We start from the raw sequence: 56,924 nt of genomic DNA on the forward strand, positions 1-56,924 counted from the left end.
GGATCCGCCCGGCAGCGCACCGATCGACCCGAGGGAGGCCCCGCCGCGATGACCGCTCTGCAACCCGCGCGGCCGGGGCCACCGACAAAGCCCACTGCTTCGGACAGGATTCCGTTTCCGGTCGTCGACGAGATCTCCCGGCACTGTGTGCGCGAGGACGAGCCCGAGACCGTACACATCGAGGTGCGCCTTCCCCGGCAGCCGGATCCGGAGCGGCTTCGGGCAGCGTTCGGCGAAGCCTTGCGCAGGCACCCGCGGATTCTGGTCCGTGAGGCACCCCGTCCCTGGTACCGGCGGCGTTACGAATGGGAGCTGACGGGCACCCCGGACGTGGATCCGACTCGCTTCCCGGAGCCGGGGCCCGGCGCGCTGGAGCGGGCCAGGGCCAGAGCGCTGGCCGAGGCTCCGCCGCTGTCCGTATCCCCGCCCGTCCGGCTGGACGTGGTCAGGCCATCGCCGGCGGGCGGCTCGTGTGTCCTGCTGCTGACGCTCAACCACACCGCCCTGGACGGGCCGGCGTGTCTGAGGGTGCTGGCCACGGCCGCCGAGTTGTACGGCGGCGCCCTCTCTCCCGCAGGCACTACCGTCGCAGCGCCCGGGCGACCCGGGCCGCCGCCCGCCCGCACGGGCGGCGGCGCTGCACGGCCCGCCCGTGTCGCACCGGCGAGCGACGCCCCGGGACGCGGCGGCAACGGCCTGCTGCTGGCCGATCTGCCGGTGCCGGGCCGGCCGGCCGGGGCCGGCTACACCGTCAACGATCAACTCCTCGTCGCCACCTGCCTGATGATCGCCCGCTGGAACCGGCTGCACGACGTCCCGCCGCGCCCGATGCGCATCACCATGCCCATCGACGAACGGCCCCGCGGCACCGAGATGCCCATCGGAAACGGCACACGTCTCGTCGAGGTCGGCTTCGCGGCGCGGGAGTACGTGCGCGAGCCCGACCCCGACGCCCTCGCCGCGCTGCTGCGCCGCACCGCGGAACGCACCCGCGCCCTCAAGTCGGCGCCCCGCCCTCAACTCGGCCATGCCGCCGCCCTCCTGACCGCACCCGCCGTGCCCGTCGGGATGCGGGCCGCCCTGACCCGTGGCCTGCGGCGGGCCGCCGCACCCTGGACCTCGACCACGCTGCTCAGCAACATCGGACGCATCCCTTATCCACTGGACTTCGCGGAGGCGGGCCGCGCCGACGCCGTCTGGTTCTCGGCTCCCGCCTCGATGCCGCGCGGGCTGACCGTGACCACCGCCAGCACGGGCGGACGGCTGCATCTGGCCCTGCGCTGGTCGCGCGCACTCCTCGACTACGCGGCGGGCAGGCAACTGCGCGACTTCTTCACGGAGTACCTGGCGGCCATGACGGACCTGCCGGCCGATTCAGGAGGTGACGGGCCATGACCGGAACTCTCCCGGCGGGACTGCGCGAGTTCTACGAGAACCCGGCCGTCCCCGTCGCCTCCGGGGACGAGCGCAGCCGCCGGCAGGCGGTGATGCTGGCCAGGGTGCTGCCCGCCGAGCCCTGCGTCGTCGTGGACGTCGGCTGCGGTGACGGCTCCGCCGCCGCCACCGCGGGTCCGCTGCTCGGCGATCACAGGATCCTCGGTATCGACTGGTCCCAGGACGCGCTGCGCCGGGCCGCCACCCGGATGAACGATGTCGTGCGGGGTGAACTGACCGCGGGAGGACTGCCGTTGGGCGACGCGATCGCCGACGCCGTGCTCTTCAGCGAGGTGATCGAGCACCTGGTGGATCCCGACGGTGCCCTGGACGAGCTGCGCCGCATCCTCAAACCGGGCGGCCATCTGATGCTCTCCACGCCGAACCTGGCCGCCTGGTACAACCGGGTGCTGCTGGTCCTCGGGGTGCAGCCCGTGTTCTCCGAGGTCAGCCTGCGCGGGATCCACGGCCGCCCCGGTTCCCAAGTGGTGGGCCATCTGCGCCTGTTCACGGCCCGGGCGCTGCGGGGGTTCCTGACCGCCGCGGGCTTCGAGGTGGTCACCCTGGCAGGCGCGCCCTTCCACGGTGTGCCGCGCCCCCTGCGCCCGGTGGACCGTGCCGCCTGTGCCGCGCCGTCTTTGGCCTCCATCCTCCTGGTGCACGCCAGGCGGGTGTAGCGCCATGTGGTGGGGAGTGGCATCGGCTCTGCTGGCCAACGTCTTCTACAGCACCGGCTTCGTACTGGAGAAGCGGGCACTGTCGGGCCTGCCGCGGCTGAGTACCGGACAACCCGCGCGCGTCGTGCGCCTGCTCATCGGCAGCCCCTTGTGGCTCGGCGGTTCGTTCGCGCTCGCCGCGGGCTTCGCCGCGCAGCTCGCCGTCTACCGCACCCTTCCCATCGCTGCGGCGCAGGGCATCTTCGTCTCCGGTCTCGTCCTGCTGCTTCTGCTCTCCTCGGTCGTGCTGGGCGAGCGCCCCAGCGGCCGCGAGCGACGGAGCGTGGTCGTGATCACCCTCGCGCTGCTGATGGTCGTGGCCTCCCTCCAGCACTCCGAATCCGTGGGCGGCCATGCCTCGTACGGCCGTGTGCTGCTGATCTGCCTGCCCGCTCTCGCGGCGGGGCTGTGGCTGTACCGGTCCGTGGAACGCAGGGCACGCCGCCGTCACCGGCTGCCCACAGCGGGCGTCGAATACGGCGTTGCCGTCGGGCTGTTGTACGGAGTCAGCTCGCTCGCCATCAAAGGCGTCTCCGGCCATCTGACAACCCGCGGGGTTCAGGGCGCGGCTTTCGGCCTGCTGAAGTCCCCGTATCCGTACATCCTGATCTTCACCGGAGTCACCGGCCTGATCCTGTCCCAGACCGCCCTGCAGCGCTGCCGGGCCTCGCTGATCGTGCCCGTGTGCACGACCGTCACCTGTCTGTTCACCGCCGCGCTGGGCACGTTCGTCTTCGGCGAGTCCCTGCCCGAAGACCCGCTGCGGCTCGCGCTGCGGCTCGGCGGCACGGCGCTCGCCGTCTGTGTCCTGCTGATGCTTCCACGTCATGACGAACCCCCCACGCCGACAAAGGAGTTGGCCCATGAAGCCTGACGATCCGCTGCTCCGGATCATCGCCTGCCCGATCGACAAGGGACAGCTGACGCTGCTTCTGCCCGAGGAGGTCCTCTACAACCCGCGGCTGCGCCGGCGCTATCCGATCATCGACGGGATCCCCCAGTTGCTTCCCTCCTCGGGTACGCGGGTGCCCGACGATGAGCACGAGCGGATCCTCAGGCGGATCGGTCCATGACACTGGCCGCCCGGATCGCCCCTCGTCTGCCGCCTGCGCTGATCGCCACGGGCGTTGCTCTGCTGTATCCGCGGTACGAGCCGGAGCTGCGGCGGCTGGCGGACTTCTGCCCGGCCGGAGGCACGGCGGTGGATGTCGGCGGCTGGTACGGCCCGTGGTCCCGGCGGCTGGCCCGGCGGGCCGACCGGGTGGTGGTGATCGAGCCGGTCCCCCACCTCGCCCGCGTGCTGGCCGCCACCACACCGGTCCATGTCGACGTGGTGAACGCGGCGGCCACCGACCGCGACGGCGGCACGGCGCACCTGTGGCTGCCACCGGGCGACCGCGGCAACCGCGGTGTCTCCTCACTCGTCCGCAGGGACATTCACAGCAGGTCGATACCAGTACCGTGCGTCCGGATCGACAGTCTCGGCCTGACAGACGTCTCCCTGATCAAGATCGATGTGGACGGCAGCGAGCTGGACGTCCTGCGCGGGGCCGATGAGATCCTGGTCCGTGACCACCCGGCGCTGTTCGTCGAGCTGGAGGCCCGGATCGGGCCGGTGGACCCGGTACTGGACCGGCTCGCCCACCACGGCTACCGGGGCTGGGTGCTGCCGGGCCGCGACTGGCTGCCGCTGTCCGACTTCGACCTGCCGGGCCGGCAGTCGCTGACCGCACACGTCGCCGAGCACGGACTGCTGCGCCGCAGCCTGAACCCCTTCCGGCGGCGCTACGTCAACTCCGTGCTCTTCCTCCACGGCTCCCGGCGACCGGGCGGCGCGGAGGCGGCGGGCCGAGGTCGTGGCAGCCGAACGGGTAGCGATGTTGGGCCGACCGGCCCTCTGCCGGCTGCCCCGGGTTCGGCGATGCTGAGGGGACAGGGCCCGGTTCGAGTGACCGGGCCGCGCACCCAGTACGGAGGCAGCCCCATGACCCGCACGATCGCTGTAGGAGTGGACGGATCCCCGGAAAGCCTGGCCGCGGCCGACTGGGCAGCCCGCGAAGCGACACTTCGGGGGCTGTCGCTCCGGATCGTGCACGCCTGGCTCTGGCATGCGCTCGACGTGCCCGTGGTCCAGGACAGGGACGCACTGGCCCGATCGGCCAACGCCGTCGTACGGGAAGCCGAGACACAACTGGCCGGCCGGTACCCGGACTTGTCGGTGACCGCCGAGGTGGTGCCCGACACCGCGGTTGCCGCGCTGCTCGCGGCGAACGAGCAGGCCGAGATGCTGGTACTGGGATCACGGGGGTACGGCGCTCTCGTCGGCTTCATGCTCGGCTCGTACGGTCAGCAGGTGATCGCTGCCGCCACGCGTCCCGTGGTCTCGGTCCGGGCCCAGGCAGGGGACGCGGGCGAGCCGGACGGCGCTGAGATCGTCGTGGGGCAGCAGGGCGGGGCGGAGGACAGCGACGCGGTGCTGGGATTCGCCTTCGAGGCCGCTGCAGTACGGGGAGCGACGGTGCGAGCGGTGCGGGCCTGGAGCCTGCCGCCCGTCTTCGCCTACAGCCCTGGCTCGATGCACCTGGCCGACGAGGCAGGGGGGCTGGAACCGTTCGAGAAGAAGGCACTGGAGCAGGCGCTCGCCCCCTGGCGCGAGCGGTTTCCCGACGTGCCGGTGATCGAGCATGTCGAAATCGGGAGCGCGGGGCAGGTGCTCCTGTCGGCAGCCTCGCGTGCGCGGTTGCTCGTGGTGGGCCGCCGCGTACGCCGCTCCGCCATCGGTATGCGCATCGGCTCCGTCGCCCATGCGGCCCTTCATCATGCGACCTGCCCCGTCGCGGTGGTTCCGCACGCTTGAGTCACCGATCGGACGGAGTGATGCGGCGACCCGTGAGGCGCGTGGGCCGGATCGACACCCACAGCTCGCGTTCACCACCTGCCCAGGGGTCGGCATGGGCCCGCTCGGCCAGCTGCCGCATCGCGTCGGGCTCGGTAACCGCCTGTGCGGGGCCGACGGCGAGCACACTCCAGCCCCGGCTCATGGCCTCGTCCACATGGTCCACCTCGAAGGCGACGTCTGCTCCCACAGCCGCTGCCGCGTCGGAGCCAGGGGCCGTCCTGAAGACGATCGCATCGTCGATGACCTCGTAGTTCACCGGAACGACCGCCGGGCCGTCGGGCGTCGACACCGCGACACGTCCGACGCCGTGCGTGGAGAGGCGGGCGCGGCATTCTTCGGCGGTGAGGTCCTCCAGCACGGGGTGGCGGAGCGCCTGTCCCTGTCCGGGCGGCTGGTCCACCCCGCCTCCCCGCAGGTCGGCGACTCCCGTCCCCAGGGCGTCGGCCAGCCTGATGAGAGTCGCGGGGCTGGGGTGGGCCGACCGCTCCTCGAGATACCTCAGGTATTCCGGGGCGATTCCGGCGCGCCGAGCCGCTTCCGTCCGGGTCAGTCCCTGGCGCTTTCGTTCGAGAGCCACGCGCCGCCCGATGTCCCCGGGGTCAGGTGCTCGCCGGATCGTGTCGTCCGACCCGCGGCGGGACACATGCCGAAGGCTCTCCGGCCTGTGCTCGCTGTGCTGGACATGCGCATCGGGCCCTGGGAACACCAGCGTGATCTGTTCGGTGTCCGACCAGCGAACGTCGTAGGGAGGCGTGCCGTCCTCGTGGTGGAGTCCGACGATCTCGCCGTCCCGCCGGGTCGATCCCGTGGTCGGGCTTTCCACCACGAGTTGATCACCAATGTGGGCTCGCATGACCATCACCGCCTTCCGGCCCCCTCGCAACCACCGTGCCACGCCTGGCGTGCGGTCGCATGGGGCGACGTGCTGCCGAGTGGGCTGCCCGGCATGTCGTCCAGGACGAATGACCCGAGCCGACGCACCCCCTCTGCGGTGTGGGCCGCACGGCCTGTGACTGGGGACATTCGGCCCCAGCGGCGCCCGTGGGCACGACCTGATGCTGGAGACGAGCCCCGAGGCAGGCCCGGCACACGAACCTGGTCCCGCCTCGCAGGCGCCCAGCGCTCCGCACGAAGGGAGGCCGTCGTGTCCGTGCCCGCTCTCGACACCACAACCGTGGCCGCACTGGTGAAGGACGCCACCACCGCGCCGTCCATGCACAACGCCCAGCCGTGGCGGTTCCGGTTCCTGCGCGACTCGGGCACCGTCGAGCTGTACGCCGATCCCGAGCGTGCGATGCCGCACGCCGATCCGGCCGGCCGCGCCCTCCACATCGGCTGCGGCGCCGCGCTGTTCACGCTCCGTGTCGCCGCCCAGCACGCGGGCCGGGAGCCGCATGTCCGTCTGCTGCCCGACCCTGGACGCCCTCATCTCCTCGCGACGGTGGACCTGTCCGCGCCCGCGGACCCCGGCGGCACTCTCACCTGGCTGTACCCCGCCATCGCCCGCCGGCACACCAGCCGCTACCCCTTCGCGGACACGCCGATCCCCTCTCCCGTACGCGACGACCTGCGCGAAGCCGCACGGCTGGAGGGGGCCTCGCTGGACTTCCCAGGGCCCTGGCACGTGCGGTTTCTGCTGGACCTGGTGGAGGACGCGGAGGGGCTCGACACGATGGACCCCGACCGCGTCGCCGAGGTGGAGCAATGGACCCGCATCGGCGCGGAGACGGCTGCCGACGACGGTGTCCCCGAGTACGCCTTCGGGCCGCGCCGACGCTCCGGCAGGGCACCCGTCCGCGACTTCGCGGGCCGGCGTCACCCGGCGGACTTGGGCACCACGGACTTCGAAGAGAAGCCCCAGCTCGCCCTGCTGGGAACGGAGAGTGACCGCCCCGGCGACTGGCTGCGCGCGGGCCAGGCCCTGCAGCGAGTCCTGCTCCGGGCCACCAGCCACGAGCTGGTCGCCTCCGTCACCACCCAGGCTCTCGAATGGCGCGACCTGCGCTGGGCGGCCCGCGAACCGCTGTCGACGATGGCGCACGTCCATCTGACGCTCCGCCTCGGCTACGGCCCCGTGGGCCCGACGAGCCCTCGTCGGGCCGTGCGGGACGTACTGGACTTCGTATGAGCCCGCCTTCGGGTACTCAACGAGGAACTCCACGAAGAGGCAGGCCGATGAACGCGACCACGATGATGCGGGCGCTGCCCGCCGAGCACCGCAACCAACTGCTGCGTATCGCGCGCGAGGTCAGCTTTCCGCAGGGGACCCGTATCTTCGAGGAAGGCCGACGGGCGGACCGTTTCCGGATCATCCGACGGTGCGCTTGATGTGCCGGGCCGACCCCGAATTTCCCGTCCCGTACCGCGCAGCCATCGCCGTCAGCCGCACGGCGCCCGGCCGGGTGACCATCTGAACCTACCGTCTCCATCACGGCCAGTTGCAATACCGAACGACTCGGTTTAGATTTTAAGAGCAAACCGTCACCCATCGAAGCGTCCGTACCCGCGGAAAGGACCCAACCCTCATGCGTTACGCAGTTCTCGGCACCGGCATCGTCGGCCGTGCCGTGGCGGCAAAGCTCTCCTCCCTCGGCCACGAGGTCTCCATGGGCACCCGTGACGCCAAGGCCACCCTCGCCCACACCGAGCCCGACGGTTACGGCAATCCACCGGTCGCCCAGTGGCTGACCCAGCACGCCCAGGTACGCCTTGTCACCTTCGCGGAGGCCGCCGCCTTCGGTGACACGGTGGTCAACGCCACCTCCGGTGCCGTCAGCCTGAAGGTCCTCGAGGCCGCCGACGCCGCGAACCTGGCGGGGAAGGTGCTGATCGACATCGCCAACCCGCTGGACTTCTCCCAGGGCCTACCCCCGTCACTGAACCCGGTGAACACCGACAGCCTCGGCGAGCAGATCCAGCGCGAGTTCCCCCTCGTGAGGGTCGTCAAGACCCTCAACACCATGAACTGCCAGATCATGGTCGACCCGGCCCACGTCCCCGGCGAGCACACCGTGTTCGTCTCCGGCGACGACACCGAGGCCAAGAAGGCCGTCACCGAACTGCTGGGCTCCTTCGGCTGGCCCGCCGGGAGTGTCATCGACCTGGGCGACATCACCACCGCGCGCGGCACCGAGATGCTGCTGCCGATCTGGCTGCGCCTGTGGGGCGCGCTCGGCCACGCCGACTTCAACTTCCATATCCAGCGCGCTCACTGAGCCGTCTGCCTGGTCACGCCTCCCCGGGGCGCAGGCCTGCCAGCACCAGATCCACAGCATCCTCGGCCCAGCCCATCCTGCCGCCGCGCCCCGCCATGTAGTCGGCGTAGAACGGGCCGAGCAGGGCCGAGGTCGCGGCCTCCAGATCGGCATCGCGGCGGACCTCTCCCCGCGTTCGGGCCTGCTCCAGCACGGCGCGCAGCAGGGCACGCCGGGGCAGGACGGTGCGCTCACGCAGCAGGGCGAGCAGCTCGGGGGTGTGGGCCTCCTCAGCCAGGCACGTGCCGATCAGCGCCATGCCCCGGACCCGTTCCACCGTGGCCGCGAAGTCGCGCAGAATGGCCACCAGATCGGTTCGGGTGTCCCCGGTCGCCGGTGGGGCCTCGGCCATGCGCGCCGCCTCCAGTGCGGCCGTGAGCAGGTCCGCCTTGGTCTTCCAGCGCAGGTGGATGGTGGACTTGCTCACCCCGGCGGCCTTCGCGACCTGGTCCAGGGTCATGCGGGTGTACCCGTGCGAGGCGAGCAGTTGCAGCGCGGCCTGCAGGATGGCCGAATCCTTCTCCGCGGAGCGCGGGCGCCCGGAGCTCCTAGTCTGCGTCTCTCCCATCCCGCAAGTATAGCCGGATTCGAAACGGAACCGTTCGGTATGGGCCGGGACGGGATCGAAGGCGGCGTGCCGGGCGCCTCCGAAGTCCGGCGGAGCCGATCGGGGTCCAACGGAGGCAACTAGGGCCGGTCGGCCCTGGTACTCCTGCCCGGGCAGGGCAATGATCGTCTCAGCAGTCCGCACTACGGGAGAGATCACGACCGAGGGGCCCGTCATGACCGAGGCACGGAAATTCACGGCGGAGGATCCGGTACGGGTGTTCCTCGTCGACGACCACGAGGTCGTACGCCGTGGACTGACCGATCTCCTCGACGCCGAGCCGGACATCACCGTGGTCGGTGACGCGGGCAGCGTCGAACAGGCGCTGGCGCGCGGCCCGGCGCTGCGCCCGCACGTGGCCGTGCTCGACGTACGCCTGCCCGACGGCGACGGTATCGGTGTGTGCCGTGAACTGCGCAGCCGTATGTCGGAGTTGGCCTGCCTGATGCTGACGTCGTTCGACGACGAGGACGCCCTGCTCGACGCGATCATGGCCGGTGCGGCGGGCTACGTACTCAAGCAGATCAAGGGGTCCGATCTGGTGGCCGCGGTGCGTACGGTCGCTTCGGGCCAGTCCATGCTCGACCCGGCCACGACGGCCCGGCTGATGAGCAGCCTGCGCGCGGAGCCCACCGGAGCGGAAACCGTGGCGCCCGCGCTGGCGGGCCTGTCTCCACGTGAGCGGGACATTCTCGCGTTGATCGGCGAAGGGCTCACCAATCGGCAGATCGGCAAGCGGCTGTATCTGTCCGAGAAGACGGTGAAGAACCACATCTCCCGCCTGCTGGCAAAGCTGGGCGTCCAACGCCGCGTCCAGGCCGCGGTCCTCGCGACCCAGCTGGAACAGCACGAGGCCCCAGACCACCCGTCCCGCTGAACCGCGGGCGCACCTCCCAGGACGGCGACGATCCGTCGTGGCCGGACGGCGGAGAACGTGGTGGGATGGCGCCGTGAGCCGCGCCGCAGAAGAGACCAACCGCCGCATGCTCCGGGCACGGGACGCGATGGACCGCGCCTACGCGCAGCCGCTGGACGTACCGGCCCTGGCGCGGATCGCCCATGTGTCCCCGGCGCACTTCACGCGCACCTTCCGGGCCACGTTCGGCGAGACGCCGCACCGCTACCTGCAGCGCCGCCGTGTCGAGCGTGCGATGTTCCTGCTGCGGGAGACCGACCACAGCGTGACGGACATCTGCTACCAAGTCGGCTTCGGCAGCCCGGGAACCTTCAGCCGCACGTTCCGCGACATCGTCGGCCGCTCACCGAGGACGTACCGCAAGGAGGCGGCGGCCACGGGCGTACCGACGTGCTTCACGATGGCGTGGACACGGCCGAGCGCCTGACCGTCCGCACTGCCCGTCCCGTCCGTCGACCGAGCAGTTTTGGATAAGTTTTCGTGCCGCCTTCCCACTAGCGTGATGCACATGTTGAACGCCATCACGCACTCACAGATCTACGTCCTCGACCAGGACGAGGCCCTCGACTTCTACGTCGGCAAACTCGGCCTGGAGGTCAACGCCGACGTCGACATGGGCTTCATGCGCTGGCTGACCGTCAGCGTCCCCGGTCACCCCGAGCGCCAGATCCTGCTGGAGAAGCCGGGCCCTCCCGCGATGTCCGACGAGACGGCGCAGCAGGTCCGCGAGCTGGTCACCAAGGGCGTCATGGGTGGCCATCTCATCTTCGGCACGGACGACTGCCGCAAAACATACGAGACGCTGCTGGGCCGAGGCGTCGAGTTCACCGAGGAACCCACCGATCGCCCGTACGGAACCGACTGCGGCCTCCGCGACCCCTTCGGCAACCACATCCGCCTCACCCAGCCGAAGGCCTGAGGACGGGTCGCGCCACGGGATGCCGGTCCGCCGACGCAAGGACATGCCGGCCGGCGGACCGCCTCCCGACTCATCCCGCCGGCGCGCCCGCGGGGGCCGTGCCGTAGGACCCCTCTTCCTTTCGCCAGGTCAAGGTGACTTTGAGATCCGCCGCTGCGTCGGCCGAGACCAGCAGGCTGGAGAGGTGACCGGACTTGGCAGAGACGTTGATGCCGAACTCGACGGTGACCTCGGCCGGGTTGACGGCCCGCACCGCGTTGAGCACCCCCTGCGAGATACCTTGAAGCGAGTCCATGACGTCGCGGAAATGGCGGGTCGAGTCGGCGACGTCCCTGGATTCGCCCCCGCCCATGTCGTTCCGTACCTCGATGAGGGCGTTGTTCGGCAGCAGGACTTGCGTCGTGTTCAGACCCAGTTCGTCCATGGGATTCCTTTGCACCTCTCGTGTCCAGCGGTCAGGTTCTTCGATTTCTTCGATGCGTGAGCGGACGGGAGAACTCACCGGTCCGATGACCCTCAACCACCCAGTCCTCGTTGCCGTTCGGCGCGACGGTAACCTCGAAACCGAGGACTTCCGCAACCTGACACGGTTGTCCCGGGGGACCCGCTTGACCAGCGACGACGGGGCGTAGGGGCGTCGTGAGAGCGCTCCACGCCCGCGCGCAGACGCACAGTGAGGAGAAGGACCTGGACGGCGAGGAGCGTCGACGTGCCATTCTCGCGGTTGCCCGACGCAATGGATCGATGGAAGTCGCCGCCGTCGCGGCGGAGTTGACGGTTTCCCCGGAGACCGTGCGGCGCGATCTGCGGGTGCTGGAGGAGAACGGCCTCGTCCGGCGTACGCACGGAGGGGCCTACCCTGTCGAAAGCGCCGGATTCGAGACCACGCTCGCGGCCCGCACCACCCGGTACGTACCGCAGAAGGCCCGCATCGCCACGGCAGCCGTCGAGTTGCTCGGCGAGGCGGAGACCGTCTTCGTCGACGAGGGCTTCACCCCGCAGCTGATCGCCGAGGCGCTGCCCCAGGACCGGCCGCTGACCGTCGTCACGGCGTCACTCGCCACCGCGGGCTCGCTGGCCGGGCGGGAGCACACACAGGTATTGCTGCTGGGCGGGCGGGTGCGGGGCAACACGCTGGCCACGGTGGATCACTGGGTGACCGGGATGCTGGCGGGCCTGGTGATCGATCTGGCGTACGTCGGAGCCAACGGCATCTCGCGGGAGTTCGGGCTGACGACGCCCGATCCGGCGGTCGGGCATGTGAAGGCGCAGGCCATGAAGTCTGCCCGGCGCCGGATATTTTCCGGCATACACACCAAGTTCGGAGCGGTGAGTTTCTGCCGGTTCGCCGAGGTGACGGATTTCGAGGCCATCGTCACCGACACCTCGCTCTCGGCCGTGGAGGCCCAGCGCTATGCGCAGCTGGGCCCCCAGGTGATCCGGGTGTGAGCGGTCCGCTCAGCCCTTCTTGGCCCCCGCCGGGTCGGCCGGCAGGTCGTCCGGCAGCAGGGTCCGCAGGTCGTCCACGGTGGGGGCGCGCAGGCCGCCGAGGCGCCGGGCCTGATGGGTGATCATCGTCTCCAGGAGCTGACGGGCCAGCCGTGCGTTGCCGAAGGAGCGGCCCCTGGGCAGGGTGGCGATCTTGGCCCGGAGGGCTTCCAGAGTGCCGGGCAGGCACTCGTATCCCGAGGACACGGCGTGGCGTTCCACGATGGTGACGAGTTCGTCCGTGGTGTAGTTCTCGAACTCCACATGACGCGCGAAACGTGAGGCGAGTCCGGGGTTGGAGTCGAGGAAGCGTCCCATCTCCTCGCTGTATCCGGCCACGATGACGACCACCTCGTCACGGTGGTCCTTCGGAGGAGCTCCCCTCGGGGGTGAGGGCATAGGCCTCGTCGTTGAACAGCACTCCGCCGATGACGCTCTGGAAGACCTCCTTGGTGAGCTGGGCGGTGTGGCCCACGTACCGGCCCACCAGATCGGCCCTCGCCACCTCCACCAACTGGCCCTTGGGCAGGATGCCCAGAGCGTGCAGCAGCTGGGCGTACAGCCGGGCCACCGTCGTCTTGCCGGTGCCGGGCGGTCCCGCGAAGACCAGGTGCTGGCTGATGCGCGGTGCGGGCAGGCCCGCGGCCTCGCGCTGCCGCGCGGTGGAGAGGAGGTTCACCAGGTCGGTGACCTCGCGTTTGACGGCACTCAGTCCGATCATGCCCTCGAGTTGGGCCAGCATCTCCTCCCGGTCTCCCGCCTGCGGCGTGTCCGCTGCGGCTCCATCGGCGACGTCGGCGGGCAAGAGCAGGGTCAGGTCGTTCTCGGCCGGATCCGCCATGGCGGCCAGCCGGAAGGACTGGCGGTCCACCATCTCCTCGAAGACCCGCCGGGCCGCGCGGCCGTTGCCGAAGGTGGCGTCACGGGTCATTCCCTCGTAGTGCGCGGCGAGCGCGGCCGAGGTGCCGGGGGGGGCCGGCGCGAAGATCGGCAGCACCGTCTACCTGGTGACCGACACGGGAGTGAAGTTCCGCATCGCGACGGCCGACGCCGCCACAGCACTTGGCTACGAAGGCGCCGAAGTGCAGGGGCTTCCCTCGCTGTTGCTCGCCATGCTGCCCTCGGGTCCTGATCTGTCCCCACGCGCCGCTGAGCAGGGGCGCAGCGTCGCCACCGCGCCTCGCTGCGACTAGGGCGACAAGGTTTCGGCAAGCTCTCGACAAGACGGCGGCATGCCTTTCAGGCCGTAAAAGCAAACCCCCCGTCCTAGCGTTCGATCACCGGAACAGCCGGGCTGGTCCGCTCGGTTGTGCGCCGCCGGCGCGAGAGGAACCGGTGGCAGGTCGACGACGAGAGGGGCACACATGTCTGCCAACGGAATGCAGCAGTCGGCGGAGACAGGCGACACGGAACGGCATTCAGGCTCTGGAGATGGCCTTCAGCGGCATCGTGAAGAGCCGTCAGGACGTCGAGGCCACGAAGTTCAATCTGTCCTCCGGCTATCAGGGCAGCGACGGAAATGCCTTCCAGAGCCTGATCACGGCTTGGGAGGAACAGGCCGACGTCATCCTGAAGAACGTCGAGGACATGATCGAGACGTTGAATCACACGCTCACCGAGCACGGGCTTCAGCAGGGTTCCTCGAACGAGCAGATCAACACCGCGTACAACCAGTCCGCTTCGGTCTTCGACACCCTGACCGGCTGACCGCCGCACAGACCGCGCGCGGCCTGCCCGCCGCTTCAGCACACCCGCTTCAGCATGCCCGCGGCGATCCGAGGAGGTTCCCATGACGGACAACTTCAGCGACGGATACATCTACGTCGACTACTCGCACATGAACAACGCGGCCGACGACATGGTCCAGCAGACCAAGGCGATCGCGACCACGCTCTCCAATCTGGAAATGGAACTGGGCGAACTGCGCATCACCTGGATCGGTGACGACCGCGATGTCTACAGCCAGAAGCAGCAGGCCTGGGACAACGCGGTCAAGGCCATGGAGGACCTCCTCACCAAGCACTCCGGGCTGCTGACCGATGTCTCGGAGAGCTACCGCTACAGCGAGGGTTCGCTCACGCAGATGTGGAGCTCGGTGAAGATCGGCCGCTGACCCCGTCGAGCGGTACACCCCCGAAGCCGCTGTCGACGGTCGCCGCGCGCCGACCCGCACGGATCCCGGGCGGGCCGGCGCGCGTGCCACACCCCTTCACGTACGTTCCACGCCCGGCCGGATGAGCCGGTGCCCGGAGAGGAGAGATCATGCCGGAGGATCCGAATCCCGCCACGGGCAAGCTCGCCATGGACAAGGCGGGGCTTGAACAGTTCCTCACGAACCGCGTCCTGCCCTTCAAGGAAGAGGTCCGGAAGATCGGGGTGGACGACGACACCTTCGGACCCACCATGTCCACCGTCCTGGGTGACGGGGACATCGACTCGGATGCCGAGCTCGAAACGTACGCCACCGGAAAGCCGCTGGCGATCGGCTTCATGGCGCAGCCGGCGAACCTGGGCGGCAAGGGCAAGGCACTCAACACCGGCATTCTGAAGACCGCCAAGTCGCTTGTCACGATCTACAAGCAGCAGACCACGCTGTTCGGGGACATCGAGAGCGACCTCCGCGAAACCATCGAAACGCTGTCCCGCACCCAGGGTGCCAACCTGCTCACTCTCGACGGCAAGAGGTTCCTCGACATCTTCGAGGACACCGCGGACGACCTCGGCGGCACACAAGGCGGCGGGAACAGCGGCGGGAACGGCGGCGGGGACGACGACTCGTAGGGTGCTCGCTCCCCACCGCCCGTGATCCATCGACTCTCACCAGGAGGTTCCCCCCCCGTGGCCGTGCATCCCGCGCACTCGACTGACGACTACTGGCATCTCGCGGTCAAACTGCTGACGGGATACGTGATGCCCACGCGGGACACTCTCTTCGACAAGCTGCTGGGAAACCAGCACATCCCCTTGATGAAGATCGAGTTCGACGACTACGACGGCGAACCGTCCAATGCCATCGTCGAGGCCGCGGACTCATTGCAGTGGCGCAGCCAGAACTCCGGCTGGCGGATCCAGAACACCGACTTCGTCATCCCGTTCTACTCGGGGAAGAACGGCCCCACCACGACCGCGTCCGTCGGGACCCACGTGGCAGGCCGAGCAGGACCGGAAGCAGGCCGAGCAGGAGGCCAAGCAGGAGCAGCGGCAGGCCGAGGACGAGAACCGCTACGACCAGCAGCGTCGCGAGGCCCTGTCCCCCGGCGGCAGGGAGTGGGAGCTCCCCTTCGACGGTCCGGACACAACACCCGGTTCCGACGGCGGACTGACGAGCCTCAACCCCGACGGCTCGGTGACCACGAGGTTCCCGGACGGGAGTTTCACAACGGTCGACCCGACGACGGGCGAGACCACGGTGGGGCTGCCCGACGGCACCCATCAGATCAGCGATCTCGCTCCCGGGGAATCACTGCACAACAAGGACGGCAGCTGGACGACGCTCAACCCCGACCACTCCCTGACCACGGACTTCCCCGACGGCAGCTCCACCACGGTCGACCCCGCCAAGGGCACGACGACGACCACGTTCCCCGACGGAAGCTCCGTCACCTCGCCGCTCGAGCCCGGCCACTCACTGCCCAGCCATCCGGGCAATCCGCACCAGACGGACCCGGCTGCTCCGTCCTCGTATTTCCCCAACTACGAGGAGGAGTTGTTCGACACGCTGCCGGACTACTCCGACGACCTGGGCTCGCCACTCGCCCCGGCAGGCCTCGCCGGGGACCCGGATTCCGATCACGAAGGGTACGGCGCACCCGGCGGGGGCGGCAGCCCGATGCTGCCGATGGGCACCCGCCTCAATGGCTCGACCAGCGGGGGCGGCGACGGCGAACGGGTGCGCAACGTGCTGGACGACGGGCAGCAGCCCGTCAGGCGCCGGATTCCGGCATCAGGTGGTGCCGATCGCTCCCCGTACGCGGAAGTGGGTGCCGCCCGACGCGGCGGGACGTCGACCGCCAGCGCGGGGACACCCTTCATGCCGATGGGAGGCTCCGGCGCCGGCGGCCAGCCGCAGACGGAGAGCAGCGACCGCGAGAGGGAGTCGTGGGTCGCGGAGGACGAGGACGTATGGGGGACGGACGAGGGCGGGGTTCCCGCCGTTCTCGGGAGGGACTGACATGACGGAATCGATGCAGGAGCGCCTGGCCGCGGCCATGGCGGAACTCAAGCGGACCCAGGTGGCGGTCGCCCAGGCCGAGGAGAGCTTGCGCGCCGCCGCGACGAAGGTGCGCTCGCGTGACCGCTCCGTGGAGGTCACGGTCGGGCCGCAGGGCGAGCTGACGCACATCCGGTTCCTGGACGGCAAGTACCGCAACATGGGATCCGCACAGCTGTCGGCGGCCGTGCTTGACGCCGTCCAGGAGGGACGCGCCCAGATGGCCCGGCTCGTGCTCGACGCGTTCCAGCCGCTCTCCGAGCGCTCCGGTGGCCTGCCCGAAGTGACGGGCTCCGAAATCGACTGGGAGAGGATCTTCGGCCCGTTGCAGGCCGCGGCGGCGGAAGGCACCCATGACAGAACAGGCGGGGGCAGGCTGCGCGACGAGATCCACGAGGACGTCGGCGAATCCGGCCCGCATTCGCCGGGCCGGGCGATTCGCGGCCACGCGGAAGGGCGGTAGCGCGATGGTGGCATCCGAGGCCTACGAGGCGGATCCGGGTCGTATCGAGGCGGCGATCGGTGAAATCGAGGCGATCGCCGCCCAGTCCCTGGCCATGGTCGGGGAGTTCACTGACGGCATCGCGTCGTACGCGGGCTGGGAAGGGGTGGACGACGAGTACGCGATCGAGGCCGGCGGCCAGTTCAGCCTGAGCGTGCTCGGTGTCACGCAGACCGGGCAGGCGATCGCCGATGCCGTGGGGTCCATCGTGAACGGACGGCTCCTGGAACTCAGGGAGATCACCAGCACGCAAGGCTTCGCGCAGGAGAACATCGACGCCGCCGTCACGGCCACCCATGGCATCGGCGCCGGCGGCGAGGGCGGCGGAAGGCACTGACGTGCCGGGCGACATCGAGTTCAGCGAAGAAGTCAGCACCATGCTGTTCGTCCTTCTCGGCGAGCGGCCGTTGCAGGCCGACTCGGACTTGGCGTACGGAAGTCGCCTCCCGTTCCAGGACTACGGGGACCGGCTCAGGGATCTGAGCGACAAGATCAGGGACTCGCTCTCCAGCGTCCAGGGAGCTCTGCCACCGCAGGTCGCGGAGCAGTACATCCAGGCAATGGGCATGCTCACCGGCACCAACGGTGTGGATCACTTCGGTGAGTTCGTGAAGCAGCTCGAAGATCTGGCGGATGGGCAGATCGAGCAGTTCAGAAAGATCATGGAGTCCAAATGGGAGATCATCGCCGAGATCGTCCAGCTGCTGATCGAGCTGGCTTTCATCGCGGCGATGGCCTTCTTCACGGGTGGTCTCTCGTTCGGGGAGGCGGCGCTGGCCAAGGCCAGAACCCGCTTCTCCGTTCTGCTGATTCTGGACCGGCTGCTCAGGAGCACCAATCTGCTGCCTGCCTTCAGCGAGGCGCTGCAGGAGGCGTTCACGACCTTCGCGGTGCGGCTGGCCATGCTCTCGCTCAACACGGGCGACCGCCGGCCGGACGGGATCGACTGGAGTGACATCGGCAAGTCGGCGGCGTTCGGTGCGGTCGCGGGCTTCTTCATCGGCGGCCTGTCCGGCGTGTTCAACAACATCTTCAAGAACTACTTCAAGGACTTCGGCGACAACAAGTGGCTGCGGGGCGACGGCGACATCGGGGAGGGTTTCCTGGCAGAAGGCTTCGGTGAGACCGGGGCGGAGTTCGTGGTCAACGGTCTTTACACAGGGAACTTCGAGTGGAAGTGGGACACCTTCCTCGGCGCCGGGCTCAGCTCCATCTCCGAGTTCGTCATCTTCGGCGGTGTCGGCGCCGGAGCGTTGTTCCTGAACAACAAGTTCTTCGGGCCGCACGACTTCAACGAGTACAACGAACTGCCCGGACAGGATGGACGGGCTCGTCCGAAGCCGTGCGGTCGGTACTCGCGACGCTGGTGACACAGGAGTTGGGAATCCGGCTGGCCGTCGTCCGGCGGGGGTCGGACGGCCACGAAAGCATCCAGTATTTCGGTCCCGTGCGCGGCGTCCCGATTCTGCTCTCGGCGATGGACGACGGACCTTACTTCGCCGCCCTCTGGATCCTTCTGTCGCCCCCCACCGAAGCCGGGACCCATCCGCCCGCCACCGAACCGACCACCGCAGCGAGGGACCGATGAACCGATCGCCCGCCGAGCCCGCAGGACCCGAGGGAATGCCGGAACCGCCACCGGAGATTCTCGCCGCCGCCCGTCGGGCGCCCGAGCACTGGCTGCACCTCACCGATCCGGCGTGGTCGGGTGAGGGCCCGCCGCCCGACTGGGCCGTCGTGGGGCGATGGCGCACCGACCGGGACGGCGATATCGAGGAGTGGGAGGAGAACGAGCTCTACCGCCCCTCACCCGAGGCACTGGGCTGGCCGCAGCCGCTGGGGCCGCTGGACGGCGCGGTGCAACTGGCCGCCACGGGGTACGGGCCCGAGGACGAGGTGCCGCTCGCTCTCGCCGCCTCGGACGTCGCCGTACTGCTCGGCGCGGACGGTACGCCGAGGGTGACCACCACGCCCGAAGGGACCTTCGCCGTGCCCATCACCTCGTACACGCCTGACGGCCGCTCCGGCGAACTGCCCGCGCACGTCGTGGTTTGCGCCGCCGAACTGCTCGATGGGCGCGCGGAGTCGGGGGAACTGTTCTATCTCAGCCCGACGGCTCCGGTCAGCATGGTCGTCGAGGCCGCGGCTCTGCGCGAGGCGGTCCGCCGGGCGGCGGACGGTCCGACAGCTGCTATCGGCTCGTGAACAGCCAGTTCTGGTCGTCGGTGTCGCTGCAGTAGAACAGCGTCAGGGGCACGTCCCGGCGCCGGTCGTTGCTGCCGTCGACATCCAGACACAGATCGCTGCTCGCATGGTTGCGGATCCAGAAGGTGTTGTTGGCCCTCTCCTGCAGCCACCACAACTGGTTGTCGGCGGTTGTGTGGTTGCACGCGTACTCGGTGATCCGGGTCGTGACACCCGCGCTGCCGTAGTTGGGCAGGTCGAGACAGTTCCCGTCCTTCACATTCCGGATGACGTAGAGCTTCGTGCCACCGGGGCCCGCCCCGTCCCGCGCGGCTTCCAGGTTCCACAGCTGGTTGTCTTCCGCCGTGCTGTTGCACGTCGACTGGTTGACCGGACCGTCCTGTACGCCGTTGCCGAAGGCAGGGATGTCGACGCAGGTCTGGTTTTTCCAGTTCTTGATCAGTATTCGGCTGAGGTCCGGGCCACTGACCGCGCGGCGAACGGGCTTCCGCCTGGGCGTGGCCCTGTGCCGCTCGCGCGCGGCGGTCCCAGAGCTTCGCGTGCCCTCGGCCGTCGCCTCGCCGCGAGCCTTCTTTTCGGGCTGAGCAGCCTTGGCCGGCTTGCTCGGGGGCTGCGAGCGCTCCGGGACGAACGCGCCTGCCCGGTCCGGGCCTTCGTCGTCGAGGTCGGTGCCGGCCGCATTCGCCACCGCGGCGGTCTTCTTCTCGTCGTCGGATGCGGATCCCATGAGCAACAGAGGGATGGCGACCAGTACGGCCCCGGCTATCGCGGCTCCGGCCAGGACGGGCCGCTTGGGGCCGCCCGACGCTCCGGCCGGGCCCGGCTCGTCCGGGGGCCCACCGCCCGCGACTGCGGGTGCTGCCGCGGCAGCCCCGCTGGGATCTCCTTTGTGCGCCACGGCCCGCGGCTCCGGGGTTGCTGATGTCGTCGCCCCGGTAGGCAGGGCCTCACCCGAAACGACAGGCAGGGCCGCGCTCACCGGGTCGGGCGAGGACGACGTCCGGGATGCCTCTTCCCCGGCCTGGGGGTTGGCTGCCACCTCGGCCGAGGAGACCTGCGGGACGGACGTTTCCCCTGAGGGCCTGGCTGCCGCCGGGGCGGGGCTTGCCGATTGGCCCCGGGCGGGGCTCGCCGATTCGCCGGTTGCCTGCTCTTCGGACATGGGTTCTCCTTGCTGGCTACGGGGCGGTCGGGCGAAGGCGACTGGGGCACGGAAGCCGGTGCACGACGGCCAGACCGGGGACCGGGGAGTCCGCTTCCCGCACCAGAGGGGCCGGGGAGCCTGTCGCCAGCCACTGCGCAGCGCGCTTGGCCTCTCTGTGCAGCGACAGGTGTTCCGGGCCCGCGAGATCGGCGGCCCGCTCGAACCACCCGATCGCGGCAGCGTGCTGACGGTCGCGCACACAGAGTCGGCCGACCCGGAGAAAGGCCCGTACGAGCACCTCGGTCTCCACCAGCGGCCCGGCCTGCACCAAATGGGCAGCGCTCTGGGCGGGATGACGACCCGGCAGCGCCTCCAGGGCCATGGCGAGACCGGCGTGCGCCCGCTGCCGGGTGGCGGGGGTCAACGTGGCGAGCACCGCATCGCGCAGCATGCCGTGAAATCTGTAGTGCCCGGCAGGCCGGCCGGCCTTCCCCTCCTGCCATACAAGGATCCGCGCCCGTTGAGCCTCGTCGATGAGCCCGAGCAGCCCTTCGCGGGAGCCGTCCGAGAGGTGGACGAGTACCTCGATGTCCAGGGTCTCGCCGCTCACCGCCGCATGCACAAGCATCGCCCGTACCGGTTCGGGCAAGGCTTCGAGCCGGGTCAGCACCACGCTCTCGACCGCGGCCGGGATCTGCGCGGCGGGGCCCACGCGCTGGACGACGGGCAGCTCGAGCAGTTCGAGCAGCAGGAAGGGGTTGCCGTCGCTGCGGCGGTGCAGTGCGGCCGCCTCGAGGTTCGAGTCGGCCTCACCGGCAGCGGTCAGCAGCTGCGCCACGTCCGCGACACCGAGCGGCCCCAGATGCAGCCTGGTCGCGCGCTGCCGGGCCAGCTCGGAGAGAAGCCTGCCGACCTGCGGCTTGTCCGGGTCGCGCACGGCGCACAACACGGCGAGCCTCTCCTCGCGGAGCAGGACGGCGAGTTGGTTCAGAAGACGCAGACACGCGGCGCACGACTCGTCGAGGTCGTCCACCACACACAGCACGCGCCGGTCGGCGAATTCCCGTACCAGTTCGGCGAGAGCGGCCCCTTCGGAGATGGCTTGCGGATGTGCCGCCGCATCGGCATCCGCCGCGTCGTGCGATACGGGCTCTTCGCTCCGTAGCTCCGCGAGTAGTCGTGCCGCAGGGCCGAAGACCGACGGGTTCCGGCCGTTGTCGAGCGAACCGGAGCACCGCATCCGGGCGATGGTGAAACCGCGTTCGGCGGCCAGCTCCGCGGTCTCCTCGAGCAACCTGGTCTTCCCGGCCCCGGACTCTCCCGTCAGAACGGCCCAGCGGACCCGCCCGGCGTCGGCTTCGGAAAGCAGGGTGTCCAGCCGCGCCGTCTCCTGGGACCTGCCGACGACGGGCAGCCGGCCGTCGTTCCTGGCGGCACGCACGGCACCCGTGATCCGCCGGGGCCGGGCGATACGGAGCACGGCGGAATCGTGGCGAAGGATCGCCATGTGCAGATCGCGCAGCCCGGGACCCGGATCGACGCCCAGTTCCTCGGCGAGTGTGATGCGGAATCGCTCGTACTGCTGCAGCGCCTCGGCCGAGCGGCCTGTGCTGTACAGCGCCCTCATGAGAAGGGCCCAGGGAGCCTCACGCAGCGGTGCCGACCCGATCAGCCCCTCGGCGAGGCCCACCGCGGCCTCGGCCTCGCCGTCTTCCAGGAGGATGCTCACCCGTAGTTCCTCGGCCAGTTGACGGCTTGCCTCGAGTCTGGCTATCTCCGGTGCGGCGAAACTGAGCTCGGCCGCGTCGCGCAGCGCGGGCCCACGCCACAGCCTGAGCGCCTGGTCGATCTCCTGGTGTGCGCTCGCCGTTCGGCCCGAACTCAGCAGTTCCCTGGCCCGGCTGACCGCTGTCTCGAAGACAACGCTGTCCAGGGCGTCGCGCGGTGCTTCGAGTGCGTACCCGGCCGGCCGGCGCACCAGCAGAGTCGCGGGCTTGCTGGTACCGCGGCCCGGTTCAAGTACCGTGCGCAGCCTGCTGATGTGCGCGTGCACCGAGGAGACGGCTCCCGAGGGCCGGCGGCCGGCCGGCCAGAGGTCCTGGCACAACTGGTCGACAGACAGGGGCCGGCCGCCCTCGACGAGCAGCCTGGTCAGCAGCACCCGGCGCTTCGGCGGCCCGAGATCCAGGCCGTTGACTCCGCGCCAGGCCTCGACGGGGCCCAGGAGTCCGAATCTCATTCCTTGGCCGTGCACAACATTCCCCATTCGCCGAATGACGTGAAGTACCGGTCTATTGGTGTAAACGCTGAATCCCGGCGAAACATTCATCTGTGGTGTGCCGAAATTGAATCGGCCGAAAATCGCGCGATGCCGCGGATGCATTCCCGTGCTCGCCCGTCAAGCGGCACAGTCGGGAAGCGGGTGCGTCGCATCGGGAATCGGACACGGTCCAGGCATCACAATCTGTGCGAGCACCCCGAACCGCTGGGTCTCACCGGTTGGTGCGGGTCGCCCAGAGCGCCGAATTGTCGCTCCCGTACAGGCACATATTGCCATCGTCCTGCACCGTCAGATAAGTGGGCCTCCCCCAGACCCCGGCCGCCCAGATCGCCCGCTGATTCGCGTCGAGGAGTACGAAGTTCCCATCCGACTGCACGACCGCGCAGTCCCCCCGTCCGATGGCTCCGGGGGCGGCCCACACCGCACCGCCGTCCCGGTACAGAACGAGGTTCCGGTCTGCCTGCATTCGGAGCACGGTTCGCCCGTCGTACGAGGTCCAGGCCTCATTGACGCAGAGCTTCGATCCGGCGCGGAAGGTGGCGTCCCTGCCTGTGCCCAGCGCCTTCGGTGCACTCACCCGCTTCTTCGGCGCCGCTGCCCTACTGACGGGACGCCTGTTCTGCACCTCACGGCGGGTGGGGGACACGACCTCCCGCCGGGTGGGGGACGACTCCCCGCCGGACGTCGGCGCGGCCGCGCCGGAGGTCGCTCGCGGCGTCGCGGTGCCTTTCGTGGGCGCAGGCGGGGCGGGGACGAACTCACCGGGCTTCTGCCCCTGGGCGCCGTCCTCGAGCAGGGTGGCCGCGGCCTCCGCAGCAACGGCGGAACCCCCGGCGGGCGGCTCGGACTTCCCGGCCACCAGCAGCAACGGGACGGCGACCAGCACCGCTCCGGCGATCGCGGCGCCCGCGAGTATCGGCTTGCGCGGCCCGCCCCCTGAGGTCTCAGGGGTCGTCGTGGTGGGTGGGTTCATACCGCCGGCAGCGGCGGCTTCACCGCCGCCGGCAGGCTCGGCAGCACCTGCGGGCTCCGTATCCGGAGCCGCTGACGCGGCACCGGTCGCGGCCGAAGCCGTTTCGGCCTCGGCAGTCGGGAGCGTTGCAAGGGGCGTGGCCGACAGTGCGGCATCCGGCACTGATTGCGTCTCCGCCGATTCTGCTGCGGTCGATTCTGCTACGGCCGTTTCCGCGGCGGCCGCTTCTCCCACCCCCGGCGGCAGTTCGCTGGACACCTGATGCTCACTGTCAGCCATCTGCTTCTCCTCGCCCCGTTCGCTGCCCATCCGCTCGCGCATGGCCCGCGAGCGGGGTCTTGCGCCGATGCGCGAATTGAATGGCGTTCGGTCCTGCCAGTCTCGGCGAGCACATTGGACCGACATCGCTGCATTCATGTCAAGCACATCAATTGCCATTCTCCGCACCGTCATTGCACTTCGGGCAGGAAAAGCACCGGGCTCCGGGGCAAACAGTCAGGACGGGGAGGCGAGATGTCCGGAGAAAGCACTGTAAGAGTTCTATTTCTGGGGGTGAACGGGCAGCAACCGGGCCTGGAAGTGGGCGATCCGGGTCTGTGATGCGCCCCTCATTGACCCGCTCGCTGAAACCTTGTGTTCACTTGCGTCCCGTCTCCTGCGGGCCCCAATCCGCTATCGCGGGGCCGATGCCGGGCTTGAGCGAGGGCTGAGGTCGTCACGAGGACAATGCGGCCCGTTCGGAGTCGGCCAGCAAAACGCAGAACTCGTTGCCCTCCGGGTCGGCGAGAACGACCCAGCCCCAGCCGTCGGGCTTGCGGCAATCGGCGACCAGGGAGGCGCCGAGCTTCAGCAGCCGCTCAACCTCCGCGTCCCGCGAGGTGTCCGGGCGCAGGCACAGATGGAGCCTGTTCTTGGCCGACTTCGGCTCTGGAACCTCGTTGAAGTGCAAGGCCGGGCCGCCGGGCAGCATGACCTCGGTCTCGTCGTCACCGGGTTCGTCCTCGGGATCCAGCGGGCGTCCGGTCACATCGCTCCAGAAACGCGCCAGTTGGTAGGCGTTCGCACAGTCGATCGCTATGTTCGTCACCGTTGAGACCATGCGCGCGATCATCTCCGAGCGGCGCCCCCGCTCGCCACGGAGTATTGCCGCACCTCGACCTGGTCTTCTGAGTCGGGAAGCGCTCCTACGCCCTTAGGCGCAGGATGGGCACAGTCCGCGGTAGGTGACCTCGACCTCGGACACCGTGAAGCCGAACCGTTCCTCTGCCGGGAGGTCGGCCAGCGGATTGCCGGTCGGGTGGACGTCGCGGATGGTGCCGCAGTTGGAGCACACCAGGTGCTGGTGCGGATGGTGCGCGTTGGGGTCGTAGCGCTTGGCGCGTCCTTCGGTGCAGACCTCTATGACCTCACCGAGCAGGACCAGCTCGCCCAGGGCGTTGTAGACGGTCGCCCGGGAGATCTCGGGCAGCCGTTGTGCCGCGTGGGCATGCACCTCGTCGGCCGTGAGATGCACGTGGTCGCCGTCGAGGACCTCCGCAACGACACGTCGCTGGGAGGTCATCCGCCAGCCACGCCCCCGCAGTCGCTCCAGCAGGTCGCTCATATCGGTTCACCTATTCAGGTTCGGTGGGATGCCCGGAGTTTACCGGTGGACATCCGGGTTCCGATGGGATACGGGTTTGGCGCGCTTATTGACTTGGATTCTGTCCATTGTAGGATCGGTTCCGGCGATAGCCAAGGGACAGGAAGACTCCAGTACGGCAGGAGACAGAGACGTGATGGTCGGCCGGCCGCCAGGCCCGGTGCGAGGGACGTGTCGTGTCGTCGCTGACGTCGGCTGCGCGGTCGGCGAGACCCCCTGCCCGACCCGGTCCGACGATCCCGGCTTCTCGATCCACGAGGCCGGGGTCACCCACTGGGGCCCGTGCCCCGACTGTTCCACCGCCCGCAGTTCCTGAGCACCATGATCCGCCTGGTCCGGAAGGATTCCCATGTCTGAGAACCACGATGCAATCGTCACAGACGCGAAAACGGAGGATGGAGGTGGCTGCCCGGTCGCGCACGGGCGCGCCCCGCACCCGACCCAGGGCGGCGGAAACCGCCAGTGGTGGCCGGAGCGGCTCAACCTGAAGATCCTTGCCAAGAACCCCGCCGTGGCCAACCCCCTCGGCGAGGAGTTCGACTACGCCGAGGCGTTCAAGACCCTCGACCTCCCCGCCGTGAAGCGCGACATCGCGGAAGTGCTGACGACCTCGCAGGACTGGTGGCCCGCCGACTTCGGGCACTACGGCCCGTTCATGATCCGTATGGCGTGGCACAGCGCGGGCACCTACCGGATCAGCGACGGCCGCGGCGGCGCCGGAGCCGGCCAGCAGCGCTTCGCCCCCCTCAACAGCTGGCCGGACAACGGGAACCTGGACAAGGCCCGCCGCCTGCTGTGGCCGGTCAAGAAGAAGTACGGCCAGAACCTCTCGTGGGCCGACCTCATGATCCTCGCCGGCAATGTCGCCCTGGAGTCGATGGGCTTCGAGACCTTCGGCTTCGGCGGCGGTCGTGCGGACGTCTGGGAGCCCGACGAGGACGTCTACTGGGGGCCCGAGTCCACCTGGCTCGGCGACGAGCGCTACACCGGCGACCGGGAGCTGGAGAACCCCCTCGGCGCCGTGCAAATGGGCCTCATCTACGTCAACCCGGAGGGCCCGAACGGCAACCCGGACCCGATCGCCGCGGCCCGCGACATCCGCGAGACGTTCCGCCGGATGGCGATGAACGACGAGGAGACGGTCGCCCTGATCGCGGGCGGTCACACCTTCGGCAAGACCCACGGCGCGGGCCCGGCGGACCACGTGGGCGCCGACCCCGAGGCCGCCTCCATCGAGGAGCAGGGCCTCGGCTGGAAGAGCACTTTCGGCACCGGCAAGGGCGCCGACGCGATCACCAGCGGCCTCGAGGTCACCTGGACCAGCACGCCGACCCGGTGGAGCAACAGCTTCTTCCAGAACCTGTTCGGCTACGAGTGGGAGCTGACGTCGAGCCCCGCCGGCGCAAACCAGTGGGTGGCGAAGGACGGTGCCGGTGCGGGCACCATCCCCCACGCCCACGACGCGTCGAAGAGCCTGGCCCCGACGATGCTGACGACCGACCTCTCGCTCCGGTTCGACCCGGCCTACGAGCAGATCTCGCGGCGCTTCCTGGAGAACCCCGACGAGTTCGCGGACGCCTTCGCCCGCGCGTGGTTCAAGCTGACCCACCGCGACATGGGCCCCGTCGTGCGCTACCTCGGCCCGGAGGTCCCCTCCGAGACGCTGGTGTGGCAGGACCCCCTGCCCGCCGTGACGCACGAGCTCGTCGACGCCGCGGACATCGCCTCCCTCAAGGCTCAGGTCCTCGCCTCGGGCCTGTCGGTGTCCCAGCTGGTGTCCGCCGCGTGGGCCTCGGCCTCGTCCTTCCGAGGAAGCGACAAGCGCGGCGGCGCCAACGGTGCGCGCATCCGCCTCCAGCCGCAGAGCGGGTGGGACGTCAACGAGCCCGACGAGCTGGCGACGGTTCTGCGCACCCTGGAGGGCATCCAGGAGTCCTTCAATGCGGCCGGGTCCGGCGGCAAGCAGGTCTCGCTCGCCGACCTGATCGTGCTCGCCGGCGGTGCGGGCGTCGAGAAGGCCGCCAAGGACGCCGGCTTCGACATCGAGGTCCCCTTCACGCCGGGCCGCGTCGACGCGTCGCAGGAGCAGACCGACGTGGAGTCGTTCGCCGCGCTCGAGCCGACCGCCGACGGGTTCCGCAACTACCTCGGCAAGGGCAACCGTCTGCCGGCCGAGTACCTGCTGATCGACAAGGCGAACCTGCTGACGCTGAGCGCCCCCGAGCTGACGGTGCTCATCGGTGGCCTGCGCGTCCTGGGCGCGAACCACCAGCAGTCGTCGCTCGGCGTCCTCACCACGACCCCCGGGTCCCTGACCAACGACTTCTTCGTCAACCTGCTCGACCTGGGCACGACGTGGAAGGCGACGTCCGGGGACCAGAACACGTTCGAGGGGCGTGACGCCGCCACGGGCGAGGTCAAGTGGACCGGCACCCGTGCCGACCTCGTCTTCGGCTCGAACTCCGAGCTGCGCGCGCTCGCGGAGGTCTACGCGAGCGATGACGCGAAGGCGAAGTTCGTGAACGACTTCGTCGCGGCATGGGACAAGGTGATGAACCTCGACCGGTTCGACCGCGCCTGATCCCGCCTGATCGCGCCTGATCACGACGTCCAGGTCGGCCCGCAAGGGCCGACCTGGACGTTCTCATTGGCAGGGCAGGCCTCCGCCTCCGCGCCGAAGGTCGGCCCACCCTCCCGACGGGCCCGGCAACCCCCGCCCGCCCGGTCGACACGCTCACTCCTCGCGTTTGCACGTGATTACGCTCTGTGTTCCTATGTCACAGTCAGTCACATTCGGTCTATTCCGTCTGCATATTCACCACCCAACCCCGGGGACGGTCATGCACACGGAGGCCGACAGCCCACGAGGAGTGCCATGTCACGACCACGACTGTCCAGGCTGCTCTCCGCCTGCGCCGTCATCTCCGCCCTGACCACCCCCCTCGTCACTGTCCTCCCTGCCGCCGCTCACGACGGCGCGCCGGAGCCGCGTTCCCTCTCCCGGGAGACGGAACCCGACACCGGCGGCAAAGTCGCCGTTGACCAGGCCGAGGCCGCCGTCCTCGGCCAGGAGCACGCCGAGACGCACGCCAGGGCCCGCCAGGGGGCCGAGGACCTCGGCGACTACTCACAGCCGATGCGTACGGCACGCCTGGAGTCGCTCACCAAGTCCCAGGCGAAGCACAACGCCCCGTTCAGCGCGCGGGAGTTCGGCGTCTTCAAGGAGTACTTCCCGTCACCCGACTTCGCCGTGCACGTGGCGCAACTGCCCACCGGCAAGGTCCTGTTGTTCTCCTTCGAGAGGATCGAGACCAACCCCACGAAGGAGACCGCCCCCACCCAGATCATCGGCAAGGCGAACGCGGGCCGGGCGCATCTGTGGGACCCGGCCAAGGGCCGCGGCCCGGACGCGTTCAAGGAGGTCACGCCGCCCACCGTGATGATGCCGGACGGCAAGGACGAACCACGTCCCGCGCCGTTCTTCTGCGCCGGTCACGCCTTTCTGCCCAACGGGATGCTCGGCGTCTTCGGCGGCAATCTCGGCGGCAACCACGGCTCCGGCGCCAAGCTGTCCCTCGTCTTCGACCCCTGGACAGAAACCTGGTCCATCAACGAGCAGATGTCCGTGGGCCGCTGGTATCCGAGCGCCGTGACCGGTGCCGACGGGCGGATCCTGATCATGTCCGGGCAGTCGGAGCTCGGCTGGGGCACGCCCACGCCCATCGTGGAACGCTTCCCGGCACTCAGCTTCCCGGTCCCGACCACGAAGACCGACGTCCCCGAGAACCTGCCCGTGGACATCTTCAAGGCGGAAGCCCCGTTCAAGCACGACTATCCGCATCTGTTCTCTTTGCGTGATGGCAAGATTTACGGCCTCGGCCGCGATCGCAACCAGCAGTGGCTCTTCAACCCGGTCACCGAGACCCGCACGAGCCTGGCCGACCGGCCCGGTGTCCTCCTGCGCAACTACGGCTCCGCGGTGCCGCTGCCCGCCGGTTTCAAGGGCCCCGACTCCGTCCTCGTCCTCGGCGGCGACCGGGACGACCCGAACACGTATCAGTACGTCGGCGGCCAGTGGAAGACGAAGGAGGCCCGAGCCTTCGGCCGTACGCAGGACGACACCCTGATCCTGCCCGACGGCACGCTGTTCACCGTCAACGGCTCCTACGACATCCGCGACTACGGGAACGGGCTCTACAACCCGAACGCCGACCTGAAATACCGGCAGACCGAGATGCGCGACACCGACGGCAACTGGAAGCTCGGGCCCGCCCAGCGGCTGCCGCGCGGCTACCACTCCAACGCCGTGGTCCTGCCCGACGGACGCATCATGGTCACCGGTGACGAGGCGCAGCAGATCGCCAACGACCCCGATATCAAAGACGACATGGACGGCTCCATCGAGATCTACGAGCCGGCCTATCTGCACAACGGCGAGCGTCCCGACCTCTCCGCGGTGCCCCGGCGCACGGTCGGCTACGACGACCGGTTCACAGTCCTGACCTCCGACGCCGCGGACGTCAAGCGAGCCGTCCTGCTGGCCCCGACGACCGCGACCCACTCGGTGAACTTCAGCCAGCGCCATCTCGACGTCCGCATCAAGAGCCGGAGCGACGGTTCCCTCGAACTGCAGGCGCCGCCCACCGCGGAAGCCGCACCGCCGGGCTACTACATGCTCTTCCTCCTCAACGAGGACGGCGTACCGAGCATCGCCAAGTTCGTGTCCTTCGGCCCGCCGAACACAGGCTGACGCCGCCCGCTTCCCCGACGCAGGAGTTCCATCCCCAAGAACCCGAGGAACTGGAGACACGATGACAGACCTGACACTGCGGGAGAGCACGGAAATCCAGGGCGATGTGATCGCCGGCTTCAAGAAGGACCACGTACAGCTGCTGTTCCTGAAGTTCGACGACGCGACACGGGCACGCACCTGGCTGCGTCGGCTGAAGCCGCGCATCGCCACGACCCGGCAGGTCGCCGCGTTCAACGCGGCCTTCAGCGCCGCACGCGGCAACACCGGCGGTGACGACCCCAAGGCTCTCACCGCCGTATGGCGCAGCGTCAGCTTCACCCATGCCGGTATGCAGACGCTGACGGGCAAGGACCCCTTCCCCGGTACGGCGGAAGGCACGACGCAGCACGCGTTCAAGCAGGGCTCCGCCGTACGCGCCGGAATGCTCGGGGACACCGGGGAGAACTCGCCGGAGAACTGGCTCTTCGGCGACAGCAACGCGCAGCCCGTCCATGCGGTGCTCACCATCGCGGCCGACAGGGTCGCGGACCTCCGGGCGGCCCTCGCCCAGGAGCGGCAGGAAGCCTCCGTCCACAAAGTGGTGATCATCTTCGAGCAGGACGGCGGAACGCTGCTCGGGGACCGCAGGGGCAAGGAGCACTTCGGCTTCAAGGACGGCGTCAGCGAGCCGGCCGTCCAGGGATTCGACGAGCCCGACCCCAGGCACCCCGAGTGGAAGAAGGGACACCCGGGCACCCGGATCATCCCGGCCGGCGAGTTCGTCGTCGGTGAGGAGACCGTGAGCGGCAAGCCCTCCGGTCTGCCGGAGTGGGCGCGGAACGGCTCGTTCCATGTGGTGCGCAGGCTCGGCCAGGACGTTCCAGGCTGGTGGGCGCAGATCGGGGCACGGCTGAAGGAGCTGAAGAACGCGAAGGCCGTGCCCCCGGAAGCCACCACGGAGTGGCTGGCGGCCCGGATGGTCGGGCGCTGGCGTTCGGGCACGCCCGTGGCGAAGTGTCCGCACGCCGACATGCCCGCGGACCCGGAGGCGGCGAACGACAACGACATCAGCTTCGCGAACGACCTGGAAGGGGAGATCACCCCGCTGTTCTCCCACCTCCGCAAGACCAACCCCCGTGACGGGCTCCTGTTCCAGCAGGGCCAGACACCCGTACCGGAGAAGGGCAACCTCGACGGCCGGCGCATCATGCGCCGCGGCATCCCCTACGGCCTGCCCTTCGACCCGGCGGGCGCGGGCGGCCACGGTCCTGACGCCGCTCGCGGTCTGGTCTTCGTCAGCTACCAGGCCGACCTGGTGAGGCAGTTCGAGTTCATCCAGAAGGACTGGGTCATCGAGACCGGCTTCCCGAAGCGTGATCCAAAGGTAGGCGCGGACCCGATGATCGGCCCGACGACCGATGTCTCCTTCGCCGGCAAGCAGGTGCGGTTCGAGCAGTTCGTACGGACCGAGGGAGCGGTTTACGCGTTCACGCCGTCGCTGTCGACCCTCGACCGCCTGGCCGACGGCAAACTGTCGGACGAAGCCCCGAAGATCAAGGTCCGGGTCACGGAGGACGGCAACCACGAGATCTCCGCCGTCTCCATCCTGGACATCGGTGACGAGGTCGACGCGGGCAGGGCGAAGCTGACACTCCAGGACGACGGCAAGCTCGTGGTCTTCGACGAGCGGGAGGAACCCCGCTGGGCCTCCAACAACCCGGCCACGCGGGGCGCTCGCGCTGTCTTCCAGGAGGACGGCAACCTGGTGATCTACACGCCGGACAACCAGCCGGTGTGGGCGTCGGCGACCGCGGGCAACCCGGGCGCCAAGCTCGCGGTCCAGGCCGACGGCAACGTGGTGATCTACACCAGCACGGGTGACCCCGTCTGGCACACCAAGACCCGGCACTGACGCCCTGAACGGGAGCAGTCCGCCGGAGCACCGGCGGACTGCTCCCGTACGTCATGCGCCCCGGCTGCCGGAGAACTACTCATGGCCGCACCGGTCCGCGTGCGGCCAGGGCACGAAGCTTCCGTCCGCACGTTCCACCAGGAGCCGCTTTCCGTGTGCCACCACACCGCGCGGCTGCAGTCCGCACAGGCTTGCGCTCGTGTACGCGGCGCACATGCTGTTGAGGTCGTGGACAAGGCCGATCCTGAACAGCGAACGGGTCTCCGCGATGGCCTCGTGGTCACCCGCGCGTATGACCACGCGGAGATCAGGTGCGACCGCCAGCGCTGCCACGGAGACCGCGATGTTGTCCAAGTCGTCCGAGGCGACGGCGGCCATCGCCTGCGCCTTGTTCAGGCCGAGTTCGCGCAGCACGAACCTGTCCGTCGCGTCGGCGACGACGACGGGCACGCCAAGTGCCCTGGCCAGCCGGAGGTTGGGAGCTGCCGGGTCCCGCTCCACGGCGACCACACCGATGCCCAGGTCCTGCACCTGGGTACAGAGCCGCAGACCCACCTGTCCCAGCCCGACGACCACCACATGGCCCGCCCGGGGAATGGCCCGGGGACCCACGATGCCGACCGAACGCGGAGCCAGGAGACGGTCGATCAGGCCCGCGGTGAAAACGGCGGTGAACACGATGGTCAGGAGCATCGCGACGCTGGCGAAGACCATGTACGCGTCCGAACCGTGCGCCGATACTGGGCCGACGGCCGACACCGTTCGCGCCGCCTCGAACAGCGCCTCGACCGGCGGTCGGTGATGGAGAGTCACGGACCAGAGCCAGTCCAGGAACAGCACCAGGAGAAGCCCGGCGAGGCCGGTCAGAGTGATCCGCGAGCTGCTGTCGTGTGGCCGAAGCTGGCCCCGCATCCTCCCGAGCCGTGCCGTGTACCTCAAGGAGCGCGGTGGCCTGTAGGGCTCGAGGCGGACGCTGTCCCCCTCCCGGCGGGCGGCGACGTGGCCGGAAGCGGTCCGGGTGAGGGCCAGCAGGTCGGACTCGACACATGCGGCCAGGAAGGTCGGTGCGACGACGTCCGCCGGGGAGGTGACCCGGCAGTTCGGGACCACACGTACCAGCTGCTCGGCCACCGTCCGGTCGAAGATCGTCACCACCAGCGAGACGTTCGGACGAATGTGCTCCACCGCAAGGGCATAGCGCAGGGACTCGACATCGTCATCGAGCAGGATCGCGACGCCTGCCACCTCCCGGTCCAGCGCCCGGCGCAGATCCTCGTCCGTGGGCTGAGCCAGGTGGCGCACCTGGTGACCGGCCGACTTCAACGAGCCGCAGACCCTGCGCGCCACGTCGCTCCCGACGACGATGAAGCACTCGTCGGCACGCCTCCCGTCGGGAGACGTGCCTGCGACTGGGTCCCCCTCGGCAGCGGCGCCGTCGCGCGGACGCTCAGAGCCCGAAGGCGCAGTCATCGGAACGGTAAGGGTCGCAATCAAGGCAACGCAGGGCAGCGCAACCGTCGCAGCGGACCAACGACTGCCCGCAATGACATGAGGGGTCATGCGTGCCCGGAGATCGGGGTGCATCGGCTGTGTTCCGAACGTCCGTGGCAGGCCGCTGCCCGTCGGGGCCAGGGCCGGTCGTGGCCGTCTCCGCGGGATCGCAGGCAATGCTCATCGGTACTCCCGTCGCGAGGTGGTCTTAGCGTCCCGGCCGACCATGGAGCACAGTGTCCGAGCGGCGTGGCTCGCTCAGCATCCGGCCTCTGGTGTGCCGTCGGGGAGATCTCGAAAGCCCATAACCCGGAGTTATGCGATTGCCGACCAGCATTGAAGCGGCGCGGCCGGGTCGCTGTGCATGGGCGTAGCAGCGGGGGCGGGGATGGAAGCCGGGACGGCTTCGGTCGGGCCAGGAGCCCACAGTTCGAACCAGACCGTCTTTCCCTGGTGATCCGCCCGGACACCACAGCGGTGGGACAGCTCATGGAGCAACCGCATGCCTCGACCGGATTCGTCGTCGGCGCCGGCCGCCTTGAGGCAGGGGAAGGCCGGATGCGCATCGGTGACTTCGCACCGCAGCGACCCGCCACGGACAGTCACACTGAGCAGGATCGGGCCGGCTCCGTGGCGCACGGCATTGGTAACCAGTTCGCTGACGAGCAGCTCGACGGTTTCCGATTCCTCAAGGGGCTGTTCGACCAGGGTGTCGCGGGTGAAGCTCCGAGCGGCGGACACGGAGGCCGGGTGGCGATCGAACCACTGAGATCTGGTCTCACCTCGGTATGGCCGGGGATCCAGGCGGGTGGGATGGGCCGGGCCGTAGGCCGGGCGGCCGGTCAGCGAGCCGTCCACTTCATTGATCGTCATGATCCTGCCGCCCTTTTCGCATTCCGGATGTCTTGAACATCTGTCTCCACAGAACGCCGGCGGCCACTGAGAGATCAACGCGTAAGCGCACCCATTAAGTGGGGGAAAGGATGGGTAGCGCAGTGCGGTAGCCATTTTGGGCTCTCAAGCAGTGACCGGGCATGCACGTACGGTGCGCCTTAGGCGGCGGATTTCGAGGTTCATAACGCCATGTGATGAACAGGCGAGGGCTGCCCGAGGCGACGGCCGGCCCGCACTATGTCCCCGAACCGACATTCAAGCGAATCCTGCTCAGCGGCAATTCCAGGCGGCACCCGGCCTGGACGGGCAGATACGCTCCGCGATCGCCCGGAGGATCCGGAGGGGCGAACCTCCGATACCGGCGCGATCCCCGGGGCAGGTGAGAGCTCCCCAAAGCGAGCTGCAGACCTGCCCTCCGCCACATCGCAACAGCTGCGAAGAGACGGCGAGCCGAGTCTGCGACCCGCCCACCCTTCATCGGCAACCGCCACGTCGTCTACCGGAGGGGCGCAGCTGCCGCGCCCGAGCCCGGACCACTCTCCCCACGGAGGCATACCTTGCGCTCTTCGACCTGGACGCGGCGCCCACTGACCGCGGCGCTCCTGATCGTCCTGTCCGCCCTGCTCGCTCTGCTTGCCCTGGTCACCGTCCCCGCAGGCCCCGCCCACGCATTCAACGGGAGCACCTCCGCGTGTGCGCTCCAGGGCACGACCGGCTTCACCGACGAGGGCCAGCAGACCGACTACAACCGGTTCCAGAACCCGACCGGCACCAAGCGCGTAGGCGTGATCTACGTGGACTTCCCCGACGCCGTCGGCACCACCCTGCCCCTCACCCCGTACTACAACCAACTGTCCGGCGCGGCCAATTGGCTGTGGAACGCCTCCAACGGCAAAACCTGGCTGGACCTTCAGGCTCCGTACGGCAACTGGGTGCGCATGCCGAAGAACTCCACGGCGTACAACTGGCAGCGCGACTTCTCCTGGGCAACGCACCAGACGTACGTCAAGGACGCGCTCACAGGCGCCGCCAGTGCCGGCGTCAACCTCGCCAATTACGACACGTTCTACATCGTGCCCACCAGCACCGCTGCCGCGATCAGTCACTCCCCCACCTTCATCCAGGACCCGAGCAATGTGACCTGGGTCTGGAACGGGCAGACGAGCAGCTGGGTGGCGATCCGCTGGGCGGTGACCTTCGGTCAGGACCTGTGGACCTGGGGCTCCAAGGTCGCCGTCCATGAGACCGGCCACACCTTCGGACTGCCCGATCTCTACGCCTTCAGCGGCGATCTCCACCAGTACGTAGGCGGCTGGGACATCATGGGCAAGGTCAACGGCGCCGCCCCGCAGTTCTTCGGCTGGCACGCGTGGAAGTTCGGCTGGATCACTGACAGTCAGGTCTCCTGCCTGTCCACGGCAAACACGTATTCCACCACCCTCAACGGGGTGGAGTACGGGGGCACCGGCTACAAGCTGGCAGTGATCAAGACCAGCGCCACCACCGCCTACGTCGCCGAGTCCCGCAAGGCCGCCAACAACGACGCCGGCGCCTGCGCCACGGGCGTGGTCATCTACAAGGTCGACACCTCCACCACCACCGGCAACGGGCCGATCCGGATCGTGACGAACCCCAACGCCGCCGCGCCCACGGGGAACTGCTCCACGCTGGACATGCAGACCTGGAAGCCCGGCCAGTCGTTCCAGGACGACACCGCCCGCATCAGGATCTACGTGAACAGCTCCGACTCGTTCAACGACACGGTCTGGACCTACAAGTGGTGACCACCTAGCACGTGAGTGGTCAACGGGCGATGTGGGCGGCGCGGCATGCGCCGGTCACACCGCCCCGACGTGCCTTCGAGCGCCCACGGCAGTCGACCCGGCAGCGCCGGGAGAAGGCTCCATAACGCGAAGTTATGGAGATATGGGGGCTATCCGTACGGACTGGTCGCATTCAACCTTGTCCCCACTTCGTGAAATGTCACATCGCAAAGGGAGCCTGTTGTGAGAATACGACGAGCCAGAATGGTCATGGCGGCCGCCCTTGGGCTCGTCGCCGTTGCCGGTTGCGGGGGAACCGGCCAGGGTGGCGACGGTGGGCAGGCCAAAGCGGCAAGCAAGGGCGGCACTCTGCATGTGCTGTCCAGCATCGACCTGGAGCACCTCGATCCGGCCCGCAACTACGTCACCTCGTCCCAGAACGTCGGCCGGCTTGTCTACCGGACGCTGACGACTTTCGCGGCGGCCCCCGGCCTGGCCGGAGGCAAGATCGTGCCGGACCTGGCGACGGACAACGGGCGGCCCAGCGATGACGCCCGAACCTGGACCTTCACTCTCAGAGCAGGGGTGAAATTCGAGGACGGCCGGCCCATCACCAGCCAGGACATCAAGTACGGGGTCGAGCGGACGTTCGCCGCGGAGCTGCCCGAAGGCCCGCCGTACGGCCGGATCTGGCTGGCGGGCGGCAAGGCGTACAAGGGCCCCTACAAGGACAAGCAGGGGCTCGCCTCGATCGAGACACCCGACGACAGGACGATCGTCTTCAAGCTCAACCGCCCGGTGGCCGACTTCGGTTCGGCGGTGTCGCTGCCGATGTTCGCCCCGGTACCGAGAGACAAGGACAACGGCGTCAAGTACGACTCCAGGCCTTTCTCCTCCGGGCCGTACAAGATCGAGAACTTCGAGGCCAAGAAGCAGCTCACACTCGTCCGCAACACTCACTGGAGTCCGGACATCGACCCGGTGCGCAAGGGACTCCCGGACAAGATCGTGATCGATCTCAATCTGGATCCGGCAGTGATCGACCAGCGGCTCATCGCCGCTGGGGGCGAGGACGCCAACGCGGTCGGCTTCGAGCCGATCGGCGCAGCCTCCATCGGGCCGGTGATGACCAACCCGCAAGTGCGTCAGCGACATGTCATCGGCGAATCGATCAACACGCGCTTCGTCAGCATCAACACCAAGCACAAGCCGCTGGACGACGTCCGGGTGCGGCAGGCGATCGCATACGCGCTGGACAAGGAGGCTCTGCGCACCGCTCGGGGCGGCCCGATCATCGGGGAGCTGGCCACCACTCTGCTGCCACCGTCGCTGCCCGGCTTCGTTTCTGACGACCCGTACCCGAGCCAGGACGGCAAGGGGGATCCGGCCAAGGCCAAGGCGCTGCTCGCACAGGCCGGTCACTCCTCGGACCTGGCCCTCACCCTCGACGCCCCCGCGACGACCACAGGCAAGGCCCAGGCCGAGGCGGTGCAGGCGTCCCTCGCCCGGGCGGGCATCACGGTGAAGATCAACGCGATCAGCTCGTCGGCGTACTACAGCACCGTGGGCAACACGGCCCAGGAGCACGACCTGGTGATCGACGGCTGGACGCCCGACTGGCCCGGCGCCTCCACCTACCTGCCGATCGTGTTCGACGGCCGGATGATCACCGCGGAGGGCAACAACAACCACTCGCAGTACAACTCCCGCAAGGTCAACCAGCGGATCGACGAGATCGTCAAAGAGCGCGATCCGGCATCCGCTGCGACGGCCTACGGCGAGCTGGCCAAGCAGATCATGCAGGACGCGCCGGTCGTGCCGTTCCTCTGGGACAAGGCAGCCGTCCTCGTGGGTCCCAACGTCACCGGGGCGTACGGGCACATCGCCTACGTAGGACGTCTGGATCTGGTCTCCCTGGGGCTTCGCAAGTGACCACGATGCTCCCCACCTCGCTGTCGTCCGACGTGTCACACCGCGTCGGACGCCACGAGGCGTCCCTGTTGCGGCGGTTGCTGATGCAGCCGTCCGCGGTGGCCGCGCTCACAGGAGTCGTCGTACTCGTCCTGATCGCGCTTGCGGCCCCGCTGATCACCTGGGCAACCGGTACATCGCCGACCGAGTTCCACTCCGATGCCGTGAATCCGGCGCTCGGTGGACTGCCGCGAGGAGCGGCGGGCGGCATCAGCACCACGCACTGGCTGGGAGTCGAGCCGGGCAGCGGCCGGGACATCCTCGCCCGCGTCGTGTACGGCGCGCGGGTCTCGCTGCTGATCGCCATGCTCGCCACCGGTCTGTCGGTGGTGCTGGGAACGGCACTGGGATTGGCCGCCGGGTACTTCGGCGGCTGGACCGACGCCCTCGTCGGTCGGCTGATGGACCTGCTGATGTCGTTCCCCAGCCTGATTTTCATGATCGCGTTGATCTCCGCGGCGCCGGGCGTGGACCGGCAGTTGCTCCTGGTCGTCGTGCTCGGCTTCTTCGGCTGGCCCTACGTCGGGCGAATCGTGCGGGGGCAGGCGATGGTGCTGGCCCGTGGGGAGTTCGTGGCGGCCGCCCGGGTGCTCGGCGCCTCCCGGCGCGCGCTCCTGGTGCGCGAGGTGCTGCCCAACCTGACCGGACCGATCCTCGTCGTGGCGACCATGTCGATCCCCGGCTACATCGCCACCGAGGCGGGCCTGTCCTTCCTCGGCGTCGGCGTTGCCCCGCCCACCCCCTCGTGGGGCCAGATGATCGCCTCCGCGGTGCCGTGGTACGCCGCCGACCCCGTCTACTTCCTGATCCCCGGTGTCTTCCTGCTCGTCACCGTGCTCGCCTTCAACGTGCTGGGCGACGCGGTACAGGACGCACTCGACCCCCGGAGCCGGCGACGATGATTCTCTATGTCCTGCGCAGACTGGCCGCAGCGGCGACGATCCTGCTGGTGATCTGCGGCGCCACCTTCGCGATCTTCTATCTGATGCCCGCTGATCCGGCACTTGGGGCCTGCGGCAAGGCGTGCAGCCCGGAGCGGATTGCCCAGATCCGCGCGACGCTCGGCCTCGACCACTCGCTCCTTGTGCAGTTCCGCGACTACCTCGTCGGCATCGTGGCCGGCCGGAACTATGGCACCGGTGAACAGGCCGTGACGTGTCCCTTCCCCTGTCTGGGGTTCAGTTTCCAGACGAATCAGCCGGTCTGGCAGCTGCTCACACACCGGCTGCCGATCAGCATCTCGATCGCGGTGGGCGCGGCGGTACTGTGGCTGACCGGCGGCGTCTTTGCGGGCGTACTGGCCGCGCTGCGCCGCGGCAGCCTGTGGGACCGGGCGGCGATGACGGCCGCGCTCGGTGGCGTCTCGTTGCCGATCTATTTCACGGCCCTGGTGCTGCAGTACGTGCTCGTCGTCAAGCTCGGGCTGCTGCCCTATCCGCAGGCGGCCCCGATCACCGCGGACCCGCTCGGCTGGGCGCAGTCGATGATCATGCCGTGGATCACGCTGGCGATGCTCTACGCCGGGGTCTACGCCCGGATCACCCGCAGCGAGATGCTGGGCAGCCTGGGTCAGAACTACGTCCGCACCGCGCGCGCCAAGGGCCTGCCCGAGCCGACGGTGATCCGTCGGCATGCGCTGCGCCCAGCGCTGATGCCCATCGTGACGATCTTCGGGATGGACCTCGGTGCGCTGCTCGGAGGCGCCCTCATCACCGAGTCGGTGTTCGGCCTGCCCGGCGTGGGCAAGCTCGCGGCCGACGCGATCAACAGCGCCGACCAGCCGGTGATCCTCGGGGTGACCCTGTTCGCCGCGTGCTTCGTGGTGCTCGCCAACGTCGTTGTGGACCTGGTGTACGCGGTCCTGGACCCGAGAGTGAGGGCCGTGGGATGACGTTGCTGACAGTGCGTGATCTGACCGTGGACTTCGGTTCAGGGACACGCGCCGTAGACGGACTGAACCTGGATCTGGATGCCGGTGCTGTGCTCGGCGTGGTCGGTGAGTCGGGCAGCGGAAAGTCCGTCACCAGCCTTGCGGTTCTGGGTCTGTTGCCGGACGCCCGCGTCACCGGTGAAATCCGGTTCGACGGACAGGATCTGACGGGCTTGGGCCAACGCGCGCTGCGCAGGCTGCGCGGGGACCGGATCGCGATGATCTTTCAGGATCCGCTGTCCTGCCTGAACCCCTACTACCCGGTGGCCTTCCAGATCGCCGAGGCATACCGGGCACACCGCGGGGCCGGGCGCCGCGAGGCACACCGCGTCGCGGTGCGGATGCTGGATCGTGTCGGCATCCCCGAGCCCGGGCGGCGTGCCCGCGCCTACCCGCACGAGTTCTCCGGCGGCATGCGGCAGCGGGTGATGATCGCGATGGCACTGTGCCTGGAGCCCGACCTGCTCATCGCGGACGAGCCGACCACCGCGCTCGATGTGACCGTACAGGCCCAGATCCTGGAGCTGCTCCGCGAACTGAGGGAGCAGTCCGGCACCGCGATCATGCTCATCACCCACGACATGGGTGTGGTTGCCGGACTGGCCGACGAGGTTGTCGTGATGTACGGCGGCCGTGCGGTGGAACGGGGCGGGGTCCGCGATGTCTTCTACCGGCCGCGGGACGCCTACACCAAGGGTCTGCTCGCCTGCGTGCCACGCGTCGACGGGCCGCTGCCGCGCCGCCTTCCCACCTTGCACACGCCGGTCGCGGGACCTGTCAAAGCACCGGAGGTGACGCTGTGAACGCACCACTGCTCGAAGTCCAGGACCTCCTTAAGCGCTTCCCGGTGCGGCACGGACTGACCCGTCGGCTTGCCGGTCATGTCACGGCAGTTGACGGTGTGTCGCTACGGGTGGAGGCCGGCGAGACGCTCGGCGTGGTCGGCGAGTCCGGCTGCGGAAAGTCGACGGTCGCCCGGCTGATCACCCGCTTGATCGAGCCCACGTCCGGCACGATCCGCGTGGCCGGCCGGGAACTGGCATCGATGGACGAGGCGGCGATGCGGCCGGTCCGCCGGGACCTGCAGATGATTTTCCAGGATCCGTTCTCATCGCTGAACCCCCGCAAGACCGTCCGGCAGATCCTGGCTGCTCCATTCCGCTACCAAGGGCTGACGCCGGACGAGCCGGTGGAGCAGCTGCTGGAGCGGGTGGAGCTGCGGCCGGAGCACGCCGACCGTTTTCCGCACGAGTTGTCGGGCGGTCAGGCCCAGCGCATCGGTATCGCGCGAGCGCTGGCACTGCGGCCGAAGCTGGTCGTCTGCGACGAGCCGGTCTCCGCGCTCGACGTATCGGTGCAGGCGCAGATCCTCAATCTGCTCAAGGATCTCCAGGAGGATTACGGGCTCGCTTATGTGTTCATCGCGCACGACCTCGGTGCGGTCCGCCAGATCAGTACCCGCATCGCTGTCATGTACCTCGGCACCGTGGTGGAAACGGCCGACCGGGCCACGTTGTTCGACCACGCCGCGCACCCCTACACCCATGCCCTGCTGTCGGCGGTGCCCCTGCCCGACCCGGACGCCGAGCGATCGCGCGAACGGATCGTGCTCGCCGGAGACCTGCCCAGTCCGCTCAATCCCCCCAGCGGCTGCCCGTTCCGCACCCGCTGTCCCAGGGCGGCCGAGCGCTGTGCCGCCGAACGACCCGCCCTGCGGTTGATCGCTCCGGGCCAGGAAGTCGCCTGCCACTACCCCGAGCCGCTCTCCGCGGGGAGGACCCCATGAGCCACACCTATCGCCTGCCCGGGCACCAACGAGTGGGAACACGACGGGGTCACCGCCTCCGGTGATCGCTTCCTGGCCCGCCTCATGGACATGGCTGCCGGACGCATCTGACGTCCGGCAGCCACCGTAAGAAAGGAACTGAGGAAATGCACAGACACGCCCGCAAGGTCCGGCGGCTCGCCGTCGCACTGACCGTGCTCGCCCCTCTGGCGGTGGCCGCCCCCGTGGCGAGTGCCGTCTCGGAGGACACGGCCACAACTGCCGCCGACTGCGCTCTCCCCGGCAGGACCGGCTGGACCGACGAAGGCCATGACACCGACTACCGCCAGTTCCAGAAGCCGATCGGCACCAAGCGCGTGCTCATGCTGTTCGTCGACTTCCCCGACGCCCAGGCCACCGACTCCACCGACGACTACTACAACGAACTCGCCCCGGCCGCCGACTGGATGCAGAAGGCATCCTTCGGGAGAGTCAAGCTCGACATCACCCCGGTGCACCGCTGGCTGCGGATGCCGCAGGAGTCCACCACCTACGGCTTCGACCGCGGGATCACTTTCGAAGAGCACGAGTTGTACATGCGTCAGGCGGTTCAGGCCGCTGATCCGGATGTCGACTTCTCCCGGTACGACATGGTCTACATCGTCCCGAACAAGGCCGCCAAGGCGATCAAGTTCTCCCCGACGTACCTGTACGACCCCGCCGCCGCCGGCATCGTCGCCGACGGCAAGCGCCTCAAGTGGGGAGTGACGTTCGGGCAGGACATGTGGCGCTGGGGCTTCAAGGTCGTCAACCACGAGACCGGCCACACATTCGGGCTGCCCGACCTGTATGCCTTCGAAGGCGCCGACTTCCACCGCTATGTCCGCGGCTGGGACCTCATGGGCAACATCGCCGGGCCCGCCCCGCAGTATGTCGGCTGGGAGCTCTGGAAGTTCGGCTGGATCGACGACGACCAGGTCAGCTGCCTGTCCACGGCCGGCAGCCGTACGGTCCAACTGAAGGCTGTCGAGCGCCCCGACGGAACGAAGATCGCGGTGGTCCGCACCGGCGAGACCACGGCGTACGTCGCCGAGTCCCGCAAGGCCGTCGGGAACGATGCCAAGGCCTGTTCCACCGGTGTGCTCATCTACAAGGTCGACTCGGCCGCCCAGACGGGCTACGGCCCGGTCCAGGTCGTGAACGGCAACCCCGACGCCACCCCGCCGTCGGGCTGTGCGCAGCTGGACATGGCCGCGTTCCGCCCCGGGCAGTCCTTCACGGATCCCGACACCGGGGTCCGGATCGACGTCAAGAGCAGCAGCCCTCTCCACGACGTCATATCGATCACCAAGCAGTAGGCCGCTGCCGTGGATGGCGACCACAGTGCCCTCGGTCGCCATCCACCGCGTCGCCCCAAGGGGCGGCGGCACCGCAGCGGCTCAGTCCAGCAGCCGCACCGAGCGCGGATGGCGTTCACGCCACCGTGCGTACGCGGGCGTGGCGGCGCAGGTGGCCAGATAGCCTCTGCCGACCCTGCGGAAGATCTCGTCGCCGTGCGGGGCGAGCGGGCCGTCGCGACGCCAGGCGAGAACATGGCGGTACCAGATCGGATTCCCGGCGAGAGGGCGGACCGCGACGCCGGGCACCGCGATGAACGTGGCCTGGCAGAGGCTGACGGCCAGACCCGCCCGTACGAGCTCGATCAGCTGCCGGCCCTCCGCCTCGAAGGGCGTCTTCGGTTGGCCATCCGCAAGGGCGAAGACGGACGCCCAGTATTCCCGGGTGCGGTCGGTGTCCGGGTGGGGCACGGCCCAGTCCTCCTCGATGAGCTGGTTCAGGCTCACCTCTTCCTGCCCTGCCAGCGGGTGGGCGGACGGGAGCAGGGCGAAGACGGGCTCGGTGGCCAATGGGCGCAGTACGACTTCATCGCGTGGCGAGAGCTCCTGGCCAGGGTTGTCACCGAGGACCGCCGCCTCCAGGCGTCCCGCGGCGAGGTCGTCGAGCAGCGGGGACGGGGAGTACTGGCAGCGGACCGTCACCTCCGACCGGGGCGACAACTCCCTTACCGCCACGACGAGATCGGCAAGCACCGGGGCGCCCACCGATCCGAGGCGGACGCGGTCGGGTGTGGTTCGGCAGCGTGCGGCGCGGGCGGTGTCGGCCAGCAGGCCGTCGATGCCCGGCAGGATGGCACGTGCGCGGGTGAGCACCAGCTCGCCGAAGGTTGTGGGGACGGCACCGGCCTGTCCACGGTCGAAGATCGACCCGCCCAGCATGATCTCGATGCGCCGCAGCTGGGCGCTGAGCCCTGGCTGGGTCATGCCCAGCGATGCGGCGGCGCGGGTGAGACTGCCGGCCTCCGCGATCGAACAGATCACTCGCAAATGCCGTACCTCGAGATCCATGGCGCGGATGCTAGAGACCCGCGGGAGCTCCCGAACAGTGGCGGGAAACCCTCAGTCGTATGTGAAATGTCACATGTAATTCATGCAGACGCCCGGTGTAAGCGCGAGGACACTGCGCCCGGGCCGAAGGCGGGAGTCTTCTTGATCAACGACCCGCGATCACCGGTCGCCCCTTTCGCGCTTCGCGCGAGCGGGATTAGCGTGGTGTGCACGAGGTTGCGGGTGTGACGCGGGATGGAACGGGCAGCCGCCCGGCCCGTGGCCGTGGTGAACGGCTGGGTGCGTCAAGATGGTGAGTCTCGATCTCAGCCCCCGCGCCGCGGGCGGCGGAGGTTTCGCCTTTGTGGGCCGTCGACGGGAGTCCGGTCTGCTGCGGGGCGCCCTGCAGCATCCACCCGCAGTGGTGCTGATCGAGGGAGAGGCCGGCGTCGGCAAGTCCCGCCTGGTCGGCGAGGTGACCGCGGACTTGGTACGCCAGGGCGGACGGGTCCTGTACGGGTGCTGCCACCCGCTGCGCGAACCCTTTCCCTACGGGCCGGTCATCGACGCCCTGCGCCAGGCCGGTCCCTACCTGCCGCCGGCCGCCGAGATGTCGCCACTCACCGGCGTCCTCGCGCCGCTGCTGCCGGAACTGGCCGACCACCTGCCTTCCGCCGGCGACGACGTGCAGGAGACCGGAGCTGAGCGCTACCAGCTGGTACGGGCGGTGCGCGCGGTCCTGGAGGCCTGCGGCACAGCGATCCTGGTCATCGAGGATCTGCACTGGGTAGACGAAGCCACCCGCGAGCTGCTGCTGCTCCTGGCCCGCGACCTGCCGCCGCAGCTGGGCCTGGTGCTCACCTACCGGCAGGAAGAGCTGCCGCCGCGCGCACCTGTCCTGGGCGCGGCCTATCGCCGCCCGCCTGGCACCAGCGGCGCGGAGATCCACCTGGCTCCGCTGACCGAATCCGACATCCAAGACCTGACGGCCGCCGCCCTGGGCCCGCGCGCCACTCACGCACTGGGCCACATCCTGTTCGAGCGCAGTGCGGGCTTGCCCTTGGTGGTCGAGGAGGACCTGATCACCTTGAGTGAACAGGGCCATCGGGTACACCTGAGCGTAGAGGTGGTCGATCCGGTGACCGGGCTCGGCCAAGCGGTCGTGCCTCGAGGGCTGCGGGAGGCGGTCACCACCCGGGTGCGGGGCCTGGGGGCGCAGGCGGTGGCGGTCGTGGAGGCCGCCGCGGTGCTGGCGGTGCCCACCGCCGAACCCGTGCTGACCCAGGTCGCCGGCCTCGACCCCGAACAGGGCATGGAGGCATTGATGGAGGTGCTGGGCGCCGCAGTGCTGCGCGAGAACCGGCCGATGCAGTACGGGTTCCGCCACTCTCTCGCCCAGCAGGCCGTCTACCAGACCATCCCGGGTCCGCAGCGTCGCCGCCTGCATGAGCGGGCGATCGCGGCCCTGCGCGCAGTGGACAGTCCCCCGCTGGTGCAGATCGCCCATCACTTCCGTGCCCTGGGCGACCAGGAGGGCTGGCTCACACAGGCCGAGGCGGCTGCCGCCCAGGCGCTCACGCTGGGTGACCAGGGCACCGCCGCCGCCCTTCTGCACGCCATCCTCGCCGAACCCGGGCTGGATGAGGATGTACGTACCCGCGTAGCGCTGGCTCTCAGCCGCACCGCCACCTACAGCGTGGAGTACACGGCGTCGGTGGCGGTCCTGCAACGGATCCTGTCCGACCCTCAGTTGCCCGCCACCACCCGCGGGGAAATCCGCGTCGGACTCGGCCTCATCCTCACGAGTCAGGCCGGCGACCCGGCAGGCATCCGGGAGCTGGAATGCGCCATCGGGGAGCTGGGCGACCAGCGGCCCGAGACCGCCGCGCACGCGATGAGTCATCTGGCCCTGTGGGCAACGTTCAGAGGGCGGCCCGCCGCGGAAGCTCTGGCCTGGATCGAGCGCGCCGAGCGCGCTGTGCAGGCCAGTCCCGATGAGGCGGCGCGGGCCACGGTGCACGCCAACAAGATCGCGGTGCTGGCCCAGATCGGGCATCCGCAGGTATGGGAGCTGGTCGACCACCTGCCCCGGGAAGGCAGAGACCTGGCCGTGCTGAGGCAGACCGCCAGGGCGCTGTACAACGCGGCCGATGCGGCCGTGGATCTCGGCCACGACGATCGGGTGGGCCCGCTGCTCGAACAGAGCCGGGACCTCGCCCACCGCACCGGTGCACCGCAACTCGACGCCACCTGCCGCATACTGCGCCAGGAACTCGCCTGGCACGCGGGCGCCTGGAGCGACCTGGAGGCCGCCTACGCGACCTTGTTCGCGCAAATCCCCGACATCCAGATGCTGGAGATCGAGGGATCGCTCGTTCTGGGGGCGCTTGCCGAGGCCCGCGGACAGTGGAGCCAGGCTCTCAAGAGGTACACCACCGCCGCGGACGCGAGTGACTATGCGGTCTGGAGCGCTGATGCGGCCGCCGGAATCGGCCGGGTGAGGCTTGCCCAGGGTGAGCCCGAGACAGCGTGGGCGATCACCGCCCCGGCAACGGACCGACTGCGGCACAACGGGCCCTGGCTCAGAGCCTCAGACGTGATACCGGTCGCCGTCGAGGCCGCGCTGGCCACCGGGCGGCTCGAGTCGGCCACGGAGCTGACCAGGGAGTTCGAGCGCGCGATCGAAGGCCAGGACGCGCCGGCCGCCATCGCGCACCTTCACCTCTGCCTCGGACTTCTTCTGCGCGACGAGGACCCGGCCCGGGCTCGCGACCACTTCGACCGTGCTCGCGCCACCTTCCAGGGCATCGGCCGTCCCTACCCCGCGGCCCAGGCCGCCGAACACGCCGCCCGCACCTTGATCCCCACCACGCCCCACCGTGCCGCGCAGGACCTGACAGAGATCGACGAGATCTACCGGCACCTGGGGGCCACCTTCGACGCCGCCCGCTGCCAGCGCACCCTGCGAGACCTCGGCGAAGCCCGCCCCCCGGTCGGACGCCGCGGCTACGGCGAGCAACTCTCCCCCCGCGAGCAGGAAGTCGCCGGCCTTCTCGCCACCGGCGCCACCAACCGCGACATCGCCCATGCCCTCTTCCTCTCCCCCCGTACCGCGGAACACCACGTGGCCAGCGTCCTCAAGAAACTCGGCGTCACCAGTCGTCACGCCGTCCGCGACGCGCTGACCACCAACAACCCATAGGTCGCCGCAAGGTGGCGAAAGCCGGTGTCGACGGACCCTGGCTCAACCGGTACGGCCGGCCTCAATAGGCACACGTGGGGTCCGGACTACGCAGCGTTCCCTTCCACGGGGGGGTACCCCATACCCAGCGATCCGCGGTACGGGCTGCCATCGGTGACCGGACTGTGTTCGCCCTGCCATGGACTTGGCCCCCTTCTCTCCGTCTCCTGGATTCACCGGCCCCATACATCCGGGGAAATCCCTTATGACTGGAGAATCCGATGGCGGTGGAGAAAATCGCGGGCCTCGCTGCACGGTGCTGGAACTCCCGCCCCTTCACGTCCCACAGCACAGCGGAGGGGGAGCCGCCCGCTTCGATGGCGCTGTCTTCGGTACGCGCCGCCGATGACACCTTGGCCGACCGGACGACAACGGTCGGGTTCAAGCCATTGACCGATCACCCTGGTGCGATGTGAAATGTCACACGCCACATGGCGCCACAGGGTTCATGCCCCGACCAGGGGAAGAGCCGCGTCCTGAGCCGGCTGCGACTCACCGTGTCGCCCGCTGACCGATACCCCAGGTCCTCGCACCCGTGACCGATCCACCCCAGGTCCTCCTACCCGACCGTCCGCATTGCCTCGCCGAGGAGCGTGCCCCCGTGAAGAGACCCACCATCCCCGTCCTGCCCCCAACCGCCCGCACCACGTCCCGCGTCGTGGCGCTGACCTCGCTCCTCACGGTGGCCGCGCTGTCCACCACGGGCTGCAACGGACTGGTCGGCTCCAGCTCCGAGGGTGACAACAAGGGCGCCATCGTGCTCGGTATGGACATCCCGATGTCCGGCAGCAGCGCGGACATCGGCCCGTACATGAAGAACGGCGCGCAGCTTGCGATCGACGAGATCAACGCCAAGGGCGGTGTGCTCGGCCGGAAGCTGAAGCTGCAGGCCGAGGATGACGCCTGCGACCCGAAGACCGCGGTCGCGGCAGCCAACAAGCTGGTTGCGGCAGGCGCGGTCGTCTCGGTCGGCGGCTACTGCTCGGGCGCCACGCTGCCCACACTGCCGGTCTTCGGCAAGCAGAAGATCCCCATGATCATTCCGGCGGCCAACTCCAACGAACTGGTCGCGCAGCAACAGGATCACGTCTTCCTCATCAACGGCACCGGCAGCCAGCAGGCGGACGCGGCCGTCAAGTGGCTGACCAAGGAGGGGGTCAAGAAGGTCGCCGTCATGGACGACAACACCAGTTACTCCAAGGACATCGCCGACCTCACCTCGGTCAAGCTGGGAGTGGGCGGCGCTCCGGCCAAAGCCGGTGAGGATTCGGTCAACCCCGGTGAGAGCGACTACAGCCCGAATGTCACCAGCGTGCTGAAGTCGAACCCCGACTACATCTACTGGACCGGCTACTACCAGGAAGGCGGCCTGCTGATCCGTCAGTTCCGCCAGGCCGGCTACAAGGGCAAGTTCCTCGTCGGCGACGGCTCGGTCGACGCGAAGCTCGTCGAGATCGCGGGCGCCGCGAACGGCAAGGACGTCTACGCGACCATGACCCAGACCCCCGAAACCACTCCGGGCGCAGAGAGCTGGATCGCCTCCTACAAGAAGAAGTTCGGCTCCGAACCCGGCCCGTACTCGACCCAGTCCTACGACGCCGTGCGGGTCGCGGCCGAGGCCATCAAGAAGGCCGGCAGCACCGACGGCGACAAGATCATCAAGGCGCTCGAGGGCCTGAACGGCTTCGACATCTTCTCCGGCCCGCTGAAGTTCACCGATGAACACACCCTGAGCAACGGCGGATTCGTGATCCTGGGCGTCAGGAACGGCAAGTTCGTCCTGCAGGACTCCCTCAAGTAACCGGAGGGGTTCGCATGGCACAACTCATCTGGAACGGGCTGTTCGTCGGCTCGTTCTACGCCCTGGTCGCCCTCGGCTACAGCATGGTCTACGGGATCATCAAGCTGCTCAACTTCGCCCACGGCGACCTGTACATGCTCGGAGCCTTCTCGGGATTCGCGCTGCTCGGCACGCTCGGCGCCGTCCCCGGTGGTTCGCTGGCCGCCCTGTTCGTGGTGCTCGTGCTGACGATGCTGGTGACCGGCCTGAGCGGCGTCGCGCTCGAGCGGGTGGCCTACCGGCCGCTGCGCGGGGCACCGCGGCTGTCGCTGCTGATCACCGCTGTGGGTGCGTCGTTCGCCCTGGAGTACGGGGTCCGCATCGTCGCGGGCCCCAACCCGCGGGTGTATCCGGTACGCCTCGACGGCACCGCCATCTCGGTGCTCGGCGCCAGGATCACAGTTCAGCAGCTCATCCTCATGGTGGTCGCCCTCGGTCTCATGGTGACGCTCAACGCGCTCGTCATGCGCAGTCGCCAGGGCCGGGCGATGCGCGCCATCGCGCTGGACCCGAAAGGCTGTCTATTGATGGGCATCGACGTCGATGCGGTCATCTCCCGTACGTTCTTCATCGGTTCGGCCCTTGCCGGAGCGGCCGGAGTCATGGCGGGCGCCTACTACGGGAAGATCGACTTCCTGATGGGCTTCATCATCGGGCTCAAGGCGTTCACCGCGGCTGTCATCGGCGGCATCGGCAACCTGAAGGGCACGATGCTCGGCGGCCTCGTCCTCGGTCTGCTGGAGTCCTTCAGCACCGACTGGTTCGGCGGCGAATGGCGCGACGTGTTCGCCTTCGGCTTCCTCATCCTCTTCCTGACCGTGCGGCCCACCGGCCTGCTCGGCACACGTGTGACGGAGCGAGTGTGATGACCGCCGTCCAGAACCAGAACCCACCGGTCAAGCCGAGGGGCCGCGGCCCCTCGGTCATCACGCGGCTGCTCGAAAGCCGCAGGCTCGGCTGGGCCGGGCTCGCGATCGGCCTGCTGGCCCCCTTCGTGACCGCCACCCCCTATGCCCTGAACGTGATGACCAGCGCGGCGGTCTTCGTGATGCTCGCCGTCGGTCTGAACATCGTCGTCGGCTACTGCGGCCTGCTCGACCTCGGTTTCGCCGCCTTCCTCGCCGTCGGCGCGTACACCGGCGGCATACTCGCGACGCGGCTGGACGTCCCGCTGCTGGCCACCGTGCCGGTCGTCGTCGTGGTGACGGTGGTGGCCGGAGTGGTGATCGGAGGCCCGACGCTACGGCTGCGCAGCGACTATCTGGCGATCGTCACCCTCGGCTTCGGGGAGATCATCCGGATCGTCGCCAACAACCTGGACATCACCGGCGGCCCTTCGGGGATCTACGGCATACCAGGGCTGCTCGGCGACACGCTCTCCGATCCGGTCGTCTTCTACTACACGACCGTGGTGATCGTCTCGGTCGCGGTGCTGTTCGCCGCCCGGCTCGGCCGCTCCCGTATCGGCCGTGCCTGGCGGTTCGTCCGGGAGGACGAGGACGCGGCCGAAGCCAGCGGAGTCAATACGTACCGGGTCAAGCTGGCGGCCTATGTCGCGGGCGCGGTCTGGGGAGGTCTCTCGGGCGTCCTGTTCTCCGCCCAGCTGTCGGCGGTCTCGCCGGCCAGCTTCACCTTCCTGCAGTCCGCCCTCGTCCTGATGGCGGTCGTGCTCGGTGGCATGGGCTCCACCCGCGGTGTCGTGGTCGGCGCCGTCGTCATCAGCCTGCTCCCCGAACTGCTGCGGGACCTGGCGGACTACCGGTTCTTCGTGTTCGGCATGCTCCTCATCGTCGTCATGCTGCTCCGCCCCCAGGGCCTGTGGCCGCACCGCACACGCGACCCGGACGAGACGGCCGCCCGCAGCACGCCCGGCGTACCAGCGACCGCCCTGTCGGCGAAGGAAGACACATGATGCTCGAAGTCAATGATGTGCGGCTGGCCTTCGGGGGAATCCGCGCTGTCGACGGCCTCACCTTCTCGGTCGGCGAGAGTGAGATCGTCTCGGTCATCGGCCCCAATGGCGCGGGGAAGACGTCCGCGTTCAACTGCGTCAGCGGGTTCTACAAGCCGACCGGGGGTACCGTCCGGCTGGCCGGTCAGGACGTGACAGGCCGGCGCCCGTCGGCGATCGCGGCCTGTGGCCTCGCTCGTACCTTCCAGAACCTGAGGCTGTTCGGCGAGTTGTCGGTGCTGGACAACGTACGGGCGGGCACCCATCTCTGGCTGAAGCAGAGAGCCGTCGACGCGTTGTTGCACACCCCTCGCTACCGTCGCACCGAACACGAGGCCACCGACGAGGCGCACAAGTGGCTCGACTTCGTCGAGCTGCGCGGCGACCGTGCCGGTCCCGTGCGCAACCTGCCGTACGGCGAGCAGCGCCGCGTGGAGATCGCCCGCGCCCTCGCCCGGCGGCCGAAGCTGCTGCTGCTCGACGAGCCGGCCGCGGGGCTCAACCACGGCGAGAAGGCAGAACTGCTCACCCTGATCCGCCGGATCCAGGAACTGGGCATGGCGATCGCCCTGATCGAACACGACATGGGCCTGGTCATGGACGTGTCCGAGCGGGTGGTCGTCCTGAACTTCGGCAAGGAGATCGCGGACGGCCGTCCGGACGACGTGCGACGCAACCCGGCAGTCATCGAGGCCTACCTCGGCCGGGATGCCGACGACGACGAGGTCCACGCCGCTCGCGCGGAACTCGTGGGGGACGGAGCACAGCATGCTTGAGATCCACGGCCTCGAAGTCAGCTACGGAGGAGTACGGGCGTTGCGCGGGCTCCATATCACCGTCGGCGAAGGGGAGACCGTCGCCCTGCTCGGCAACAACGGCGCCGGCAAGACCACGACGCTGTCCGCCGTGTCAGGACTGGTCAAGCCCGCAGCCGGCCGGATCCTCCACGAGGGCGAGGACATCACCAGGACGCCGCCGCCGAAGATCGTCGCACGCGGGGTGGTGCATGTCCCCGAGGGGCGCCGGATCTTCAGCACGCTGACGGTGCACGAGAACCTCCTGATCGGCGGTTATCTGGTGCGCGACGGCGCGGAACTGGCCCGACGGGTCGACGAGGTGTACGAACTGCTGCCCCGGCTGGCCGAACGGCGGACCCAGCACGGCGGGACGCTGTCCGGCGGCGAGCAGCAGATGCTCGCCATGGGCAGGGCCCTCGTCGCCCGCCCCCGCCTGCTGATGCTCGACGAACCGTCAATGGGACTGGCCCCGCTCATGGTCGCGGCCGTGATGGAGGTGATCAGGGACATCAACCGCGGGGGCACCGCCGTGCTCCTCGTCGAACAGAACGCCAAGGGGGCGCTGAAAATCGCGCACCGTGCATACGTGATCGAGAACGGCGAGACGGTACTTGAGGGGACGGCGGCCGAACTGTCCGCCGACCCCCGCGTCGCCGAGGCCTATCTGGGCGGGGTTTCGTGACCGGTGACGAGCGGCTCGGACAGGTCAGGTCCGAACTCCGCCCGCTCGACTCAGGCCCGTGGTCCTCGAGTTGGTCGCGGTCGTCGACGGCCTGCTGGTCAGCACCGCGGGGGGCTGGAGACGTGTCGCAGTCCGGATGAGGTCGGCGACGGCTCTGGACCGGCTGTGCGGTGGCCAGGCGATCACGGTGGTGACTGTCGGCGCGTCCAGCACGGGCACGGCGGCGAGGTCACCGAGCAGTAGGGCTCGGCACGACTCCGGCAAGAGGGTGCAAGCGCGGCCGAGCGCGATCAGCTGTAGCAACTGCGTGTGGTCGCGGACCTGCGGGCCGGGGCCGGGCGGGTAGGTGCCGGCGCGGTCGGGCCAGCGTGGCAGGGGCAGGCCTGGCAGCGCGGTGATGTCGGCCATGTACACGTGAGCCCGGCCGGCGAGCGGATGCCCGGCCGGCAGGACCACAACCTGGCTCTCCGTGCTGAGCTCTTCGGTGTCGAACCCGGCCGTCGAGTCGAACGGCCGGTGCAGCAGCGCCACGTCGGCCCGGCCCTCGCGCAGGTGTCGTTCCTGCTCGCCCGGCCCGCACAGGGTGACGTCGACGGGGACCGCGCCGGGTTCGGCGGCGTAGGCGTCGAGCAGTCTCGCCAGCAGTTCGCTGGCCGCGCCGGCTTTCGTGACCAGGACCAGGCCGGGACGGCCGGTCGCGGCGAGGGCGGCGCGGCGGGTCCGGCGGTCGGCCGCATCGACCGCGTCCAGGGCCGCTCGGCCCTCGGCCAGCAGCACGGAGCCGGCCTCGGTCAGCGTGACGGTGCGGCTGGTCCGGTCCAGCAGCGCTGCCCCGAGCCGGCGTTCGAGCTGCTGGATCGCCCGGGACAAGGGCGGCTGTGCGATCCCGAGCCGCTGCGCGGCGCGCCCGAAGTGCAGCTCCTCAGCGACAGCGACGAAATATCGCAGTTCCCGGGTCTCCACGCAGCCATCGTATCCCCGGATCGATACCTGGGAGGTATCGCTGCCCACCTGATCGGTGTTGGACCCCTCGCCAGGGTCCCAGCCAGCATTGTCCCCATGAGTGAACGAACGATTGCGCTGGTCACCGGCGCGAACAAGGGAATCGGGTACGAGATCGCGGCGGGCCTGGGGGCCCTCGGCTGGAGCGTGGGGGTCGGCGCCCGCGACGATCGGCGCCGTACTGCCGCGGTGGAGAAGCTGCGCGCGGCAGGCGTCGACGCGTTCGGTGTACCGCTGGACGTGACCGACGACGCGAGCGCGACCGCCGCCGCCCGGCTGATCGAGGAACAGGCCGGGCGCCTCGACGTGCTCGTCAACAACGCCGCCATCACCGGTGGCATGCCGCAGGAACCCACCCGGGTCGATCCCGCCACCATCCGGACTGTCGTGGAGACCAACGTCATCGGCGTCATCCGCGTCACCAACGCGATGTTGCCGCTGCTGCGCCACTCGGCCTCGCCGCGGATAGTGAACATGTCCAGCAGCGTCGGCTCCCTCACCCGGCAGTCAGGAACCGCTGCTGAGCAGACGACGGGTCCGGTGGCCGTGGCGTACGCGCCGTCGAAGACGTTCCTGAACGCCGTCACCCTTCAGTACGCCCGGGAGTTGAGCGGCACGAACATCCTGATCAACGCCGGCTGCCCCGGATACGTCGCGACCGACCTCAACGGCTTCCGCGGCGTGCGCACCCCCGGACAGGGCGCGGCGATCGCCGTCAAACTCGCGACCTTGCCCGACGACGGCCCGACCGGCCAGTTCTTCGAGGACGCGGGCGTAGTGCCCTGGTGATGTGCCCGGCGGTCGTCACCCGCCGGGTGAGGCGGCTTCACAGCGTCGCCCGGCGGGTGCGGATCCAGGGAGGGAACCAGGGATTTCCCGGAAGCTCCGGGGTGTCACCCGGCCCTAGCCTCGCAGGTGTTGACCGGTCCGGCGCACAACTGCCGGGCAGCGTTGGTGCCGTATCCGCACGATCGGGGGGTGATCGCAGTGGGCAGTCCCGATGTGATCGCCGATGTGTCCGACATCCTGCTGAAGGTACTCGCCGCCGCGGTGCGCGAGTCCGGCTCCCAGGCCCAGGTGCGTCTCGTCGACCTCATCGGTCAGCAGCAGGGCGGCAACGCCGGGCTCGGTCTCGAGCTCTTCCTCTACGAGGTCGCCGAGGACCCCAGCGCACGCAACCGCGGCCCCCGCCACACCGTGGTGGAGGACCCGGTCACCGGCGCGGTCCGCCAGGAACTCCGCAGGGCCGACATGGCCCTGTTGCTGCGCTATCTGCTCGTCCCGACCGGCGGCACCCCGGACGCCCAGCAGCGAATGCTCGGCAGGGCGATGCGGGCGCTGTACGACGACGCCATCCTGCAGGGTCCGTTGCTGGTGCCGGCCGCGGAGAGCAACAGCGTGGCCGAGGCCGGGGAGTCGCTGAACCTGCGCCTGGCCCCGCTGTCGCTCGACGAGCGGGCGAAGGTGTGGTGGGCGATCTCGCAGCCGTACCGGCTCTCCCTCAACTACGAGGTGCGGGTGGTCAATCTGGCCTCCCGCGACCTCACCGTCGAAACGGCCGTGACCGGCGGCGGCGTCGGCGTCGGCGTCGGACAGCGCGTGCGAGCCCGCACGTGACGGCCGGCGACGCGGCGGTGGACACCGTACGGATCGCACCGGGACCGGTCTGCCTGCTGCCGCTGGATGCCTTCACCGGACGCGCGCCCGTCCTGCAGGTCACCGCTGTGGTCGAGCGGCGCCTGGCCGGCGGGCGATGGGCTGCCGAGGACGACGTACCGGTGGTGGCGACTCCGGGCGGCGCAATTGTGCTGCCTTCCCTGGCGAGTGCGCACCCGGCTCCCGTGCCGGGCGCCGTGCAGCGGCTGCGTATCCGGCTCGTCTCGCCGTACCTGCTGGACGCGGAGCATCCGGGCGGCGTGGAGTTCGACGCCCCGGCGTCGACGGTACCCGCGGTGACGCGGGTACGGCTGTATCCGTTGCCCGCCTATCCGTTCCCGCCCGGAACCCGGCTGCTGCGCGGGCGGGTGCGGCGTGGTGGGCCCGCTGGTGCGGCGGTCGCCGGAGCGGCGGTCAGCGGCCGGGCACGTGCGGACGCGGGCTCTGTGCCGCGGGTCGCCGAGTGGGCGGAGTACGCGGCGACGGCTCGGGACGGCGCTTTCCGGCTGCCGCTGCGGCGGCCCGGCAGCAAGCCGCCACTGCCCGCACCGGATCCGGCCGTGCCCGAGGCCGAGTGGTTCACGGTCACGGCGCTCGCCGATCCCGGTCGGCCCGGCGGGCCCGAGGCGTCGATCCATCTGACCGCGCAGGACATCAGCGGTACCGAGCAGCTCATCGAGATCCCGTAGCGGAGGAAGCCCCGATGCCCGAATATCTCAGCCCAGGCGTATTTGTCGAGGAGATCTCCACCGGCCCGAGGCCGATCACCGGCGTGGCCACCAGCACCGCCGGCATGGTCGGAGTAACCGCCCGGGGTCCTGACTCGGGCAAACCCAAGCTGGTGACCAGTCTGTTGGACTTCCACCGGCTCTTCGGCGGCTTTCTGCCCCGGCCGAGCGACGCCGACGTGGTCACGGCCGACGCGAACGGCATCCGGTGGTGGCTGCTGCCGCTGGCGGTGAAGGGATTCTTCGACAACGGCGGGCAACGGCTCTACGTGAAGCGGATCGTGCCCCCGGCCGTGGGAAGCACCGCGGCTTCCGCGACGCTGCTGGACGATGCCACCCCGCCGGTACCTGTCCTCAGTGCGCAGGCAGCACAGGCGGGCGAGGGAGGCAACAGCCTGCATGCCGTGCTCCGGATCGCGCGCTCCGCCACCGTCGCCGTGGTGGCGCCGGCCGCCCCGCCCGCGGGCGACCCCCCTGCCACCGTGACGATCGCCGGCCTGGGCGCGATCGAAGACGGCAGCACGGTCCTCCTCGTCCCCGCCGACCGTACGCAACAGCCCAGTCTGCACACGGTCCTGAGCCACGCCCCCGACGGCGCCAACCACACGCTCACCCTGGACCGCCCGCCCGCAGCCGCTGCCGTCGCGGGCGACACTCTCGTACTGGCCGGCTTCCGGCTGGACATCATCGACGCGCCTCCGGGCGTCGCGAGGCAGACCCGGACGATCCCCTCGGCGCCCAACCCGCCTGCCGCCGACCTGGGGATGCTCGCCACTGCCGTCGGATCGGACCCGGACGCGCTCCTCGCGCTCACGATCGGCGCCGATCCACTGCCGTTCCTGGGCAGCGGCATCTCCAGGACCGACCCTGGCCGGCCGCTCGCCACACTCGATCTGGCCGGCGGCGTCAGCGCCGGGGGAGGTCTCACGCCCGCCGACTACATCGGCGTGGACGGAGGCAGCGGAAACCGTACGGGCATCCAGGCCCTCGAAGAC

52 protein-coding genes and 4 pseudogenes (2 of these 56 running past the window's edge) are annotated in these 56,924 nt (G+C 69.3%); 43 read left to right on the top strand and 13 right to left on the bottom strand.

The features are described from left to right. From OHA61_RS03945 to OHA61_RS03975, 7 genes and pseudogenes are all read left to right on the top strand, one after another. Positions 1–52, top strand: partial view of an alpha-(1->3)-arabinofuranosyltransferase family protein gene (locus tag OHA61_RS03945; protein ID WP_406301711.1) — the end only. It extends 4,238 nt beyond the left edge of the window; the window shows 52 of its 4,290 coding nt (coding positions 4,239–4,290); its start codon lies off the left edge, out of view; the stop codon is at positions 50–52. After that, positions 49–1,395: a condensation protein gene (locus OHA61_RS03950; RefSeq protein ID WP_406301712.1), complete on the top strand. Its 1,347-nt coding sequence runs from the start codon at positions 49–51 to the stop codon at positions 1,393–1,395. Before OHA61_RS03945 ends, OHA61_RS03950 begins: the two co-directional genes overlap by 4 nt. Further along, entirely contained in the window at positions 1,392–2,111 is a 720-nt protein-coding gene (locus tag OHA61_RS03955; RefSeq protein ID WP_406301713.1) for a class I SAM-dependent methyltransferase, read from the top strand. The genes OHA61_RS03950 and OHA61_RS03955 overlap by 4 nt, the downstream gene beginning before the upstream one ends. Positions 2,112–2,115: 4 nt before the next feature. Then, entirely contained in the window at positions 2,116–3,024 is a 909-nt protein-coding gene (locus OHA61_RS03960) for a hypothetical protein (RefSeq protein ID WP_406301714.1), read from the top strand. After that, the gene (locus tag OHA61_RS03965; RefSeq protein ID WP_406301715.1) at positions 3,014–3,223 is read left to right on the top strand and encodes a Trm112 family protein; all 210 of its coding nucleotides are present in this window, start codon (positions 3,014–3,016) and stop codon (positions 3,221–3,223) included. The genes OHA61_RS03960 and OHA61_RS03965 overlap by 11 nt, the downstream gene beginning before the upstream one ends. Beyond that, positions 3,220–3,795, top strand: a pseudogene (locus OHA61_RS03970) (FkbM family methyltransferase); the annotation flags it as partial. The gene OHA61_RS03965 and the pseudogene OHA61_RS03970, both read left to right, overlap by 4 nt. Before the next feature lie 339 nt (positions 3,796–4,134). Then, positions 4,135–5,007, top strand: coding sequence for a universal stress protein (locus OHA61_RS03975; protein WP_406307270.1), 873 nt, complete (start codon positions 4,135–4,137; stop codon positions 5,005–5,007). A 1-nt stretch (position 5,008) separates the two neighbouring features. Here OHA61_RS03975 and OHA61_RS03980 read toward each other — a convergent pair whose 3' ends face one another. Further along, complete coding sequence (locus OHA61_RS03980) at positions 5,009–5,902, bottom strand: pyridoxamine 5'-phosphate oxidase family protein (protein ID WP_406301716.1); 894 nt, start codon at positions 5,900–5,902, stop codon at positions 5,009–5,011. Between the two features lie 291 nt (positions 5,903–6,193). Between OHA61_RS03980 and OHA61_RS03985 the strand changes: the two genes are divergently transcribed. The 3 genes and pseudogenes from OHA61_RS03985 (at position 6,194) to OHA61_RS03995 (ending at position 8,264) form a co-directional block, all read left to right on the top strand. Continuing rightward, on the top strand, positions 6,194–7,177 hold the full coding sequence (locus OHA61_RS03985) for an Acg family FMN-binding oxidoreductase (protein WP_406301717.1): 984 nt from the start codon (positions 6,194–6,196) through the stop codon (positions 7,175–7,177). Between the two features lie 47 nt (positions 7,178–7,224). Further along, positions 7,225–7,365: pseudogene (locus OHA61_RS03990) on the top strand (regulator); the annotation flags it as partial. Between the two features lie 209 nt (positions 7,366–7,574). Beyond that, positions 7,575–8,264, top strand: coding sequence for an NADPH-dependent F420 reductase (locus tag OHA61_RS03995; RefSeq protein WP_406301718.1), 690 nt, complete (start codon positions 7,575–7,577; stop codon positions 8,262–8,264). Positions 8,265–8,277: 13 nt separating this feature from the next. Here OHA61_RS03995 and OHA61_RS04000 read toward each other — a convergent pair whose 3' ends face one another. Then, complete coding sequence (locus tag OHA61_RS04000) at positions 8,278–8,871, bottom strand: TetR/AcrR family transcriptional regulator (protein ID WP_406301719.1); 594 nt, start codon at positions 8,869–8,871, stop codon at positions 8,278–8,280. Positions 8,872–9,085: 214 nt separating this feature from the next. Here OHA61_RS04000 and OHA61_RS04005 point away from each other — a divergent pair, with 214 nt between their 5' ends. The 3 genes from OHA61_RS04005 to OHA61_RS04015 all read left to right on the top strand — a co-directional run bounded on the left by OHA61_RS04005 (position 9,086) and on the right by OHA61_RS04015 (position 10,745). Next, complete coding sequence (locus OHA61_RS04005; RefSeq protein WP_406301720.1) at positions 9,086–9,787, top strand: response regulator; 702 nt, start codon at positions 9,086–9,088, stop codon at positions 9,785–9,787. A 73-nt stretch (positions 9,788–9,860) separates the two neighbouring features. Then, positions 9,861–10,253: an AraC family transcriptional regulator gene (locus tag OHA61_RS04010; protein ID WP_324976510.1), complete on the top strand. Its 393-nt coding sequence runs from the start codon at positions 9,861–9,863 to the stop codon at positions 10,251–10,253. Positions 10,254–10,334: 81 nt separating this feature from the next. Continuing rightward, positions 10,335–10,745, top strand: coding sequence for a VOC family protein (locus tag OHA61_RS04015; RefSeq protein WP_324976507.1), 411 nt, complete (start codon positions 10,335–10,337; stop codon positions 10,743–10,745). Between the two features lie 70 nt (positions 10,746–10,815). Here the strand turns inward: OHA61_RS04015 and OHA61_RS04020 are convergent, their stop codons facing one another. Beyond that, a complete protein-coding gene (locus OHA61_RS04020; protein ID WP_406301721.1) occupies positions 10,816–11,169 on the bottom strand; it encodes a CU044_2847 family protein in 354 nt (117 codons plus the stop codon). Between the two features lie 263 nt (positions 11,170–11,432). Between OHA61_RS04020 and OHA61_RS04025 the strand changes: the two genes are divergently transcribed. Then, the gene (locus tag OHA61_RS04025; RefSeq protein WP_389371347.1) at positions 11,433–12,194 is read left to right on the top strand and encodes a DeoR/GlpR family DNA-binding transcription regulator; all 762 of its coding nucleotides are present in this window, start codon (positions 11,433–11,435) and stop codon (positions 12,192–12,194) included. A 9-nt stretch (positions 12,195–12,203) separates the two neighbouring features. Here OHA61_RS04025 and OHA61_RS04030 read toward each other — a convergent pair. Then, a pseudogene (locus OHA61_RS04030) lies at positions 12,204–13,203 on the bottom strand (AAA family ATPase); the annotation flags it as partial. A 37-nt stretch (positions 13,204–13,240) separates the two neighbouring features. On the opposite strand from OHA61_RS04030, the gene OHA61_RS04035 reads away from it, so the two are divergent. From OHA61_RS04035 to OHA61_RS04075, 9 genes and pseudogenes are all read left to right on the top strand, one after another. After that, on the top strand, positions 13,241–13,426 hold the full coding sequence (locus OHA61_RS04035) for a type VII secretion protein EccB (RefSeq protein WP_406301722.1): 186 nt from the start codon (positions 13,241–13,243) through the stop codon (positions 13,424–13,426). A 171-nt stretch (positions 13,427–13,597) separates the two neighbouring features. Next, a pseudogene (locus tag OHA61_RS04040) lies at positions 13,598–13,940 on the top strand (hypothetical protein). An 82-nt stretch (positions 13,941–14,022) separates the two neighbouring features. Continuing rightward, the gene (locus OHA61_RS04045) at positions 14,023–14,346 is read left to right on the top strand and encodes a WXG100 family type VII secretion target (protein ID WP_406301723.1); all 324 of its coding nucleotides are present in this window, start codon (positions 14,023–14,025) and stop codon (positions 14,344–14,346) included. Between the two features lie 149 nt (positions 14,347–14,495). After that, on the top strand, positions 14,496–15,014 hold the full coding sequence (locus tag OHA61_RS04050; RefSeq protein ID WP_406301724.1) for a type VII secretion system-associated protein: 519 nt from the start codon (positions 14,496–14,498) through the stop codon (positions 15,012–15,014). Positions 15,015–15,579: 565 nt separating this feature from the next. Next, positions 15,580–16,404 carry a hypothetical protein gene (locus tag OHA61_RS04055; RefSeq protein ID WP_406301725.1) on the top strand — a complete coding sequence of 275 codons (825 nt, stop codon included), beginning with the start codon at positions 15,580–15,582 and terminating at the stop codon, positions 16,402–16,404. 1 nt (position 16,405) lies between these two features. After that, the gene (locus OHA61_RS04060; RefSeq protein WP_406301726.1) at positions 16,406–16,906 is read left to right on the top strand and encodes a YbaB/EbfC family nucleoid-associated protein; all 501 of its coding nucleotides are present in this window, start codon (positions 16,406–16,408) and stop codon (positions 16,904–16,906) included. Between the two features lie 4 nt (positions 16,907–16,910). Further along, positions 16,911–17,282 (top strand): hypothetical protein, encoded by a 372-nt coding sequence (locus OHA61_RS04065; RefSeq protein ID WP_406301727.1) that lies wholly within the window; start codon positions 16,911–16,913, stop codon positions 17,280–17,282. Position 17,283: 1 nt separating this feature from the next. Next, positions 17,284–18,315: a hypothetical protein gene (locus tag OHA61_RS04070; protein WP_406301728.1), complete on the top strand. Its 1,032-nt coding sequence runs from the start codon at positions 17,284–17,286 to the stop codon at positions 18,313–18,315. A 214-nt stretch (positions 18,316–18,529) separates the two neighbouring features. Continuing rightward, positions 18,530–19,150, top strand: coding sequence for a type VII secretion system-associated protein (locus tag OHA61_RS04075; protein ID WP_406301729.1), 621 nt, complete (start codon positions 18,530–18,532; stop codon positions 19,148–19,150). On the opposite strand, the gene OHA61_RS04080 is transcribed toward OHA61_RS04075, so the two are convergent. The 5 genes from OHA61_RS04080 to OHA61_RS04100 all read right to left on the bottom strand — a co-directional run bounded on the left by OHA61_RS04080 (position 19,137) and on the right by OHA61_RS04100 (position 25,151). Next, positions 19,137–20,312, bottom strand: a complete 1,176-nt coding sequence (locus OHA61_RS04080) for an RICIN domain-containing protein (RefSeq protein WP_406301730.1) — start codon at positions 20,310–20,312, stop codon at positions 19,137–19,139. The two genes, OHA61_RS04075 and OHA61_RS04080, sit on opposite strands and share 14 nt — an antisense overlap. A gap of 16 nt (positions 20,313–20,328) precedes the next feature. Further along, positions 20,329–22,533 (bottom strand): BTAD domain-containing putative transcriptional regulator, encoded by a 2,205-nt coding sequence (locus OHA61_RS04085; RefSeq protein ID WP_406301731.1) that lies wholly within the window; start codon positions 22,531–22,533, stop codon positions 20,329–20,331. A 253-nt stretch (positions 22,534–22,786) separates the two neighbouring features. Then, entirely contained in the window at positions 22,787–23,827 is a 1,041-nt protein-coding gene (locus tag OHA61_RS04090; RefSeq protein ID WP_406301732.1) for a hypothetical protein, read from the bottom strand. 436 nt (positions 23,828–24,263) lie between these two features. Beyond that, positions 24,264–24,647: a VOC family protein gene (locus OHA61_RS04095; protein WP_406301733.1), complete on the bottom strand. Its 384-nt coding sequence runs from the start codon at positions 24,645–24,647 to the stop codon at positions 24,264–24,266. A gap of 93 nt (positions 24,648–24,740) precedes the next feature. After that, on the bottom strand, positions 24,741–25,151 hold the full coding sequence (locus OHA61_RS04100; protein WP_324976501.1) for a Fur family transcriptional regulator: 411 nt from the start codon (positions 25,149–25,151) through the stop codon (positions 24,741–24,743). Positions 25,152–25,539: 388 nt separating this feature from the next. On the opposite strand from OHA61_RS04100, the gene katG reads away from it, so the two are divergent. The 3 genes from katG (at position 25,540) to OHA61_RS04115 (ending at position 31,834) form a co-directional block, all read left to right on the top strand. After that, positions 25,540–27,771, top strand: a complete 2,232-nt coding sequence (katG, locus tag OHA61_RS04105; protein WP_406301734.1) for a catalase/peroxidase HPI — start codon at positions 25,540–25,542, stop codon at positions 27,769–27,771. A gap of 294 nt (positions 27,772–28,065) precedes the next feature. Then, complete coding sequence (locus OHA61_RS04110; RefSeq protein ID WP_406301735.1) at positions 28,066–29,940, top strand: galactose oxidase-like domain-containing protein; 1,875 nt, start codon at positions 28,066–28,068, stop codon at positions 29,938–29,940. A 61-nt stretch (positions 29,941–30,001) separates the two neighbouring features. Further along, entirely contained in the window at positions 30,002–31,834 is a 1,833-nt protein-coding gene (locus tag OHA61_RS04115; protein WP_406301736.1) for a Dyp-type peroxidase, read from the top strand. A gap of 75 nt (positions 31,835–31,909) precedes the next feature. Here the strand turns inward: OHA61_RS04115 and OHA61_RS04120 are convergent, their stop codons facing one another. Both OHA61_RS04120 and OHA61_RS04125 read right to left on the bottom strand, forming a co-directional pair. Next, a complete protein-coding gene (locus tag OHA61_RS04120) occupies positions 31,910–33,304 on the bottom strand; it encodes an NAD-binding protein (RefSeq protein WP_406301737.1) in 1,395 nt (464 codons plus the stop codon). Between the two features lie 336 nt (positions 33,305–33,640). After that, complete coding sequence (locus OHA61_RS04125; RefSeq protein WP_406301738.1) at positions 33,641–34,198, bottom strand: ATP-binding protein; 558 nt, start codon at positions 34,196–34,198, stop codon at positions 33,641–33,643. Positions 34,199–34,776: 578 nt separating this feature from the next. Here OHA61_RS04125 and OHA61_RS04130 point away from each other — a divergent pair. The 7 genes from OHA61_RS04130 (at position 34,777) to OHA61_RS04160 (ending at position 43,006) form a co-directional block, all read left to right on the top strand. Further along, positions 34,777–36,003 (top strand): M6 family metalloprotease domain-containing protein, encoded by a 1,227-nt coding sequence (locus tag OHA61_RS04130; RefSeq protein ID WP_406301739.1) that lies wholly within the window; start codon positions 34,777–34,779, stop codon positions 36,001–36,003. Positions 36,004–36,225: 222 nt separating this feature from the next. Beyond that, entirely contained in the window at positions 36,226–37,914 is a 1,689-nt protein-coding gene (locus OHA61_RS04135) for an ABC transporter substrate-binding protein (protein WP_406301740.1), read from the top strand. 5 nt (positions 37,915–37,919) lie between these two features. Next, a complete protein-coding gene (locus OHA61_RS04140) occupies positions 37,920–38,855 on the top strand; it encodes an ABC transporter permease (protein ID WP_406307271.1) in 936 nt (311 codons plus the stop codon). Beyond that, complete coding sequence (locus OHA61_RS04145; RefSeq protein ID WP_406301741.1) at positions 38,852–39,844, top strand: ABC transporter permease; 993 nt, start codon at positions 38,852–38,854, stop codon at positions 39,842–39,844. Before OHA61_RS04140 ends, OHA61_RS04145 begins: the two co-directional genes overlap by 4 nt. After that, entirely contained in the window at positions 39,841–40,686 is an 846-nt protein-coding gene (locus OHA61_RS04150) for an ABC transporter ATP-binding protein (RefSeq protein ID WP_406301742.1), read from the top strand. Before OHA61_RS04145 ends, OHA61_RS04150 begins: the two co-directional genes overlap by 4 nt. After that, positions 40,683–41,669 (top strand): ABC transporter ATP-binding protein, encoded by a 987-nt coding sequence (locus tag OHA61_RS04155; protein WP_406301743.1) that lies wholly within the window; start codon positions 40,683–40,685, stop codon positions 41,667–41,669. The genes OHA61_RS04150 and OHA61_RS04155 overlap by 4 nt, the downstream gene beginning before the upstream one ends. A 146-nt stretch (positions 41,670–41,815) precedes the next feature. Further along, positions 41,816–43,006 (top strand): M6 family metalloprotease domain-containing protein, encoded by a 1,191-nt coding sequence (locus OHA61_RS04160; protein WP_406301744.1) that lies wholly within the window; start codon positions 41,816–41,818, stop codon positions 43,004–43,006. Between the two features lie 81 nt (positions 43,007–43,087). On the opposite strand, the gene OHA61_RS04165 is transcribed toward OHA61_RS04160, so the two are convergent. Continuing rightward, a complete protein-coding gene (locus OHA61_RS04165) occupies positions 43,088–44,053 on the bottom strand; it encodes a LysR family transcriptional regulator (RefSeq protein ID WP_406301745.1) in 966 nt (321 codons plus the stop codon). A 289-nt stretch (positions 44,054–44,342) separates the two neighbouring features. Between OHA61_RS04165 and OHA61_RS04170 the strand changes: the two genes are divergently transcribed. From OHA61_RS04170 to OHA61_RS04195, 6 genes are all read left to right on the top strand, one after another. Further along, positions 44,343–47,234 carry an AAA family ATPase gene (locus tag OHA61_RS04170; protein WP_406301746.1) on the top strand — a complete coding sequence of 964 codons (2,892 nt, stop codon included), beginning with the start codon at positions 44,343–44,345 and terminating at the stop codon, positions 47,232–47,234. 640 nt (positions 47,235–47,874) lie between these two features. Next, complete coding sequence (locus OHA61_RS04175) at positions 47,875–49,074, top strand: branched-chain amino acid ABC transporter substrate-binding protein (protein WP_361905985.1); 1,200 nt, start codon at positions 47,875–47,877, stop codon at positions 49,072–49,074. Positions 49,075–49,088: 14 nt separating this feature from the next. After that, complete coding sequence (locus tag OHA61_RS04180) at positions 49,089–49,979, top strand: branched-chain amino acid ABC transporter permease (RefSeq protein ID WP_406301747.1); 891 nt, start codon at positions 49,089–49,091, stop codon at positions 49,977–49,979. Then, a complete protein-coding gene (locus OHA61_RS04185) occupies positions 49,979–51,025 on the top strand; it encodes a branched-chain amino acid ABC transporter permease (RefSeq protein WP_406301748.1) in 1,047 nt (348 codons plus the stop codon). Before OHA61_RS04180 ends, OHA61_RS04185 begins: the two co-directional genes overlap by 1 nt. Next, positions 51,022–51,840, top strand: a complete 819-nt coding sequence (locus tag OHA61_RS04190) for an ABC transporter ATP-binding protein (RefSeq protein WP_406301749.1) — start codon at positions 51,022–51,024, stop codon at positions 51,838–51,840. Before OHA61_RS04185 ends, OHA61_RS04190 begins: the two co-directional genes overlap by 4 nt. Beyond that, the gene (locus OHA61_RS04195) at positions 51,833–52,543 is read left to right on the top strand and encodes an ABC transporter ATP-binding protein (protein WP_406301750.1); all 711 of its coding nucleotides are present in this window, start codon (positions 51,833–51,835) and stop codon (positions 52,541–52,543) included. The genes OHA61_RS04190 and OHA61_RS04195 overlap by 8 nt, the downstream gene beginning before the upstream one ends. A gap of 24 nt (positions 52,544–52,567) precedes the next feature. Here OHA61_RS04195 and OHA61_RS04200 read toward each other — a convergent pair whose 3' ends face one another. Continuing rightward, positions 52,568–53,506 carry a LysR family transcriptional regulator gene (locus OHA61_RS04200; protein WP_406301751.1) on the bottom strand — a complete coding sequence of 313 codons (939 nt, stop codon included), beginning with the start codon at positions 53,504–53,506 and terminating at the stop codon, positions 52,568–52,570. A gap of 96 nt (positions 53,507–53,602) precedes the next feature. On the opposite strand from OHA61_RS04200, the gene OHA61_RS04205 reads away from it, so the two are divergent. The 4 genes from OHA61_RS04205 to OHA61_RS04220 form a co-directional block, all read left to right on the top strand. After that, positions 53,603–54,334, top strand: coding sequence for an SDR family NAD(P)-dependent oxidoreductase (locus tag OHA61_RS04205; protein WP_406301753.1), 732 nt, complete (start codon positions 53,603–53,605; stop codon positions 54,332–54,334). 189 nt (positions 54,335–54,523) lie between these two features. Beyond that, complete coding sequence (locus OHA61_RS04210) at positions 54,524–55,162, top strand: DUF4255 domain-containing protein (RefSeq protein ID WP_406301754.1); 639 nt, start codon at positions 54,524–54,526, stop codon at positions 55,160–55,162. Beyond that, entirely contained in the window at positions 55,159–55,890 is a 732-nt protein-coding gene (locus tag OHA61_RS04215) for a hypothetical protein (protein ID WP_406301755.1), read from the top strand. Before OHA61_RS04210 ends, OHA61_RS04215 begins: the two co-directional genes overlap by 4 nt. Positions 55,891–55,904: 14 nt before the next feature. Then, positions 55,905–56,924 carry the 5' portion of a phage tail sheath family protein gene (locus OHA61_RS04220; RefSeq protein WP_406301756.1) on the top strand. Its footprint extends 804 nt past the window's final position, so only the first 1,020 of its 1,824 coding nucleotides appear in the window; it begins with the start codon at positions 55,905–55,907; its stop codon lies beyond the right edge, outside the window.

Source organism: Streptomyces sp. NBC_00885, assembly GCF_045207475.1.
Lineage (GTDB): Bacteria > Actinomycetota > Actinomycetes > Streptomycetales > Streptomycetaceae > Streptomyces.

Excerpts from the sequence above, each read along its gene's own strand:
- OHA61_RS03950 (WP_406301712.1), top strand. The coding sequence starts at position 49 with ATGACCGCTCTGCAACCCGCGCGGCCGGGGCCACCGACAAAGCCCACT.
- OHA61_RS03955 (WP_406301713.1), top strand. The coding sequence starts at position 1,392 with ATGACCGGAACTCTCCCGGCGGGACTGCGCGAGTTCTACGAGAACCCG.
- OHA61_RS03960 (WP_406301714.1), top strand. The coding sequence starts at position 2,116 with ATGTGGTGGGGAGTGGCATCGGCTCTGCTGGCCAACGTCTTCTACAGC.
- OHA61_RS03965 (WP_406301715.1), top strand. The coding sequence starts at position 3,014 with ATGAAGCCTGACGATCCGCTGCTCCGGATCATCGCCTGCCCGATCGAC.
- OHA61_RS03975 (WP_406307270.1), top strand. The coding sequence starts at position 4,135 with ATGACCCGCACGATCGCTGTAGGAGTGGACGGATCCCCGGAAAGCCTG.
- OHA61_RS03980 (WP_406301716.1), bottom strand. The coding sequence starts at position 5,902 with ATGCGAGCCCACATTGGTGATCAACTCGTGGTGGAAAGCCCGACCACG.
- OHA61_RS03995 (WP_406301718.1), top strand. The coding sequence starts at position 7,575 with ATGCGTTACGCAGTTCTCGGCACCGGCATCGTCGGCCGTGCCGTGGCG.
- OHA61_RS04000 (WP_406301719.1), bottom strand. The coding sequence starts at position 8,871 with ATGGGAGAGACGCAGACTAGGAGCTCCGGGCGCCCGCGCTCCGCGGAG.
- OHA61_RS04005 (WP_406301720.1), top strand. The coding sequence starts at position 9,086 with ATGACCGAGGCACGGAAATTCACGGCGGAGGATCCGGTACGGGTGTTC.
- OHA61_RS04015 (WP_324976507.1), top strand. The coding sequence starts at position 10,335 with ATGTTGAACGCCATCACGCACTCACAGATCTACGTCCTCGACCAGGAC.
- OHA61_RS04020 (WP_406301721.1), bottom strand. The coding sequence starts at position 11,169 with ATGGACGAACTGGGTCTGAACACGACGCAAGTCCTGCTGCCGAACAAC.
- OHA61_RS04045 (WP_406301723.1), top strand. The coding sequence starts at position 14,023 with ATGACGGACAACTTCAGCGACGGATACATCTACGTCGACTACTCGCAC.
- OHA61_RS04050 (WP_406301724.1), top strand. The coding sequence starts at position 14,496 with ATGCCGGAGGATCCGAATCCCGCCACGGGCAAGCTCGCCATGGACAAG.
- OHA61_RS04060 (WP_406301726.1), top strand. The coding sequence starts at position 16,406 with ATGACGGAATCGATGCAGGAGCGCCTGGCCGCGGCCATGGCGGAACTC.
- OHA61_RS04065 (WP_406301727.1), top strand. The coding sequence starts at position 16,911 with ATGGTGGCATCCGAGGCCTACGAGGCGGATCCGGGTCGTATCGAGGCG.
- OHA61_RS04075 (WP_406301729.1), top strand. The coding sequence starts at position 18,530 with ATGAACCGATCGCCCGCCGAGCCCGCAGGACCCGAGGGAATGCCGGAA.
- OHA61_RS04080 (WP_406301730.1), bottom strand. The coding sequence starts at position 20,312 with ATGTCCGAAGAGCAGGCAACCGGCGAATCGGCGAGCCCCGCCCGGGGC.
- OHA61_RS04085 (WP_406301731.1), bottom strand. The coding sequence starts at position 22,533 with ATGAGATTCGGACTCCTGGGCCCCGTCGAGGCCTGGCGCGGAGTCAAC.
- OHA61_RS04090 (WP_406301732.1), bottom strand. The coding sequence starts at position 23,827 with ATGGCTGACAGTGAGCATCAGGTGTCCAGCGAACTGCCGCCGGGGGTG.
- OHA61_RS04095 (WP_406301733.1), bottom strand. The coding sequence starts at position 24,647 with ATGGTCTCAACGGTGACGAACATAGCGATCGACTGTGCGAACGCCTAC.
- OHA61_RS04100 (WP_324976501.1), bottom strand. The coding sequence starts at position 25,151 with ATGAGCGACCTGCTGGAGCGACTGCGGGGGCGTGGCTGGCGGATGACC.
- katG (WP_406301734.1), top strand. The coding sequence starts at position 25,540 with ATGTCTGAGAACCACGATGCAATCGTCACAGACGCGAAAACGGAGGAT.
- OHA61_RS04110 (WP_406301735.1), top strand. The coding sequence starts at position 28,066 with ATGTCACGACCACGACTGTCCAGGCTGCTCTCCGCCTGCGCCGTCATC.
- OHA61_RS04115 (WP_406301736.1), top strand. The coding sequence starts at position 30,002 with ATGACAGACCTGACACTGCGGGAGAGCACGGAAATCCAGGGCGATGTG.
- OHA61_RS04120 (WP_406301737.1), bottom strand. The coding sequence starts at position 33,304 with ATGACTGCGCCTTCGGGCTCTGAGCGTCCGCGCGACGGCGCCGCTGCC.
- OHA61_RS04125 (WP_406301738.1), bottom strand. The coding sequence starts at position 34,198 with ATGACGATCAATGAAGTGGACGGCTCGCTGACCGGCCGCCCGGCCTAC.
- OHA61_RS04140 (WP_406307271.1), top strand. The coding sequence starts at position 37,920 with ATGCTCCCCACCTCGCTGTCGTCCGACGTGTCACACCGCGTCGGACGC.
- OHA61_RS04145 (WP_406301741.1), top strand. The coding sequence starts at position 38,852 with ATGATTCTCTATGTCCTGCGCAGACTGGCCGCAGCGGCGACGATCCTG.
- OHA61_RS04150 (WP_406301742.1), top strand. The coding sequence starts at position 39,841 with ATGACGTTGCTGACAGTGCGTGATCTGACCGTGGACTTCGGTTCAGGG.
- OHA61_RS04160 (WP_406301744.1), top strand. The coding sequence starts at position 41,816 with ATGCACAGACACGCCCGCAAGGTCCGGCGGCTCGCCGTCGCACTGACC.
- OHA61_RS04165 (WP_406301745.1), bottom strand. The coding sequence starts at position 44,053 with ATGGATCTCGAGGTACGGCATTTGCGAGTGATCTGTTCGATCGCGGAG.
- OHA61_RS04170 (WP_406301746.1), top strand. The coding sequence starts at position 44,343 with ATGGTGAGTCTCGATCTCAGCCCCCGCGCCGCGGGCGGCGGAGGTTTC.
- OHA61_RS04180 (WP_406301747.1), top strand. The coding sequence starts at position 49,089 with ATGGCACAACTCATCTGGAACGGGCTGTTCGTCGGCTCGTTCTACGCC.
- OHA61_RS04185 (WP_406301748.1), top strand. The coding sequence starts at position 49,979 with ATGACCGCCGTCCAGAACCAGAACCCACCGGTCAAGCCGAGGGGCCGC.
- OHA61_RS04190 (WP_406301749.1), top strand. The coding sequence starts at position 51,022 with ATGATGCTCGAAGTCAATGATGTGCGGCTGGCCTTCGGGGGAATCCGC.
- OHA61_RS04195 (WP_406301750.1), top strand. The coding sequence starts at position 51,833 with ATGCTTGAGATCCACGGCCTCGAAGTCAGCTACGGAGGAGTACGGGCG.
- OHA61_RS04205 (WP_406301753.1), top strand. The coding sequence starts at position 53,603 with ATGAGTGAACGAACGATTGCGCTGGTCACCGGCGCGAACAAGGGAATC.